The sequence below is a fragment of the Nocardia sp. genome (assembly GCF_025465275.1).
Lineage (GTDB): Bacteria > Actinomycetota > Actinomycetes > Mycobacteriales > Mycobacteriaceae > Nocardia.
The window spans coordinates 1-56,336 of sequence record NZ_JAODNK010000048.1 but is presented as its reverse complement, the minus strand read 5'-3'; the positions used below and the strand labels follow the sequence as shown (position 1 = coordinate 56,336).

Here is a 56,336-nt window from a genome sequence, read left to right as displayed (position 1 = left end):
ACCAGATCAAATCCGATGCGGCCCCGGAGCTCATGAGTCTGGCCAAGGTGGCATTCGCCGACCCCAGCTTCCTGTCCACGCAAACCGTCCGCATTCGCGACTTCGTGGCTACGCAGATGCGCACGCTGGACCGCCGCGATTTTGTCGACCTGCTGCGCTCGGCCACCCGACAGGACGAATGGCTGCTGTTCGTCCACGGCGCTGCCCTCGGTGTGGTCGGCGGCCTGATCCACCTGGCGATCTTCCCCGTGTGAACGGTCAGGGCCGAGGGGCGATGAATTCGCGGGTGAGCGCGTCGAGAGTGCGGGCTGCCGCGGGGTCGAAAGCCCGGCCGGTCACATTGATTCGCCTGCCCTCGATGACAGCGGTCAGCGGATCGGCGGGTGGATTGTCGACCAGTTCGAAGATGGGGGCGGCGGCGACCGGAATGGGTTTGCCGTAGCGCCGCAGGTTCTCCACCATCAGCTGGGTGGCGCGGTCGTAGTCGCCGGTCTGCGCGGTGGCGGTGACGCCGGGGTGGACCAGCACATAGCGGGTCTTGCCGGTGGGATACTGCTGCACGAAGGCGACGCCGAGCAGATCGTTGAGCTTGCCGCCCTGGCCGAGGGCGCCGCCGCCGGTGTAGTGCTGGGTGAGCTGAATATCGTTCCAGGACACCGCGGAGAGATCGCCGCCCGGGCCCGCCACATTGACGATGACCGGCCGGGCGGCGCGCTCCAAATTGTCGTGGAGTTCATGGCCGAACAGGAAGCGGCTGAGATAGAAGTGCGCGAAGGTCGCCTCGATGCCGTCCTCGGTCTCGGCGCGGTCGGAGCGAAAGAATCTGGCGCACAACACCAGTGCGTCGATCACCGGAAAGCTCGACCGCAACTCGTCCAGGACGGCCCGATTCTGTGCGAGTGAGCCGAGGTCGGCGGGCAGGAACACCCCGTGTGCGCCTGCTCGCTCCAGAAAGGCCTTGCCCTTCTCGGCATTTCGGCCGATCACCACAACCCGGTCACCGCGCTCGGCATACGCCTGAGCGAGGTAGCGGCCGATCCCATCGGTGCCGCCGGTGATCACGATCGTCCTCATCGCCGGCATGCCTCGAGTGTAGTCCTGTGCGCGAGTGCCGATACGGGCTATGCGGGCACGATGGTGGCGACGATGGTCTTGATCGAATCGTCCGGAATGACGAAGGTTTCGGTGATGTCCACCGTTGCCAGCCGCACCCCGAGGATGCCGGAGTCGAGCAGATAGCGGGTCGTCACCACATCCCCGGACTGCGACATATGAAGATCGTGGATGCCCTGGATCACCGAATACTGCACGCCGTGATTGAGATCCTCCGTCAATTGCGGTCCGGAGTAACCGGTCTGCAGCCCCGCCTCGACGCGCGTCGCATCGGGCGTGAACTTCACCGCGCCGGCATCGTGCGATACCAGGGCGTCGATATAGGCGCGAGCCATCGCCTCCTTCGGGGTGATGGCGTAATCCGCCTCTGCCGCAGCGATTCCCGAGCTGGCGACGAGGGCCGCCGCCACCGTGGTCGACAAAACTGCAACTCGTTTCAGTTCCATGCGCTCATCCTGGCGTAAACACCGCAACCTTCGCAGCGGATCCGGCCACGCCGCTACTACGGGGATCTCCTCGGCTATCGCCACGAAACGGCCAAACAACGTGCGAACAGCGAATAAGGCGCAATTGCCGGGTCGCCGGGATTCATAATCTGAGTTATGCCGAAGCCGTGCCTACTCCTGCAGTTGCGGCCCGAGACGGCGGCCGCGGATGACGAATACCTGGCCATTCTGCGCATCGGCGGGCTGGACGCCGCCGAGGTGCTGCGGGTGCAGATGGATCGGGAGTTTCCCGATATCGAGCTCGATGAATTCTCGGCGGTCATCGTCGGCGGCGGGCCGAGCAATGTCGGCAGCCCCGAGGACCGCAAGTACGAGTATCAGCGGAAGTTCGAGCCCAAGCTGCGGAAGGTGCTCAGCGAGGTGGTCGAGCGGGACTTCCCGTATCTGGGCGCCTGCTACGGGTTGAGCATTCTGGCGGATGTGCTGGGCGGGCGGGTCAGCGATGAGCGGTACGGGGAGAAGACCGGCGCGCAAACTATCGAATTGACCGATCAGGCGCGCGAGGATCCGCTGCTGCACGATCTGCCGCAGACCTTCCGGGCCTTTGCCGGGCACAAGGAGGCCTGCCAGGGCACGCCTCCGGGCGCGGTGCTGCTGGCGCGCTCGGCGAGCTGCCCGGTGCAGATGATTCGGGTCGGCGAGCACGTGTACGCGACGCAGTTCCATCCCGAGCTGGATGGTGACGGGCTCGCGGTGCGTATCGAGATCTACCGGCACTCAGGGTATTTCGATCCGTGGGAGGCCGATGCGCTCACCGAGCTCGGCCATCGGGAATCGGTCCCGGTGCCGGGTGAGATCCTGCGCAGATTCGCCGGCCGCTACCTCGGCAAGCGGCTCACGAGCCGCCCATGACCACGTGCTTCATCTCTTCCTGTGGCGCGCAGCGCATTTGGCCGCCGGCCTGGATCCATTCGCCGACCACGCGCGGCGCGTCACGCACCGGGTTGTAGATGTCCTCCTCCGAGGAGAACAGGCCGTCGCCCGCGTAGACGATGCGGCTGACATTGGGGAACCAGAACTCCACGCCCGGTTCGGTGGGGTGATCGAGCAGATTCCGGATGCCGATCACGATCGCGTCATCGGTTTCGTCGAAGGCGATCCACTGATGCGGAAAACGCATGTGCGGGAACGGCTTCATCACATTGATGATCCACTGCCGCACCACTTCGCGGCCGTGCATGATCCCGTAGGCGTGTTCGATGTACTCCACGTCCTCGGTGAACAGATCGGCGAAGGCCGACCATTCGCCGGAGGCCGAACACTCGTCGACCACGCTGCCGTAGTGCTCGAGGGCCTGTTCTAGTTCCGCGCGACTGTATTTGCCCATGGCCATAACTCCTGCATAGATCTCTGACCGCCCCGAGTGCGGCTGAGAATCACGCTAGGGGAACCGATGCGCGAATGGGAGCGAAATCGTATGCCTCGAGGCAACTTCGATTATGCGGTCTCACCAGCCGGGACGGTCGCCGTGCTTGAGGCGGTAGGTGTTCTCCACAATGGCGCGGGTGAGAGCCCGCTCGGGCGGGGTCTGGGTGCGGCGCGGTGAGTGGATGAGGATGAACTCGATACTGGACGGGCGCGGTTCGGGCAGCCCTGAAACCGGGTACAGGTCCGGGGGCAGCAGGCTTTCGCTGTGCACGACGAACCCGAGTCCGGCCAGTACGGCGGCCCGAAGTCCCAACTGGCCCTTGGTGGTACAGGTGATCCGGTAGTCGAGGCCCGCGTGTTCCAGCGCGGCCAGGGCGGACTCCCGGGACAGGCCGGGCGGGGGATAGGTGACGATCGGCACCGGCCGGGTGAGGTCGAGGACGGCATCGGCGGGGCCCGCCCAGACGAAACGGTCCTCGAACACGAGCTGGCCGTGCCGGGTGCCCGGCCGGCGTTTGACGAAGGCCAGATCGAGGCGGTCGGCTCGCAGTTCGGCGTGCACCTCGTCGCTGAGCCCGATGGACAGTTCCAGATCCACCTGCGGGTAGGCGCGGCGGAACTCCAGCAGGATGGACGGCAGGGCCTGGGAGACCAGGTCTTCCGAGACGCCGAAGCGGATCCGGCCGCTCAATTGCTCACCGTCGAAGAAGCGCACCGCCTCGTCGTGTGCGTCGACAATGGTCCGGGCGAAGCGCACCAGGGCCGCGCCGTCGGTGGTGAGGGTGACCGAATGGGTATCGCGGACGAACAGTTCGCGGCCCAGCGCGGATTCGAGCTTCTTCACATGCCCGCTGACCGTCGGCTGTCGCAGGCCCAGCTGCCGGGCGGCCTGGCTGAAGCTGCGGTAATGGTCGACGGCGAGGAAGCTGCGCAGCAGCACGGGATCGAGCATGACTGGTCCGCCTATCGCGATACGTGATAGCGAATATAGCTCATATCGCGTTCCGTGATGCCGTGCGGATCCGTAGCGTCGCGCCTTGTGAAGGTGCTGAGCAAGTTCCATATCGACGGGTTCATTCTCGGTCTGCTGAGCATGGTGGTCCTGGGTGCGGTACTTCCCGCCTCCGGCTCGGCCGCCGACGTCCTGGGCTGGGTCACCAAGATCGCCATCGCGATGCTGTTCCTGCTCTACGGCACCCGGCTCTCGCCCGCCGAGGCGTGGGCCGGGCTGCGGCACTGGCGTCTGCATCTGACGGTGCTCACCGTGACCTTCGTGATCTTCCCGCTGCTCGGCTTCGGCCTGTGGCTGCTGGGCCGCGGATTCCTGCCGTCGGATCTGCGCACCGGCGTGCTGTTCCTGTGCCTGGTGCCCTCCACCGTGCAGAGCTCCATCGCCTTCACCTCCATCGCGCGCGGCAATGTGGCGGCGGCCATGGTCAGCGCCTCGGCCTCGAATGTGCTCGGCGTGGCGCTCACCCCGCTGCTCGTCGTACTGCTCATGACCACCAGCGGCGAGGTGCATATCGGCGCGGGCGCGATCATCGCGATCCTGACCCAGCTGCTGGTGCCGTTCCTGGTGGGGCAATTGCTGCGCCCGCTCGTGGGGCCGTGGCTCGCGCGGCATCATCCGGTGGTCAAGAACGTCGACCGCGGCTCGGTCCTGCTGGTCGTCTACACCGCCTTCAGCGCGGGCACGGTGGAGGGCATCTGGCAGGCGGTGCCGCCCTGGCGCATTGCCGAAGTCGCGGTGATCTGCGCCGTCCTGCTGGCGGCCGTGCTGACCATTACCGGCGGCCTCGGCAAACTGCTCGGCTTCGCCCTGGCGGACCGGATCGTGGTGACCTTCGCCGGTTCGAAGAAGAGCCTCGCGTCCGGGCTCCCGATGGCGGCGGTGTTGTTCGGCGGTCAGCAGACGGCGCTGATCGTGCTGCCGCTCATGATCTTCCACCAGATTCAGCTGATCGTCTGCGCGTTCCTCGCGCCGCGATTCGCCCGCAAGGCGCAGGTCGACACCGAGACGGTGGCACCGGAGCTGGCCGTGGCCGCTGCTCAGTAGGGCGCGGCGGCGGCCGTCCAGCGGGCGGTGAGCTCTCCGGAGAGGTTCCGCGGGAAGGAGATTCGGGCCGGGTCGCCGTCGGAGGTGTAGCGCTGGTCCGGATGTTCGTCGAGCCGATCGAGCCAGTAGGTCGAATCGAAGGGGACCGGGCTGCGGCCCGAGCGGATGCGGGGTACGGCGGCGGGGTCGAACGTGCCGTAGGGGGAGGGTGCGGGTTCCGCGCCGACCAGCAGAACCGCGTCGAACGTGTAGGGAGTGCCGTCCCAGTTGCCCGCGGTGGCCAGGGCGTGATCTCTGGGGAAAACACCGAGTGGCAGCGCCATTGTCCGGACCGGCACGCCTGGTATCGCCGTAGTGATCGCACGCAGGTTCAGCACCAGTTCGCGCTGGACGCCGGTGCCGTCCAGGTGCGCGAGATTGGCGTGTGTGGCGGTGTGCGCGCCGATCTCGTAGCCGTGCGCCGTCAGCCACGGGAGGGCCCGTGCCTCGTCTGCGAACGGGTCATTGTTGACGAAAAATGTTGCGGTGGGCGCGAAGTCCGGGTGCTGGGTCCGGAAGGTCTCCAGGATTCCGATGGCGCTGCCGGGCGCCGGGCTGCCGTCGGCGGCGAAAGCGAGTTGGCTGGTGGTCGAATCGTCGAAGGTGAGTACGACGGGATGGGTGCCGGCGGGGAGGTCGATGGCGCCGGAGATGTACCGGGACAAGGTGATCGGCCGATAGTTCTCGCGTTGCAGCCGATCCAGTTCCGCCCGGAACTTCTCGGGCGTCTGGTCGTACTCACCGGCCGGTGCGGGGGAGAGCTGGTGGTACATCAGGATCGGCACCAGACCGAGTTCGTTCGCACCGACGACGGCCGGATCGGGCGGCGGTGTGGTGATCGGCGGCGCGATGGCGGTAGTCCTGGCATCCCGCGCCGCGGACACCGTGGGCTCCGGAGCTGTGCAGGCGACGGCGATGATCATGAGAGCCGCCCAGATGATCCGCAGGGCCGCGATCTTGGCCATTATCGAACTCTACTGTCGGCCAATCCGTTTCGGGCGATACTCGAGAATCTCACGCGGTGGGTGCACCTGCGGCGGGATAGTGGGGGAAAGTCGAGCGAGAGTTGGTATACGCGGTGCTGAAGCGGGTCCCGGCTGCCAGGCGATGGCGCCTGCTGGTCGTTGTCGCAGTGGTGGTGGTCATTGTCGGTGGGATTGCCGGCTTCCTGCGCGCGGGGCCCGAGGCGTCGCGCGCCGCGGCGCAGCCGCTCGCGCTGGAATTCACTCAGCCGGAGACGGTGTCGTCCTATCGGGCGCCGATTACGCTGCGCGGCAGGGCGACCGGTGCCAAGAGCCTTGCCGTCGCCGGACAGCCGATCACGCCGGGCCCCGACGGCACGTTCGAGGTCACCCTGCCGCAGTTGCCGACCGGCGCGGCGGTGGTCGCGACGGATGCCGATGGTAAGACGATGACGCAGCCCATCACCACCCGCGCCGAGGTGCCGCGGATTCGGGCGGTGCACGTCACCGCGTACGCGTGGGCCTACGAACCGATGCGCGACGATGTGCTGAATATGGCGCGGGAGGGGCGCATCGATACCGTCCAGCTCGATATCAAGGACGAGGACGGCGTGGTCGGCTACGACTCGCAGGTACCGCTCGCCCGGGAATCGGGGGCGTCCGCGGGCATCTACGACGCCGGTTCCGCGCTGAAGACCCTGCACGATATGGGTATCCGGGTGGTGGGCCGGATCGTCGCCTTCCGTGATCGCACCATGGCCGAGTTCGCCTGGCACTCCGGGCATCCGGACTGGGTCATCCAGAACCCTTCGGGTCAGCCGTATTCCAGCGGCTACGGATCGATCGCCTTCACCAATTTCGCCAGCCCCGAAATGCGCCGGTACAACATCGATCTCGCGGCCGAGGGGGCGCGGCTGGGGTTCGACGACATCATGTACGACTACATTCGCCGCCCCGACGGGCCGCTGTCGAATATGGTCTTTCCTGGTCTGAACGTGTCGCCGAGCGTCTCGATCGCCGACTTCCTGCACGAGAGCCGCGACCCGGTCCGCGCTGCCGGCGCCTTCCAGAGTGCGGCGGTCTTCGGCATTGCCGCGACGCGGCCGGACGAGATCGCCCAGGATATTCCGCTGATGGCACGCAATCTCGACTACGTCGCGCCCATGCTCTACCCCTCGCACTGGAACGCCGGTGAATACGATGTGGCGAATCCCAATGCGCAGCCGTACGACATCATCTTCCGCTGTCTGCAGGACTTTCAGCGCCAGGTGCAGGGCACCGGAGCCAAGGTCGTGCCGTGGCTGCAGGATTTCAGCCTGGGCGTGAATTACGGCGATGCCCAGGTGCGCGCGCAGGTTGATGCGGCCGCGGCCCAGGGCATCCCCAGTTTCTTCCTCTGGAATGCGGCGGTGCGCTACCACTCCGGCGCGCTGGACCCGGCCTGATCCGCTTTCCGCGGGGTGCGGGGGATAGTAGCGGTAGGTTAACCGACCGGTCGGAACCGTCCCGCAAGGAGTGATTATGAGCAGCCCCGAGAAGCCGTCCGTACTCGCCCGTGTCTCGCCGATGCAGTGGGTGGCGCTGGCGCTGACCGTGCTGGCCGTCGTCTTCGTCGCCGAGAACCGCACCAAGGTCTCGATCGAATTCCTGCTGATCACCATCCGCTCGCCCATGTGGATGGTGCTGCTGGTGATGTTCGTGGTCGGCTGGATCGCCGGCCTGCTCACCGCACGGCAGCGTCGCCGGTCCCGATAGATGTCCGGTAGTCGCTGGACGGCCCTACCGCGGGCCGTCTGGGCGTATATCCGCTATGACACTCGGCTTCGCGTGTTACCCCCTGACTCGCGGTCGTCCCCGCCGAGCAATTTGGTGAGGGTGGCGGTGTCAGTAGTGCGGGAGCCACCGGCGAAAGCCAGTGTGGCGTACGAGCGTTCGGCCGCCTCAGGGTGGCCGCTGCCGCACGCGTCGGTGACCACGATGGGGAGATAGCCGAGATCGGTGGCGTGGCGGACGGTGGGTTCGATGCCTACCTCGAGGGCAATGCCCGCTATGGCGAAGCTGTCGATTCCCAAGTCGCGCAGGGCGATATCCAGTGGAGTGGCGGTGAACGCCGACATGGTGATCTTGTCGAAGACGATCTCGTTCGGGCCGGGGGTGAGTTCGGGTACCAGCTGGTACTGCGGTGAGCCCTGGGGGAACGAGGCGTGGACTTCGTTCACACTGTCCACGTGCTGCCATTCCATGGCGGTGCGCAGTTGTGAGACACCGGCCGCTGCTACGGGAATCGACATATGCCTGGTGTAGAAGACCCGGAAACCGTTCTCCCGGGCGGTATCTCGCAGCCGCCGGCAGGACTCGGTAATGCGCTCGCCGTCGGGGAGCTGGCGGACGATCCCGATCTGCATGTCATAGATCAGCAGCGCCAGGCGCGCCGGATCGCAGGCCTCCTCGACGGTCTGCGGAATGGTCAGGCCGTACGCGTATTGCACGTCGGCCTCACTTGGTCCGGTCGTAGGGTGCGGCGACGTCGACGGCCGGATCCATCAGCGCCTCGAGCGGCAGCGGCGCCATGACCGGAACGTAGGTCCACTCCAGGAACCCCTTCTTGGTGAGCGGGAAGTCGTCGATGTACCGCTTGGCCTCCGCGACGCTGTCCACCTCGAACACGATCACCACACCGGGTTCGTCGGCGCGCGCGTAGTTCTCGCGCACAATGCCGGCCTTCCAGAGCCGCCACACATTGGCGACTTCTTCGGGTAGGAACGGGGTGATGGTTTCGAGGGTGACGCCGGGCTTGAATCGGTCGAACGTAATGACCTTCATGGGCTGTGAACTCCGTGTCCGCGGATTGTGCTGCGGCCGTGCGCCGCAGTCCAGAATCCATGGAAGCCTGATGATTACAGTCTTACAAGAACGCACTTTTCGGTAAGTACCGGAGGCTCGAATGCCCGTGAAGCGCTATTACTGCCCGGTCGAGGTGACCGTCGATCTGATCGGCGGCAAATGGAAGCCGGTGATTCTGGCGCACCTCAAGGAGGGGGTGCGCCGCTATGGGGAGCTGCGCCGGCTGATGCCGACCACCAGTGAGAAGATGCTGATCCAGCAGCTGCGCGAACTGGAATCGGCGGGGCTGGTGCGCCGCGCCGCCTTCGCCACCGTCCCGCCTCAGGTCGAGTACGACCTGACCGAGGAGGGCTGGAGTCTGGTGCCGGTGCTGACCGCCCTCTACGAGTGGGGCGAGAAACGCTGTGAGCGAACCGGCATTACGGTCGAACTGCCGCGGTGACCATCTGGCCGTAGCATTCGGTTCTGTCGTGCCCTCGCAGGAGAGTCAACGTGGAGTCGAAAATGCCATCCGCACCGTTGTTCACCCGCTTCGTCGCCCTGGGGGACAGTCAGACCGAGGGGATCGGTGATCCCGACGGTAATGGCGGGCACCGCGGCTGGGCGGACCGGCTGGCGGGCACTCTCGCCACCGTGAGTCCTGGTCTGCGCTATGCCAATCTGGCCGTGCGCGGCCGCCGGGCCGCGGAGATCCGGGCGGAACAGCTCGGCCCCGCGCTGGCATTGCGCCCGGACCTGGCCGCCGTCGTGGCGGGTATGAACGATGTCATCCGGCCCCGCTTCGATCAGGCTGCGGTGCTCGCCGATATCGAGGCGATGTTCGCCGCACTCACCGGCGTCGGGGCCCGGGTCATCACCTTCACCTTCCCGGATATCGGCAGTGTCGCTCCCGTGGTGCGGCCGCTCTCGGGCCGGGTGCGGGCCTTGAACGAACGCCTGCGGACACTCGCCGCCCGGCACGGGGTGACGCTGATCGATTTCGAGCCGGTCCCGGCCACCGCGCATCCGCGCGCGTGGGCGGAGGATCGGCTGCATCTGAGTCCGCTCGGCCATACGCTCGTGGCCCGCGCGGTCGCCGACACCCTCGCGCTGCCCGGATCGGATGCCGGTTGGCGTCAGCCGCTGCCGCCGCTCGAACGCAGCCTGCCCGCCGTGCTCACCGATGAACTGCGTTGGACCTCGCGATATCTGGTGCCGTGGGTAGGACGGCGTCTGCGCGGGGAGTCCTCCGGTGACGGTGTGGTGCCGAAGCGACCGGATATGACTCCCGTCTGATCGGCCCCGGCTCAGCCGCGTCCGCCAAATTTTCATGCCGCATGTGACGGGGTAGACAGTCTGCGGACCATCTGAAAAGATCTCTTACCAATAAGGGTAGGAGGGCGGAATCATGAACGTGCGCAAAGGTGGGCGCGTCTTGGTCGTGGGTGTCATCGCGATAGCGGGAGCGTGGACCGGGTTTGGTTCGTCGGCCGCGGCGCCGGAGGTGCAGCCCGCCGATATTCGAATAGAACCGGCGCCCGCGCTCACGCTGCCGCCGGAATTGGATGATTTCTATCGACCGGCGGCAGGCGTCGTCGCGGCAGCGCAGCCCGGCGAAATTCTGCGGGTGCGTTCGGTCAATCCGGCGTTCCTGGGCGTGCTGCCGCTGAATATCGATGCGTGGCAGCTGCTCTACCGCACGACCAACAGTCACGGTGAGCCCATATCCACGGTCACCACGATTCTGCGTCCGCGCGGGGATGCCCCCGAGGGCGGGCGCAAGCTGCTGTCCTATCAGATTGCCGAGGACAGTGCGGCGCAGTATTGCGCACCGTCCTATGTCATCCAATCCGGTGCTATTCCAGCCGATTACGTCAATGCGGCCGAGACGCTCATCCCGATCGCCGCCGGCGTCGGCCAGGGCTGGACCGTCGCACTGCCGGATTATGAGGGGCCGAATTCGGCATACGGCGCGTCTCGAATGAACGCGCAGGCCACCCTCGACGGCATTCGCGCCGCGGAGAATTTCGGACCCGCGCAGCTGAGCGGCCCGGGCACGCCGGCCGCGCTCTGGGGATATTCGGGCGGCACCATTCCCAGCTCGTTCGTGCCGGAGATCAAGGAAAGCTACGCGCCGGAGTTGAATATCGTCGGTGCCGCCTCGGGCGGCGTGGCCCCGGCCGACTTCGCAACCGTGGTGCGGCACAACAATAATGGTGTCTACGCGGGCCTCATCTCGGCCGCCTTCACCGGGATCGCGACCGAATATCCGGACATGCAGCGCGTGCTGACCGAACGCGTCGATCTGCTCGGGCAGTTCGTGCTGGCGTCGAAAAAGGTGCTGTGCCACCCGCAGGGCGCGATCGTGTTCCCCGGACTCAACTACCTGGGCACCTTCGAGGGCGCGGATCCATTGCAACTGCCGGAGATTCGGGAGGCGATCGCGGACAATACGCTGGGACAACACACTCCGACGGTGCCGATCTACTTCTATCACGCGCAGAACGACGAGTTGATCCCCATCGGCGGCACCGACGCGATCATCGACAAGTACTGCGCGGAGGGCGCTCCCAGCGTCACCTATGTAAGGGAATTCGCCGCCGAGCACATCTCGGGCGTACTCACCCACCTGCCCGGGGCCTTCGACTGGCTGCGGGATCGGCTCAACGGGGTAGCGGCTCCCGCGGGCTGTTCGATCACGAGCCCGACGACCACCGTGACGGATCCGCAGTTCGCGCAGGCACTCTCGGAAATCTTGCCGCCGCTGGCCCAGGTCCTGGTCGGACAGGCCATCGGGCGCACCGGCTAGGTCGGTGACCTACCTATTGCGCAGAGCGGAAGCGGACTGCGCAATAGGTAGGATCAGCCAATGGCACGACAGCGGGACGACGCCAGCATTCGTCGCAGTTATGGTGGTCTGTCCAGCGAGGAGCGGACGGCGCAGCGACGGGAAAGACTGCTCGAGGCAGCGCTGGAATTATTCGGCACCCAGGGTTATGCGGCGTCGCCCATCGAGCGACTGTGTTCCGAAGGCGGTATTTCGACCCGTAGCTTCTACGAGGAAATGGGCAGTCGCGAAGCACTATTGATCGCACTGGTCGATCAGATCACTTCGCGGGCGGTCGAGCGGGCATTGGAAGTGCTCGGGAAAGTGCGTGATCAGCCGCTGACCGTTCAGGTCTCGGAGTGCGTGCGCGCCTACCTCGAGGTGACCTGTCACGACCGGCGCTCGGCGAAGGTCTGCTATGTCGAAGTGATCGGAGTCAGTTCTGCGGTGGAGGATTGGCGGCGGGAAAAGCGCCTGCTCATCTCCGGAATGCTGGCGCGCGAGGCCGAGCAGTCGGCCGCGCGCGGTGAGATATCCGAGCGCCGGTTCGACCTGTTCGCGCTGGCGATTATCGGTGCGGTCAATTCACTGGCCCAGGAGCTGGTGCAGACCACCGATCCGGGCACCGAGATCACCCTCGACGAAATCTGCGATGAGATCGCCTATCTCGTGAATTATGGGCTGTCCGCACGCTGAAATCAGCTGGTTGATTTTCGCTGGGCAGTACGCCGCCGATCATCTGAAAAGAAATCTTGCCCAATGTGATCGAATCTCCTACAGTCGTATTCAGTTCATCTCGTTCGAGTTGAAAGAATGATTCTCTGGACGGAGTGTTCATGCCCTCCCTCGGTAGCGCGATTCGCGCAGCGGCGGTCAATCTGCATTCGGTAGGCGTGCTCCAGCGCGCGGGAGTGATCGATCTGCTCGCGCCGGCCCGCACCGTGCGCACCGCACGAGCGGTCCGGCACTATGGCGCACTCTCCGGACCGGTGCACAGCGCGGCCCGGCGGGAACCGGACCGGGTGGCGGTCATCGACGAGCGCGGCGCACTGACCTATCGGGACCTCGACCTCCGCAGCAATGCGCTGGCCAGGGGACTCGTGGCGCGCGGGATCGGTCCGGGCAGCACGTCGCCACCCTGGTCCAGGACAGTCGCGAACTCGTCGACACCATGCTCGCCGCCGGCAAGGTCGGTGCGCGGCTGGTGCTGCTCAATACCGGATTCGCCGCACCGCAACTGGCCGATGTCGCGGCGCGCGAAGGGGTGAATGTCCCTGTGTACGACCAGGAATTTACCCCGCTGCTGCAGGTCTTGCGGTCGGATATGCACCGGGTACTGGCGCAGCACGACGGTGGCGGAACGCTGAGCCTTGATGAGCTGATCGCTGCGAACGACAGTGCGGAACTGCCGCCGCCGGCATCCCAGGGCGGGTTCGTGCTGCTGACCGGCGGCACCACCGGGACACCGAAAGGGGTGCCGCGTGAGGTGCGATCGCCACTCGCGGCAGCGGCCTTCCTGGAGCGGATTCCGCTGCGTCGCAACCAAACCCTGGTGCCGGCGGCGGCGGCAAGAACCGCATCGACGGCCTGCTCTCCTCCGGCGATGTCGGGCACTGGGATGCGGGTGGCCGACTGTTCATCGACGGCCGCGACGACGACATGATCGTTTCCGGCGGTGAGAACGTCTTTCCGGGTGAGGTCGAGGAGCTGCTGTACGCCCACCCGGAGATCGCGGAGGCGGCGATCGTCGCGGTGCCCGATGCCGAATTCGGGCAGCGGCTGGCGGCATTCGTGGTGCGGCATCCGGGTGCGTTGCTGGATGCCGAGGGGGTCCGGGCGTATGTGCGGGCCAATCTGGCGCGGTTCAAGGTGCCGCGTGATGTCGACTTCGCGCTGGAGCTACCCCGCACGAATACCGGCAAACTGCTGCGCCGTCAGCTCGAAACCCAGTGAACAAGAAGAGAACACATCAATGAAGATGCCAGGAAAGTATTTCGCCGTCACTGTTCTGCTCCTCTCTTCCGCCCTGATGCCACTGGCCGCAGCACCCGCGAGCGCCGACCCTGATCCCGGTGCCACATTCGCAAAGGCGAACGCCCGCACCGGATTACCCGACGGCTGGAATCCCGCGCCCGAGACCTACGGTGTCGGCGAGACCAAGAACGTCGAGATTCCCGTGGCCGACGGCGTGGTGCTACGGGCCGATGTCCGGTATCCGACCGATGCCTCCGGTGCGCCCGCCGTGGGACCGTTTCCGATCGTCATGACCCAGACCGCCTACGGCAAGGACAGTGCCGGTCTCATGCGGCTGCTCTCCTACGACGGCATCGGCCCGGCGCTCGATAGCGCGCTGCCCAGTGTGGTGGCCGTGGCCCGGCAGATCGCCGATGCCGCCGGATACGGCGACTATTTCGTGAAGCGCGGCTACATCAGCGTCATCACCGATATTCGAGGGACCGGGTCGTCCGGCGGGCAGTGGAGCATTCTGCAACCGCAGGAACGCGAGGACTCGAAACGTGTTGTGCAGTGGGCGGCCGGGTTGCCGAACTCCACCGGGCAGATCGGGCTGTGGGGTCTTTCTTACCTGGGTATGAGCGAATTGCTCACCGCCGGAGTGCTGGAGCCGGGCTCGCCGGTCAAGGCGCTGTTCCCGCTCATGGCGGGCAATAACGCCTTCCAGGACCTGCTCGAGCACGACGGGTACTACAACATCTCCTTCCTCGCCTCCATGCTGGAGCTGCCGATTACCGCACTGCCGCAGCTCGATCCGATCCTCGGCCTGTACCGCGAGCCGGACAAGATGATGAGCGTCTTTGTCGATCACCTGCTCTCGCACTTCCGGCCGGACGGGACCTGGCCGTCGGTGCTCAATGCGCTCGTCGACGGGGACAAGGCGTACAACAGCCCGTACTGGGAGTCACGGGCCATCGACAATGTGCTGGATCAGGTTGCCGCCAACGATATTCCGACGTATCTGATCGGCGGACAGTACGACCTGCTGCAGGACGGCACCCCGCGCACCTTCGCCGGTTTGCAGAACGCCTTCGCCGGACGGCCGCACACCGGGCCGATGCCGGCCGATGCGACCTCTACCGGCCGCGTCCAAATGCTCACCGGCCCTTGGTTTCACATCCAGCCGGGCGTGCAGCGCAATACCGACGACATCGATATGCACGCGATCCAACTGGCCTGGTTCGATCGGTGGCTCAAGAACGATCACAATGGGATCGACGAGACCAAGACGCCGCTGCACGCCATCGACGTGAACGGCAATGTCATCGAGAGCGCGACCTATCCGGTGCGCGAAGTACCCACGCAGAACCTGTATCTCGGCGCGGACGGGCAGCTGGTGTCCGACCGGCCGCAGGATGCGGACGGGTCGGATCGGCTGAACTTCAGCCCGTTCGATACCGGCACGATCTGCAATGCGTCGTTCTCGCGCAACTTCTCCGGGGTATATCAATTGCTGGCCAGTCTCTTCGGCGCCGACGATCCCTGTGCGAAGTTCGCACCGCAGGGCAGTCTGCCTCCGGTACTGGTGAATCCGTCCTACACGAGCGCGGCGTTCACCGAACCCACGGTGCTGGCGGGCCCGATCGGCGCGACCCTGTACGCCGTCTCCAACAAGCCTGCGGCGGCCTTCGAAGTCACCGTGCAGGACATTGCCCCCGATGGCAGCGTCACCGCACTGACCGACGGCGAGCTGACCGGAGACTTCCGCGCACTGGACGAGGCACGGACGTGGCGGGCCCCGGACGGGAGCGTGCAGGGGGCGTTCCATCCGGGTACCCGTGACTCGCTGCTGCCGGTGGTTCCCGGCCAGGTGACCGAATAGAACGTCAAGGTGCGCCCCGCTTTTCACGTCTTCGAGCCCGGCCATCGGCTGCAGGTGACGCTCGGCACCGGCGACTTCCCCACCCACATCTTCAATCCGAAGGAGTATCCGGACCTGCTCGGCGGTGCGTACGACGTGCAGCGCAACGGCGGAGCCGCATCGTTCCTGACCGTGCCGCTGGCGGGGTCTCGCAGATGAAGGGCTGAGCGGAGGCTCAGAGGGCTGCCGTATTCTCGGCTGAAGCTCGCCACGCCGGGGTTGTCCTCCACCCGGCGTGGCGAATACCCGTGATCGCCGCAGTCGAAATAGGTGCCTTGTCGAATCGTTGGACGGATCCGGTGCGCTCGACCGTTGATGAAGCGCGGGTCGGCGTGCACGCGCGCATTCAGAAGTACCTGAATTCCGATTACGGCTCGGGGCCGGTGCCGCCCTCGCTCGAACCCGGCCACGGACTGTGGCAGTCCGTCGTCGACGAGGTGCGGTGGTCGTTCACCGGATCGCGGCACTGGCTCGAAGGTCTTGCCGCCAATATCGTGTTGTCGCTGCTGTATCTGCTCATCTCGCCACTGGCCGGCAGCACCACGCACCGGCACGGGATGGTCATCCTGGTCGGCACCTACTTCGCCACGTTCATCCTGGCCGATGTCACCACCACGAATGTGCTGGGCGTCGATGCGCACCGGGTGCAAGTGAGCACCGAGCAGGGCACGCCGCTGCGCCGGATTCTGCTGATCAAGAATTTGGCGCTGCTGGTCATCGTGGGCCTGCCGACCTTGGCCCTGACCGCGATCTTCACCCTCGCCGACCAGGCGCCGAAATCGCTCGAGGTGACGCTGCCGCAGGTGGCGCTACCGATCCTGGCGTGGCTCGGCATCGGCAATATCGTCTCGGTCCTGCTGGCGGTGCCACCCCTGACGCTGGCGCAGCGCTGGCGCGAACGGTTCTCCTGGCGCACGGCCGGATGGATTCTGCACCTGGCCCTGCCGTACGGCCTGTACTACCTGGTGGCCCCGATCGACGGGACCCAGCGCGAGGTGCTCTTCCACCTCGGGCATCACGTGAGTCCTTGGCTGCGCGCCGATCTGCATGCGCTGGTCGGGCTCGCGGTCTGGGTGCTCGGCACCGTGATCGCGCTGTACATCGTGCGCCGCCGCGGGCTGCGGGTGTACTGAGTTCCGATGCGGCGAGCGGTGTTCCGGTCGCCCGCCGCAGTGGGAATCAACGCACCGCGAATCAATGAGAGCTATGGGGTGTGGGCCTATCCGGGTACCGGGGTGGTGGCCGGGGTCGACGGGTTGGTGCGCGTGCGGGCCTGCGAGATATGTGTCGCGGTGATGGTGTCGCCGGAAATCTGCCCTTCGATCATGACCTGATCACCGACGGCGAACTGCTGCTGCGTCTCCGGCTTCAACTTGTTGCCGAATACCGTGGTGGGGGTGATGGTCACGGTCTCGGTGCCGCCTTCGCGCTTGGTCACCGTCCAGGTGCCCGCGTTCTCGGTGGCGATCGCACCGGAGATGCCCTCGCCGTGACGCATGCCCGGCGGCTTACCCGAGGTGGTGGACGAGGCCGGGGCGGGTGCGGAACTATTGCTGCCGGACGAGCCGCAGGCGGTCAGGGTGACCGCGCCGATGATCGACAGGCCGACGGCGCCGATCAGCACTGCCTTGCGGCGGCCTTTGCGCGGTTGCTGCGCCGGTTCGGCTGGGCTCCCCGAGGGGGTCGAATTTGTCATGAACGCAACGCTATCCAGCGCTGGTGGGAGGTTCCTGAACGTCGACTGCCAGCTTGCTCCGCACTCACCGTGAGAACCCTGGCAGGGTGAGGCGCCGGGCTACAGCTCGTCCGTACTGATCAGTCCGTCACGAATGGCCCGGGCGACCAGGGCGGCCTTCGTCGGCGCCGACCGTCCCACCGCGGCGTACTTGGCGCGAATGCGTTCGAGATAGGTGTTGACCGTGCCGGTGGTGATGAAAAGCTGTTGGGCGACAAGGGCTTTGGATTCGGTTTGAAACCAGGCCAGCAGTACTTCGCGTTCCCGCTGCGACAGCTTGGGGCGGTCGTCGCCGTCGGTGCTCATGGCGCGTGCCATGGTCGGGCTCAGATACGGCCGCACGTCGGCGGCGGCATGCAGGGCCGTGATCAGGTGTTCGCGGCCTTCCGTTTTCGACAGATAGGTGACGGCGCCGAGATCGAGGCAGTCCCGGACCAGGTGCGGTTCGGTGTGCTGGGAGTAGACCACGACCCGGTGTCCGCGTTCGCAAATCGCGCCGAGCGCACCGAGATCCGGTGCACGCTGGTCGAATTGGAGATCGAGGACGACGGCATCCAGATCGCCGCGGTCCGGGCCGGTGGCCGCGAGAAAGGCCGCCGGCTGCGGATAGTCGTCGGCCACGGCTATCGGCGGTTGCGCCGCGGCGCACCAGCCCCGGACGCCGTCGCAGATCAGCGGATGGTCGTCGATAATGGCGATCCGGATCATCGGCGGGTTCCTTCGGTGTCGAAACGGTGATGCATTCGCGCCCAGAGCAATTCGCCGGTGGTGACCAATTGGGTGTCCACGGTGGTCGCGGACATGCGTTCGAGGCGGTCGAGCGTTTCCGGCGGGCAGTCGCCGAGCGTGCTGACGGTGCAGCCGGCGGCATCGGTGGTCACCACCACGCGGGCCCGGGATCGGCTGGCATCCAACATCATTCGGGTCGCGGCCACCAGGTGGCCGCGGACCTCGTCGGGCAGATCCCGGTCGGCGGTGGCGGATTCCACGGTCACGGCCACCCCGCGCCGCTCGGCCTCGTCGATGCCGGATCGCAGATCCGCGAGCAGGGGATGGCCGACGCCGTCGCCCTGCGTGAACAAGCGGCGCAGCCGGGCGTATTCGGTGCGCGCGGCGGTGCGCACGGCCGGATCGTCCGGCGCCAGCGTGCCGTCCGCGAGGCCGCGCAGCAGCGGCGTGAGCTCGGCCAGCAGCTGCTCGTAGCGGCGGCGGCACTCCAGTTCGGTCATGCGCTCGACCGCCTCGACGGTGCGGTCGCGCAAACGTTCCCGGTGCAGTCCGGCCGCCGAGCGCGCCACCCGATCCAGGGTGGCGGCGAACCAGGCGACGAATATCTGCAGGAAGAAAATGGCCGCCGTGTGATAGCCCAGCACGGTGGCGGTGCTCCAGCCGGGATGGCGCGCCAGCACCAGCCCGCACACCAGCACCCACCAGATGCTCAGCGCCGAAAGCGAAATCAGCGGTCGTAAGCGGAAGCCGAGGGCGACCACGGCCCAGCCGGAGGCGCCGATGGACCAGTTCGCGCCGGCCAGCACATCGCCCGCGGGCAGCAGCGCGGTGAGTGTCAGCGAGCCCGCAACGGCCGCGGTCATGAGCGCCAGCGTGGTTCGTTCCCGCCGTCGCGGCGCCAGGGCCGCCAGTGCGCAGGCGACATTCACGGCGACGAGCACTGCGTTGATCGCTGTCGGGGGAGTCCGTGCGGCGTCGGTCAAGACCGATTGCAGCAGCGTATCGGCGACGGCGATACCCACCACGCCGTAACCGAAGCTCCTGCCGAGCCGGTCGACACCGGCCGAGGCGGCCGGTTCGTCGAAGGAATCGATCTCGGCGGCAAGGGGTTCGATGATCGGCCAACTGAGCCGGATTTCGGTGCCGCGCCCGACGGTGCTGTTGATTTCGGCCAGCCCACCGGCGGCGCGCAGCCGCGCGACGATCGAATTGCGAATGCCGTAGTGATCGTCCCCGGGCCGATGGTCGAATCCGATGCCGTCGTCGGTAATGACCATCCGCCCCGGTTCGACCTCAATGACAACAGCTTTCGCCTGTGCGTGCCGGTCGATATTGGTGAGCGCCTCCCGCGTGGCCGCGGTGACGGTCCAGGCCAGCGTGCGCCGGGTCGACAGTGGGCCACTGCACCGCAGTGTGACCGGAGTCGCGCATTCGGCGGTCAATTTCCGCAGCAGCTCCGCGAGGTCGACGCTGGAATCATCGCCGGGCGTGGGGATTCCGGCCTCCAGGACGGTGAGGTCGCGGGCTGCCTGCCGCGCGATGCGCTCCGGATCGGCGGCCGCGCCCTGACCGACCATGAGCAGGGTGGCGGCGGCGGTATCGTGCATGACCGCCCACTGTTCGCGTTCGTAGCGACGGCGGGCCGCGGCGACATCGCTCGCAATTCGCGAATCGGCTGCGGCCGTGACGGTTTGATCGTGCACGGTGGCGGCGTGCAGCACCAGCCGGCGCTGCCCGATCGCCAGCAGCCACTCCACCAGCAGGTAGGCGACCGCCAGATCGGTGAGAAAGCTGATCGGCGTCAGGCCCGGCGCGGCGCGGTTGGCGTGGTAGAGCAGCAGCAGGATCAGCACGGTCACCGCCGCCGATACCCGCACCCGCTCCGCCATGCCGACCGAAATCACCGTTGCTGCCACAACTTTCACGTCGATGAGGTTCTCGGTGGCTATGCCGGAAGCGGCGACGCTGACCGTGCCGAGGAGATAGATCGACACCACCGCGACATCCGCCGCGGTCCACCACGGCCCGATCCGATGGCCCCAGAGCCGGGCCGCGGACCACACCGCCAGCAGCACCGTCACCGCGGTGCCGGGCAGCGGGCCCGGCGCTCCGCTCGCCAGATGCACCACGGTGAGAAGCAGACAGCAGACATGCCGGAATCGGATGGCGAGCCACATGGCCTCTTGCGCGACGCCTGCGCGGGTCGGGTCGGCATCGCGTAACACCCGGTCACGGTACCGGACCTGCCGGGAACCAGCATGGCACGGCGGCCCGCCCGCCGATGTCCGTCGAACGTCGGACAGACACGCCGCGCCGTATGCGGGATCGTTCATGGTGCAGGAGGGTGCCGGTCCGGCCGGCACTCACACCGCAATCGCGGCCGTTGGCAAGCGGGGAGCCAGCGGCCGCCAACCTCCCCGGAACGTCAACAACGTAGGTCTACACTCGTTCGAGTCGGAGATTCCGATGCGAACGGAGGACCTCCCGCATGGCTGACCGCGATAGCTCCCGATCCGCTCGCGGCGAGAGTCCGATCACCCGGGCGGTGGTGCTGGCCGCGGCGCTCGAGATAGTCGATCGCGACGGGGTCGACGGCTTGTCGATGCGCCGGCTCGCCGAGGCGGTGGGCCGGGATCCCATGGTGATCTATCGGCATGTGCCGAACAAAGCCGCGGTGCTCGACGGTGTTGCCGAGATCGTATTCGCCGAGTTGGCCGTCGATGCCACCGACACCGACTGGTCGGGCCGACTACGTGTGGTCGCCCGCGACTTCCGGCAGCTGGCGCTGGCCCATCCGCGGGTAGTGCCGGTGCTGGTGACCCGGCCGCTGGCCACGCCGCTGGGGTTGCGGCCCAAGGCCGTGGTGCGTCCGCTCGAAGACATTCTCGTGCTGCTCACCAATGCCGGATTTTCCGGCGCGGAGGCGCTGCACATCTACCGCGCGCTCTTCGGCTTCCTCTATGGGCATGTGCTCAACGAATTGCAGGAAGTCGTGGAGCGTCCGGAGGAGACCGACGAGGTCCTGCGGCTCGGGCTCTACCGGCTGCCGATCGAGGAGTTCCCGCTGGTGCGTGAACTCGCCCCGGTGCTGGCCGCCTACGACGGTGAGGCCGAGCTCGAGCGCGGTCTAGATATTCTGCTGACCGGACTCAACGCGACGCTGTCCGGTCCGAGGCGCTGAGCCGCGCGACGGCTCCGCCTTCGGAGTCCCAACGATGCTGTGCCGCAGCCATTTCGGTGTCGTCTAGATCGGATCGCAGCAGGTGACCGGACGGTGTCCGCTGATTCTCTCTGGTTATCGGGTCTTGCGCCATGATCGATGCTCCTTCCTCGGATACTGACATGGTGGTGGTGAGGCCGGCGAGCAGAATGTCGAGCCCGCGTTCGAGCTCGGTCGCGCCGTCGTAGTTCGCCAGGTCCGAAGCGAGGCCGCGCAGCAGCGGGAACTCACCGACGGGCAGGCGCTGCAGGCCCAGTCGCAACAGGTCGGTGGTCTCTTCGGGGCGTTCGACGATCTCCTGGAGTTCATTGAGGATGTGGCCGTGCAGGAATCCGAACAGTGCGCGGTAGATGTGCAGGGCGTCCGCACTGCTGAAGTCCGCGCTGGTGAGCAGCTCGAGTATGTGTTCCACCGGTCGCAGGGTGCCCAGCGGCCGTAAGGCGAGCGGGGTCGCGAAGGGGTGAGTCACCAAGAGCGGCACCGTATTCGGGTGGGCGACGGCGAGCTTGCGGAAGTCGCGCGCGATATTGCGCAATTGATGACGCCAGTCGGGATCGGTGACATCGACGGTCAGTTGCTCGAGGACGAGTTCGACGACTCCGTCCAGGAGTGCGGCCTTGTTCGCGGCGTGCCGGTAGAGCACCATGGGATCTCGATCGAGCGCCTGGCCGAGGCGTCGCATGGACAATCGGTCGATGCTGTCGCGGTCGATGATCTCGAGCGCGGCGGTCAGCATGGCGGTCCGGGTCAGTGGCTTGATCCCGGCCCTGTCTCGATCGGGGCGATCCGCCACAGGCTCTGTAGGGCCAGGTGGTCCGGCCCGGATTCGGTTCATCGAGTTCAGCGCCTCCCGATAGGAGAAAAAGCATCTGTCTACGACGTAACTCTACGCTGTAGACAGGCATTGTAGTTGGGGGTTAAGCTGGGGTGACGCTGGCATCGCCGCCGGATTGTCGATCTGTCCGGGGCGAGCTCAGAAATTCGAGGATACGACAAATGGCAATCACACAGGTCGCTGTTTACGCGCATTTGAGCCCGGAGGATGTCGAAGCATTCGGGCGGGAGCTCGATGCGATTCGCCGTGATATCGAGGAGCGGCGCGGTACGAAAGACGCCGCTTACATCCGCCGCACCATCGCCTTCCAGCGTGTTCTCGATGTCACCGCCCGCCTGGTCATCGCCTGCAGCAGTACGAAGCGGGGCTGGCTGCTGGGGACGGCGGCGCTGGCGACGGCGAAGAGCATCGAGAACATGGAGATCGGCCACAATGTCTGCCACGGCCAATGGGATTGGATGAACGATCCGGAAATCCATTCCAGCACTTGGGAATGGGATATGGCCGGCGTCTCCGCGCAGTGGCGCTATTCGCACAACTACCGCCATCACGTGTTCACCAATGTGCTCGGCATCGACGATGACATCGGCTTCGGCGTCATCCGGATCACGCGCGATCAGCAGTGGCAGCCGCGGGCGCTGCTGCAGCCGCTGCAAAACCTCTTCCTGGCAGCCACATTCGAGTGGGGCATCGCCCTGCACGGCCTGTACTCCGAACACGAGCGCGCGGCCTCCGCGGCCGAGAAGTCCGCACAGACCAAGGCTTTCATCGGCAAGATCGTGCGGCAGGCCGGTAAGGACTACCTGCTCTTCCCGGTGCTGAGCGGGCGGCACTGGCGGCGCACCCTCACCGCCGATATCTCCGCCAATGTCGTGCGCAACCTGTGGGCCTATGTGGTCATCTTCTGCGGCCACTTCCCTGACGGCGCAGAGAAATTCACGCCCGCCGCGATCGAGGACGAGACCAAGCCGGAGTGGTATCTGCGGCAGATGCTCGGCACCGCGAACTTCGATGCGGGCCCGGTGCTCGGCTTCATGAGCGGACATCTGTCGCATCAGATCGAACACCACCTGTTCCCCGACCTGCCCAGCAATCGGTATGCCGAGATCGCGGTGCGGGTGCGGGCGCTGTGCGACAAGTACGACCTGCCGTACACCACCGGCTCACTGCCCCGGCAGTATCTGCTGACCCTGCGCACCATCCACAAGCTGGCCCTGCCCGACAGCCTGTTGATCGCCACCTCCGATGACGCACCCGAGACCTCCTCGGAACGCAAGTTCGGCCCGCACCCCGCGCTCGCCGTCGATGCGCCCACCGGCCGGCGCGGCCTGCGCACCGCGCTCGCGGAACGGGCCGGGCACCGCCGGATTCGCCGCGCGAGAGTGACACAGAACTAGCCTGTTACCTCTGAGCTGGGCGTTCGGCGGACGTTCAGTGGACGTTGAGTCGTGGCCGGAGAGTTTCCCCTATGACCAACGCCCATGAACTGCCGAATGTCCTACTCGTCCACGGTGCCTGGGCCGATGGCTCCAGCTGGCGCAAGGTGATCGAAATCCTGCAGGCCGACGGATTCGGCAATGTGGTGGCCAGTCAGCTGGCGTTGCGCAGTTTCGCCGACGATGTGGCCACCGTCGTGCGCGATCTGCGATTGCTGGACGGTCCGACGATTCTGGTCGGGCACTCCTACGGCGGTGCGGTGATCAGCCAGGCCGCTTCCGGACAGGCGCAGGCCGCCGGGCTCGTCTATGTGGCCGCCTATGCGCCCAAGGCCGGGCAGTCCGCCTTCCAGATCAATCAGGAATTCGGAGTCGAGCTGCCCAGTGGCGCCGATCTGATCAATATCGGTGCGGCCGAGACCCCCGACTTCGTCGTCAACCGGTCCCGATTCCACCAGGACTTCTGCGCCGATCTCACCGCCGCGGAAGGTGCGGTGCTGGCGGCGGTGCAGAAGCCGACTTCGGTACTGGCGCTGGCGGGTTCGGGCGATCAGGTGCCGGCGTGGGAACAGTTGCGCGCCAACACCTGGTACCAGGTATCGAGCAATGATGCGATGATCCACCCCGATCTGGAACGGCAGATGGCCGGACAGATCACCGATGACGAGCGGATCATCACGCTGCCGGCCGGGCACGCCTCCATGGTGAGCAAGCCCGGCGAGATCGCCGACCTCATCGAGAAGGCGGCCCGGAACCGCTGATCAGCCAACGGATTCGGTGAGCGCGAGGGCCTCCTGCAGCAGCTGTCGCGCCCGCTCGGGCTCGCCGCAGGCCTGTGCGAGGTCCCGCAGCGCGGCGATCAGCTCGACGGGGGATTCGGCCGTGCGGAGCAGTTCGACGGCACGTTCGAGCAGCGGCACGTCCGTACCGTCCGGTGCTGTCGAAGCCAGTGCGCGCATGGACCTTCCGAGTGTGCTCGGGACATCCCAGCGCTGTGCGAGCGCGAATTCGGCGGCGGCCAGTTCCCGCGCCCGGACCCGGTCACCCGAGCGCACCAATTCCAGGGCCGCCGAACTGCGCCAGGGGATATGAGCGGGATTGCTGATTCCTATTGCCGCAGTGCGGCGTCCGCAATCGAGGAAGTGCGCGACCGCCGCACGAGTGGCGCCGCGCGCCGCGCTCAGCTCGGCGCGGATATGGGTGATCACCGTCCACTCCCAGGTCTCGGGATTGGCGCGGGTGGTGCGGCGGTCGAGCCACTCTGCGGCTTCCTCGACGCGGCCCAGGGCGAGCAGTGCATGTGCGTACTGCGCCACCAATGTTGCCGGGGGAGCGATCAATTCGTCGTCGATGGCACCGATCATGGGGCCGATCTCGCGCAGTACCTGCTGGTACGCGCCCGCGCGGATCAGCACTTCCGAGCGGACGATGACACGGTAGGTGTCGATCGCGCCGAAATGCTGGTCGTTGCGCTGCTCGGTGAGGTGCAGGGCGGTCGTGAGGTCACCGGCCCACATGGTCAGATGGGTGAACAGTCCGAGCAGAGGTTCGGGTAGCGACTCGTCCTCGGGGTCGAGCGGCTCCGGAGACAACCGATGCAGCGCCGTGCTGGCATCGATCCGGGTGCCGAAGCAATCGTCCAGGGTGAGAATCGCGGTGGTGATTCGATCCTCACTCTGCGCGGCGCGCAGATCGGCGATGTAGTCCCGCCAGGTCGCGGGAGTCAACGCGGCCACCATCCACTGGGAGCTGCGAACAGCATCGGCGGCCGAGGGATCACGAGCCTGGGTCTCGGCGATCACTTCCGATATGAGGGTCATTGCCGCTGCGGCCTCACGCCGTCCGGCCATGGTCCAGGCCAGTGGGATCAGGGCCGTCGGCGCGCTGGCGCGGGCGCGCTGGCCGGCCAGCGCATCCTCCAGGTGGGCGCGGGCGGCGGCCGGATTGGTCCACAGTTCCAATTGCCCGAGCCGGACCAGTAGATCGTCGCGAGCGTCCGGTGTGCAGATGCGCAGCGCCGCCTCCAGCCAGTGTGTGGCCTCGGGAATCATATTGCGGCCCAGGCATTCTTCGGCGGCATCGGTGAGGACCACGGTCCACTGCGCGTACTGCGTGCCGGTCAGCTCCGCGAGATAGGCGGCCACCTGCCGAGCCGGATATCCGGCCACCCGAGCGCGGGCCGCGGCGGCGGTCAGGAAGGTCGCCGCATCCTCGGCCGGGCACAGCCATCGAATCGTATTGGCGATCAAGGGATGCCGGAATTCCGGGGGATCCGGCACTGTCAGCAGACCGAGCGCCGCGAGCAATTCGCATCGGTGCCGCATGGCCGCGACCGGTTCATCGCAGGCCGCCGCGAGAATCTCGACCGTGGGGCGGAATTCCTGCAGGACCGCGAGAGCGCGCAGTGTGCGCACGCCTTCCGCCGAGTACCGGCTCAATTGGCGTTGAATCGCGCGTGAGTAGCACCCTTCCGGCAGGCGATCGGGGACCCGTGTCCGAATGCGGAGCGTGGCCAGATCGGTAATCAATGCACCTGCCACCAAAGGGATTTCGCCGGCGGCATGCAGGATGTCCGTGGCGAGTTCGGGCGGGCACGGCAGCCCGACCCGGCGCTCGTAGAGTCCGGCTATCCCGGCGGCGCTCAGCCCGCCCGGTCGCAGCACCGCCGCCGCGAGCGGCTCCAGGCGGCCGTGCAGATCCAGAGACTGTTTGTCCCAGGATCTTTCGTCGAGGGTGAGGATGATCAGCGCCGGCAGGTCGTGCAGCCGCGGTGCGACCGACATCATTGCCCGCGCCGAGCATTCGTCCATCCGGTTGGCGTCATCGATCAGTATCAGCAGCGGCTGCGCGGCCGCCTTCCGGGCAATGGCCCGGTACAGCCGATCGGCCGGTGCTTTGTCGCCGGTGATGTGGTCGTGGTCATCGAGCCGTTCCAGCAGCTGACCTACCAGATCCTCATTGCCCGACGCCGAGGTGAGACCCATTCGCAGTGCCGAAGGATGCTGTCGCGCAACCTCGTTCAGTAGCTGTGTCTTGCCGTGGCCCGGACGGCCCGTGATCACCACCAGGGCGCCCACCCCGGCCGCGGCGCGGCGCGCGCACGCGGCGATCCGGGCCAGCTCGCGCTCGCGGTCGAAGACCAGTGGTAGCGCCGAATCATCCTCCGGCGCTGGTTCTTTCATGTCCATGACGGTGACGACCCGCCGCGGTCGGTCGGCGGGTTCGTCTCCGGTCAGGATCTGTTCGTGCAGCTGCCGCAGCTCCGCGCCCGGTTCGACACCGAGCTGATCGACGAGCGCCCGCCTGGTGTCGCGGTACACGTCCAGTGCTTCGGATCGACGGCCACGCTCCGACAGCGCCCGCATCAGTACCGCGCGCGGCCGTTCCCGCAGGGGGTACTGCGCGGTCAGCCCCCGCAGGGAATCGATGGCAGCGTCCAAGCGGCCGCACAGCACAGCGACATCCAGGCTGTCCTCCAGGACCGCGAGCCGGCGCTCCGATAGTGCCGCGCGCTGCATTTCGGCGAAAGGTCCGGGCACACCGGCCAGCGGTTCGCCCGAATACAGCGCCAAGGCCTCTCCGTAGAACAGTTCGGCGCGTTCCCAGTCACCGCTGCGCCGGGCCCGGGCGGCATCGGCTACCAGCCGGTCGAATACTCCGACATCGAGCTGTTCGTCATCGATCCGCAACTGATAGCCGCCGTGACCCGACAGCAGCAGGGCCGGTGCTGTCCGCGGCGCGCGATCGGGTTCGATAATGCGGCGCAGTGCGGAGATATAGGTCTGAATGACGCCGATGCCGCTGGCCGGCGGCGCCTCGTCATAGAGGCTGTCCAGCAGCCGCGTCGGCGAGACCCAGTGCCTGCGTTGCAGGGCCAGCGCGCACAGCACCGCGCGGCGTTGCGGCGGGCCCAGGGGTAACGACTGCCCGGCCCGGCGCACCTCGACGCCGTTCAGCAGTGTCACCTGTATCGCGCCCGCCTGATCCACCCGTTCTCCAGTTCCGCTCGCCGTTTGCCCAGGCCAGCGTAAACAGCCTTGTCGCCCCGGAGAATTCGGACATACGGGACGCTCGGCGGGGTAGGCGTCGCTTCGGCCGGGGTTGTCGCTGCCCGTCCATGTCCCGAGCAGGGCATATGGCAATTTTCGGGCAACCGTGCGCCGACCGGGCAGTGATGGAAGTCGCATGGCGTCGGCGAGTGGGACAGCGAGTGGCCTAGGGTTATTCTTCTGACTGCTTGGTCAATCTTTGTCCCGGTGGTCGACAGACCGTTTTGTGCTGAAGGAGGATGTGTTGCCGAGGCAGACACGCGAGGAACTGCTCGCCGAGATCCGGGCTGTGGCATTGCGGATGTTCGCGTCGAAGGGTTATGGCGGCACCTCGCTCGCGGAGATCGCCCAGGAGGTGGGTTACTCCAAGGGTGCACTGCTCTATCACTTCGGATCCAAGGATCAGTTGCTCGCCGAGATTCTGGACCCGATCAGTGCGCGGATCGAAACGCTGGTGGGTGAGCTGACTCCGATACCGCGGCAACAACGTTGGGATCGGATGCTGACCGAGCTCGTCGAGTTCGCCATGCGGGATCGCCTCGAGATCGCCTGCTACGGCCGGCTGATCGATCAGCTGCCCGAGCATCCCTCGGTCGCCCGGTGGGCGGCGACCACCGCGCCGCTCGGCGCGCTGCTGATCGACGACGATGCGCCGCTGGGCGACCGCATTCGTGTCCGATTCGCACTGGTCGGGTTGTTCAATACGCCCCTGCGCTTTGTGGATGCGCCCGATGACGTGCTGCGTGAGGCCTTGTCGGCGAGCCTGCGTGTGGCATTGGCGGACTTCGCACCGGTCTGATCGGGCCTACTACCGCAGGCGTGGCACTTCAGGTCGGGTCACCGGGACCAGCGTCAGGAGCCCGTCCAATCCGCGGAAGTCGTCCGGGTTTGTTGTGAACAGTGGCAGTTCTTCGGCGATGGCCACGGCAGCGATCATCAGATCCGCGATTCGGCGGCGCGGCTTACGTCCGACGCTGATGACGCCGGCGCAAACCCTGCCGTAGATTCGCGCGGCCTCCGAGCCGAAAGGAATTGGGTCGAACTCGTTTTCGGCGCGCTGCAGTACATCGAGCCGGCGGGCGCGCTCGACATGCTCGTCGTACTCGGCTTGTTCGTCGTTGCGGCGCACCTCATGCGGTCCGGCTGACAGTTCTGCGAGCGTAATGGCGCTGATCGCCATAGCCGCTGGAAGCTGCTCCGGATCGATCCAGCGACGCAGGATCATAATGTTGGTGTCGAGTAGACCTTGCTCGTGGTCAGCGTGCATAGGGATCGCTCGCCTCCTGGTCGGCTGTGCTCTCCTGATCGGCGCGGAACGCATCGATGGAGATATCCGGTGCACTGCGCGACATTGCTGCGAACTCCGCGCGAGCGACGAACCGTCTGCGCCGACGCAACGGAATCAGCTCACCGATCTGGTGTCCATCCCGAGTGACGGTGAAAGCTTGCCCCTGCTGGACGGCATCCATGATTTCCTTCGATCGATTCCGCAGGTCGCGCTGGGTGATCTCGGGCTGTGCAGTCATGTACCCATGGTACAGGCTATGTGCCATCAGGTGCCACAGCGTGGCACCGCTGGTGCGATTACTGGGCGAGTCGGTCGGTGAGGCGGGTTTTGAGGCCGGGCCATTCGGCGGCGGTGATGCTGAACAGGATCGAGTCGCGGATGTGGCCGTCGCGCATCACCATGTGGCTGCGGAGGATTCCCTCGTGCGTGGCTCCCAGGCGGGCGATCGCGGCGCGGGAGGTTGTGTTGCGGACGTCGGTGAGGAACTCGACTCGGTTGAGAGCGTTGTCCTCGAAGGCGTATGTGAGCATCAGCAGCTTGGCTTCGGTATTGACGGGGGTGCGCTGCCAGGACTTGCCGAGGAAGGTGCCGCCGATCTCGGTTCGCTTGTGCGGGAGATTCACCTGCAGGAATCGAGTGGTGCCCGCGATTCTTCCGGAGGCGATGTCGATGGTCGCGTAGACGAGTTGCGTTCCGGCTTCGGCTGCTTCCATGGAGTCTTCGATGAAAGCGCCGACATCGTCGGGATGGGGAACGAACGTCACCGCCAGTTCCCAGAGGTTGCCGTCGCTGAACGCCGCGCACAGGCCGTCGTGGTGCTCGGGGCGGACCGGCTCCAGGCGGACGTGCTTGCCTTCCAGCGCAATCGGGCGCAAGCGAGCCGGGGTCTCGGTGGGCTGTTCTCCGGTCGTCTGATGCGTCGGCATAGTTGTCATCATGCCGATGTCGAGACGGGTCCACCCGTTGTGGGCGTGGTTCCCGTCGAGACCTGTTGGGCGGCTTGGGAGATGATGGGTGGGTGTTGAGCATCTTCGATGAGGAATTCGCGCGGGAACCGTGGCCGGTACTGCGGTCGCTGCGGGACGGCGGCGGCGTGCATCGAGTGGCGACGCCGGACGGGCCACCGGCATGGCTGGTGACGCGTTATGCGGATGTCCCGGCTGTCCACGAATCTGCGCTACAGCCAGGGGGAGGACTATCGCGGGTTCGCGGTTCCGCCGCCGCTGGACGTGTTCCAGCGCAGCGAGCCGGAGCAGTGGACACGGCTGCGCAGCCGGGTGGTCGGTGAGCTGCGCCAGGCCGGGGAATGGACCGATCGGGCGGCGCTGCTGGTCGGGAAGTGCCTGGCGGAGCTCGACGGCGTGGACGAATTCGATTTTGTGGAGCGGGTGGCATTGCCGCTGCCCGCGGTTATTCTCGCGGAACTGCTGGGATTGCCCGATACCGAACGGGATGCGCTGGCGGCGTGGGCGAATGCCACGATGCGGCCGGATTCCCTTCCGCGAGCACGAGATACGCTGGCGGCGATGCAGGAGATCATCACGGCGGTGATCGCGCGAGGGCTGCAGGACGGCGAAGATACGATGCTCGGCCGATTGGTACACGCCGAGATCGACAGTGCGGGAACCGATTCCGGTGACATTGCCGGACTGCTGTTCTACCTGCTGTTCGTCTGGTACGAGGTATTGATGGACGTGATCGCCGGGGCGGTGCTCGTCTTTTCCGGTAGGCCCGAACAGCTCGCGGGAATGATGTCGGTTCCCGATCGGTCCGGGCCGGTCGATGAATTGCTGCGCTTCCTGTCGCCGCAGGTGCTGGCCGGACCGCGCTTCGCGGTCACCGATCTGGAGATCGGCGGTCAGGTGATCGCGGCGGGGCAGACGGTGCTGCTGTGCCTGGCGTCGGCGAATCACGATCCGGAGCGGTTTTCCGACCCGGCGGAACTGGATGTGTGGCGCGGTCCCAATCCGCATGTGGCGCTGGGCCACGGCGCGCACGCATGTGTCGGCGCCGGATTGCTGCGGCCGGTGCTCGCGTCCGTTCTCGAACAGATCTACACCCGCTGGCCGAAATTGCATGCAACCATTGATGATCGGGACGTGCCCTGGCGATCGGGCTTCCGCCATCGTGGTCCGCTCACGCTGCCGGTGCGAGCAGGGGAGCGCTATTGAATGGGGCGAGCAGCTTTGGTCGCCCCATCCGGGACTTCGCACTCACCGGCTCCGCTGCCCTCCCCTTCGGAGGCAGCGATATCGGCGATCGATAACGAAGTAGGCACGAGTATATGATCGAGCTCACCTCGACTGTCAACTGCAGGAGACAAGATTAGAATGGTTGCCGCGCAACAGCATCCGTTCACCAGTGCGCTCAACAGCCTGATCGGCGGCATGCATCCGCCCGTGACCAGGGACGGCCGCGAAGTGGAGATCACCCACCGCGCGCTGGCCGAGGATATTCACAGCACCACGGGTGTCGGCCTTTCGGCGAACTATCTGTGGAAGTTGCGGACCGGGCAGACGGTGAACCCGTCGTTCGAGACGCTGGAGGCGCTGCGCCTGTACTTCGGCCTGGACAGTCTCGATCCGCTCACCAATCCCGAACTTGCCGTCGCGCGCGGCCGCGAGTTGGCATTGGTCAACGCGCTCAAGGGAAAAGCCGATGGTGCGGCACTCGAATTGGTGCTGCGCGACGGGCTGGCGCACGGTACGGTGCGGGCCGACACCATCGCGGCCATGCTCGATGTGCTGCGGCGCATCGAGTCGGAGAACTACGGGGAAGACTTGTGAGCCATGCGGATCGCGGTCTGGGAGGGCTCGGAGAATGAACGTCCGATGATGGATCATCGCCGGCTGCGGCGCGAGCTGCGCGGGCTGGAACTGCCCAGTCGATTCACGGTGACCGAATTGGCGGAGACCCTGGCCCGGCGGCGCGGGCGGCCGTTGCGGCTGCGCCCGGAACCGTTCCCGGTGGCCGGGCTCTCCGGTGGTCTGCTGGTGACGCGGGATATCGATTTCCTTGCCTACCAGAGCAATACCAGCGAACTGCACCAGGATCACATCGTCTGCCATGAATTCGGGCATCTGCTGGCCGGGCACGAGCCCGTCACGGTGACCGGGCAGGACGCACTGCGACTGCTCGCCCCGAATATCGATCCCGCCGTCGTGCGCCGCATGCTGGGCCGCACCTGCTCCTCGGAGCGGGAGGAGCAGGAGGCCGAGCACATCGCCGATCTGCTCATGGCACACCACATCACGCGCTGGACGCCGCGCGCGGAATGGGTGCTGCCCGATAACGCACCCGCCGATATTCGCAGTCTGCTCGACACCTTCGGACCTGGAATCGACTGATAGCAGTGCAATTCGCCCTCGTCTACGGAAGTGTCGGAGCGCTGGCCGCAGGGGTATGCCTGTGGCGGCTGATACTGGCCGCCCGCAATCCGCAAGCCACGGCCCGCTGGGCGGTCGTTGTTGCCATCGCCTGCACGGCAATAGGTTTCGAGGCCGCGGTGCCGCAGACCTATGAGCGGATCGGCCGGGTCAGCGGGATACCCAATCTGGCGACGCTGATCGTCTACTCGGCCATCACCACCGCGGTCATGGCGCAGATCGTCTGGACGACGTATCTGATCGTGCCCAATGCTCCCGCTGATACGAACGCACATATCAACGGCCGCAGCGTGACACTGGTGAACGTGGCCGTCGTGGTGACCATGGCCGTGCTGTTCTCCATAGCGCCGGTCCATGACGAAAGCCACGCCACCGACTTCGACTATCACTATGCGACCACCTCGATGGTCGACGCCTTTCTCGCCGTCTACCTCTGCGCGTACACGCTGGCGCTGCTGCGCATCATCATGCTGTGCCGCACCTGGCTGCCGCACGCGCGAGAACAGCCGTGGCTGCGCCGAGGTCTGCGCCTGCTGGCCTCGGGCTCCGTCATCGCGGTCGGCTACAGCATCGGCAAGGTCATCGCCCTGGTGGCCGCGTGGGCGGGAATCTCGGCGCGCCACTTGAATATCGACATCGCCCCCGCCTTCGCCAGTATCGGCGCGGCCATCATGCTGATCGGCTACCTGTGCCCCTCGCTGCTACCGCAGGCGATGGCCGGTGTGCAGCGCATTCGCGCCTATCCCCGACTGTATCCGCTCTGGTCGGCACTGAGTGCGGCCGCCCCCGAAGTCACGCGTACGGCGCCGAGCGCCCGTGGTGTCTCCCGGGATCGGCTGTACCGCCGGGTCATCGAGATCCGTGACGCCCTACTGCTCCTGCAAACGCATCTGAGCCCCGAAATAACCGCTCGCGCAGAGCAAGTCGCCGACGAGCTGAATATCCCCGCCGGTGAACGGGAGGCGGCGTTGGAGGCGGCGCGCATCGCATATGCGCTGGATTCCCACCGGAACGGGTCGACTCCGATCGATCGGGGCGAGACCTTCCGCCGCCCCGCCCGCCCGACCTTCATGGGCGAAATCACCTGGCTGGTAGCGGTTTCCACCGCCTACCACAGGTCGCCGATCGTGCCCGCGGTGCGCAGCCGCGAAACCAGCACCTGACGAAATCGCCCTTTGCCGCTATCCTTTCCGGTGCGGGCGTGCTGTTCGATATCCCCTTCATCGAACAGCACGCCCGTCCAAATACCTTGACCCGCTGTAGATTCCGGGGAATCAGAGGGGCAGTGCGGTCTCGCGCAAGGTCCAGGCGCCACCGCGTTGGTGCAGGGTGGTGGCGCTGAGCGGTGGGATGTCGATGCGCCAGAAGGACGTTGCGGGAGCGGACAGCGCGATCAGGATGGTGGCGCGCACAACGGCGGGGTGCGTGACCGCGAGGATGCGCTGCGGATCCTGCACGAGGGTGTCCATCCACGCGCGGACGCGCTCGATGAGATCGGTGATCGATTCCCCGTCGTGTGAAACATGATTCGGGTCGGTCAGCCAGCCCATCAACTGTTCGGGCTGCAGGTCCGCCATGCCGGAGCCGGTCCAGCTGCCGCAATCCAGATCGCGCAGTGCGGGTTCCGTGCTGCCGGTCAATGCCAGCTGGGCCGCGGTCTGGGCCGTGCGGGCCTCCGGGCCGACCTGGATCAGGTCGGCCCGGAGGGTGCTGTGATCAGCTTTCTGCACGGTGCGCAGCCCCAGCTCGCTGAGTGGTTCGTCAGCGGCAAATCGCGCTGCCGCCATGGCCTCGGTCATGGCGTGCGAGATCAGCGTGAGCCGGGTAACTGCGCTCATGCGGCGGAAGCCGCCGCGACGATCGGTGCGGGACTGGTCTGGCGGCCGAACAGCCGCGGCGCCAGCGTGGCGAATCCGACTCCGATGACCGTCCACAGAATCAGCTGGGCGGCAAAGGAATAGAACCGGAAGAAGAACAGATCGTCGGCCGGGAACCCGGGGTAGACGATCTTGCCGGACGCATCGGTCAGTGGCTGCGGGGTCTCCGTCGCGAAATCACCGAACTCGGATTTGTTGGCCGAGAGCTGACCGAGTGACGGCAGCAGGGCCATCACGATGCCGATCGCCACCGCGAAGGCCAGCCCCGCCACGATCGTCGCGTTCCAGTTGCCCAGTCGCGCTTGCAGTCTGCGGCCCAGCCAGATCGCGCCCAGCAGCAGAATACCGGTGATCACGATCATTGCCACGTACAGACCCGTGCGCTCCTTGATGGTGTCCGGATGTCCGATCGACGGCGGATTGGCCGGGTACTTCAGGAATGGGACACCGTAGAACACCAGGAACATGCCGCCGGCAACCACCAGCGCCAGATTGCGCGGGGTGAGCTTGCCGACCCGGCCGACGCAGACGCAGTACGCCGTCGCGAACAGCGCGCCCATGGCGATGCCGAACAGGACCATGCCGAAGCCGATACCGGTAGTGGACTGGATGTCGCGACTGAAGATTTCCGTACCCATATCGGCCATCGGATGGCCGCCGGCCTTGTCCAAGGCCATCTGGGCGTTGTCGCGGCCACTCTCGTAATCGATGGCGCGATTGATGATGGGTTCAGCCAGGATGCGGGCGAACAGGAACGCCAGAAGGCCGCCGAGTGCCCCTACCAGCAGGCCCCGGAAGATGATTCGCTTTTCCATTGTGCCGACTCGTTTCCCTGGCTAGTGGCAGGGGAAGCCGAGGAAATGCCGGGCGTCGTGCACGAACTCGTGGACATGCGTATCGCTTCCGAAGATCGAGACCGCGCCCTGATCGATGCCGATGAAGTAGTAGGCGAGCAGCGCCAGCAAGGTGGTGCCGGCCAGCCACATGGCCGTTGTGGGGAGCGAGAGTGTTTCCACCCCGGACTGGGGGACGTAAGACGTAGCCATGAGACTCTCCTGAACCTGGCGGGGATTTACGCGTCCCCGGTGGTGGGCATTGCACGGCTCTTCGAGTGTCTGACTCGCACCTCCGCAGGGGAAGTGCTCACAGTGGCGCGACCGTCCCGGGTTTGCACCGGGTTCCTCGAATCATCGCTCACATCACCATACGAAACCCCTGATGCGCTGGTCAATCGGGGAGCCACCAGATGAGATCGCACGGCACCCGGCGGGGTGGTCCGACTCGGCGGGTTCGGGTTCGGCCAGGGACCGGCATTCTCGGACAGGAAATTTGCTCGCGGCGCGGACATACTGTGGCGTGGGAATTTTCAAGCCCAGGTGCCCGGTAGGGGAGCTGGAGCGGCTGTGGGTCGAAGAGATGATGAGCTGGTGCGCAGCCCAATTCGGCCCTCGAACACTGCGAACGCCCGTGATCCTGCCGACCCCCGACTTCTTTCCCGGCTCCTACACCGGGACCGAGCAGGAGATCCGGGCACTGGTCGGCAGCGTGAGCAGCTATATGGGTGTGCGCCGCGATCGCATTGTCGTGGAGCTGCATTCGGACGGCGACAGCCTGCCGGACAATGTCGCCTTCCTGGCGGGATCCACGCACGGGGAGGCCGGGCACTACCGGCTGGAGCCCGGTCGCGCGGTGGTGTCACTGGACATGGCGCACATGCGCTCCCCGGTGACGCTGGTCGCCACTGTCGCCCACGAACTGGCCCACGAACGCCTCCTCGGTGAGCACCGCATAGACCACACCCGCCGCGACAACGAGCAGCTGACCGACCTGGCCACGGTCTACCTCGGCCTCGGAGTGTTCACCGCCAATGCCGCATTCCAGTTCTCGCAATCCCGGCACGGGTGGCGTTCCCAAAGTCTCGGCTATCTCTCCCAGCCCATGTTCGGCTACGCCCTGGCCTGCTGGACCACCCTGCGCGGCGACCGGAAACCCCTGTGGGCCAAACACCTCGACCTCAACCCCCGCGTCTACATGAAGCAGGGGCTCGAGTACCTGCGATCGAACCCCGAAGCCCTACCCGACCGGGGCACCGCAATCCCCGAGTGTTAGGGCTTCTGCCGATCGCTCTGGCTATGCCGGTGGTGTGGTCCACAGTGCACTGATGGGCAGGCAGGTCAGATTGTCGCCGAAGGGGAGTTGCTGGTCTCCGCAGTAGAGGACGTATCCGGCGTGGAAGCGGTCGCCAAGGCGGCGTTGCAGGATGCGGAGGGCCCGGAAGTCGTCGGTACGGACGGTTTCGGAGGCTTTGACCTCGATGCCGATGATGCGGCCGGCGTTATCCTCGAGGATCGCGTCGACTTCATAGCCGTCGCGGTCGCGGTAGTGATGAAGCTGAGCCATGGTTCGGCTCCAGGTGAGCTGGCGGGTGAGTTCACCGAGGACGAAGGTTTCGATGAGGCCTACTCGATACTTTGCCGACAGGTAAGCCGATAATCTGCCGACCACTCAGGCGATGATTTGCCGACATTTGAGGCGATGATCTGCCGTATGCGGAAGTTGTCGGGCTCCTGAATTGGGAGGTCAGGTGTGGTTGGCGGGGAGGAGGGCGGCGAGGGCGCCCAGGCCGGGGAGGTCGATGCCGCCGCCGGAATGGGTGGCTCGGCCGAGTAGCTGTTGGAGGCGGGCGTTCAGGGGGGCGGGGACATGGTGGAGGCGGGCCAGGAGGGCTATTTCGCCGTTGAGGTAGTCGACCTCGTTGGCGGAGGTGCCGCGGGCGAAGCTCTGCCAGGTGGAGGATCTGCCGGGGATCACTCCGGAGCGTTCGGTGAAGTTCTCCTGGGCGGGGTCGAGGGTCAGGTCTGTGGTGTTGTGGTGGGTGATGCCTGCGGCTGCGAGAACTGTCTTGGCTTCGGCGGTCAGGGCCGCGCTGACTGCGTCTTTGAGGGTGCGGTCGCCGGCGAAGATCGCGATGCCGTTGTTCACGCTGAGCAGGATCTTGGCTGCTTTGTAGGCGCGAATATCGGTGACGGCTTCGGCTCTGAAGTTCGCGGCTTGCAGGTCTGTGGTGAAGGTCTGGAGGGGCTGCTCACCGGCGGCGGGCGAGGCGGCGTTCGCGATACCGGCGATGACACCGCCCACGTACGGGTGCCCGCCCACTCGCACCTCACCAGTCCGGACGTGCTGGGCCGAGATCAGGAAAACCGCGCCCAGCACAGTGTCGAACCAGCGGGCCGCGGTGCGTTCGGCGTCCAGCCCGTTCTGTGCGGTGACTACCGGCACCAGATCGGCTGCCAGGCCCCGGATGCGGCCGTGCGCGTCGGTGACGTCCCGCCAGGCGATGGCGGGCGCTACGGCTGGCAGATCCTGGGACTTCACCGCGAAGACGACGATATCGCCGACTCGCAGCCCGAGGTCGTCGGTGAGCGCCGCGACCGGTAGCCGAACCTCCCGGTGCCCGGCTTGGGAGTGATACGACAGCGGTTGCCGCGCAAGATGATCCAGTGTCGCGCCGCGGGCCACGAGCAGGATCTCGTGGCCACGATCGCCGAGCTCGACGGCCAGGCTCACCCCGACCGCGCCCGCGCCGACAATGACGTACCGGGTCATCGGTCCGCCCGCAGCAGTCGGGTTTCGCCGGCGCGTACCGGGAAGTCCAGCCGATTCTCCGCCGGCGGCAGGGGGCACAGGTAGTGATCGGTGAAGGTGCACGGCGGCAGATAGGCGCGGTTGAAGTCCGCGACGATGTGTCCTTCGGCATCCGGAGCGGGAACCGTCAAGAACCGGAACCGCTGCGTCTCAGCACCATTGGTGGTGTCGGCGAAGGTGATCTGGATATCTCCGGACAGGGTGGCCGCGCCCCACAGCACCAGATCCCGGCCGTCGATCGGCAGCCGGATGCTCACACCGGTGTTGTCGCTGACGAATCCGTCGATGTGATCGAGTTCCAGTGCCGCCGACGGGGTTTCGATAACCCCCTCAATCACCCAGTCCGGGTCCGGATCGAATGCGGCGATCCCCTGGAGGCCGGTCCGGGTCGCGGCCTGCGGGTCGAACACCCGCAGTGCGACCGCACCGGCGCGAATCAGCGGTTGCAGCACCAGGTCTCCGCTGCGATGCCGTTCCCCGGGCGCGAGTTCGAGATGCAGTCCGGGCCCATTGCCGACGGCCCGCCCGTTGGTGGCGACCCAGCTACCCGGCACACCCTCGATCTCCAGCGGGGTATCGCTGAGCCAGTGGGTGCCGGTGGCTGCGGCAATGCCGTGTTCATCGGTGGCCTGGGCATTGCGCTCGGTGCGCCACTGCTGCCAGTCGGCCGCCCAGGTGCCGGTTGTTGCGGTCACGGGATATGCCTTTCGACGAGATCGGTGGGAGTGCGGCCGGACGGCGCCCGGCGGCCGGGTATCGCGGCGAGCAGCCGCTGCGTGCACACATGTGCGGGAGTGCCGAAAACATCGGCAAGGGAACCGGATTCGACGACCTTGCCCTTGTCGAATACCGAGACGGTGTGCGCGATCTGTGCGACCACCGCCAGGTCGTGCGAGACGAACAGATAGGCCAGGCCGAGCCGCTGCTGCAGATCCAGCAGCAGCTCCAGAATCTGTTCCTGAACCGAGACGTCCAGCGCCGACACCGGTTCGTCGAGCAGCACCAGATCCGGCTGCAACGACAGCGCCCGGGCGATGGCGACCCGCTGCCGCTGCCCGCCGGACAGCTCCTCGGGCAACCGGTTCAGCGCGGTGCGCGGCAGCGCCACCTGGTCGAGCAGTTCGGTCGCGCGGGCGTGCCGCTCGGCGCGGCTGCCGATCCCGAAGGACACCAGCGGTTCGATAATGCTGTCGCGCACCGTGAATCGTGGATCCAGGGAGGCGAACGGATTCTGGTGCACCAGCTGGAACCGCCGCCGCAGCGGTCGCAGTTGCCGCCAGGACAGTCCCGCTATATCGGTGCCGTCGAACCGCACCGAGCCCGAGGTGGGCGCATCGAGACCCATGGCAATGCGCAGCATGGTGGTCTTCCCGGAACCGGATTCGCCGACCACGGCGTGCGTGCGCCCCGCGGCGACCCGCACCGACACCTCGTCGAGCGCCACCACGCGGTGCCCCCGACCGCCACGCGGGGCCCGGAATTCCTTTGTCACCGAGTCGATCTCGAGAATCGTCTCGCCCGCCCGCGCCTCCTGGTCCGACAGCCGGAAGCGCGGCTGCACCACGCCGCCGTGTGCCAGTGCGGGCGCGGCCGCGATCAGCCGGCGGGTGTAGGCGTTCTCCGAATGCACGAGAATCTCGGCGGGCGTGCCGGATTCGGCGATCCGCCCCTGCCGCATCACCACCACGCGGTCGGCGCGGTCGGCGGCGATGGCCAGATCGTGGGTGATGATCAGCAGCGCGATGCCGCTTTCGCGCACCAGCGATTCCAGGTGATCGAGAATGCGCGCCTGCACGGTCACATCCAGCGCGCTGGTCGGTTCGTCGGCGATGATCAGCTCGGGCCGCCCGGCCAGCGCGATGGCGATCAGCACCCGCTGTCTTTGCCCGCCGGACAATTCGTGCGGATAGCGGTGCAGGCGCTGCTCCGGATCGTCCAGTCCGGCCGTGCGCAGTACGTCGAGAACCTCGGCATCCGCGGCCGCACCTCGGAGGCCGCGCAATCGCACGGCTTCGGCGACCTGAGCACCGATGCGCTGAGTGGGGTTGAGGCCGAGCATGGGATCCTGCGGAATCAGCCCGATCGTCGAGCCGCGTAGCGAGCGCACCAGTTTCTCCCGAGCGCCGACGATTTCGACTCCGCCGACTCTGATGGATCCACCGGTGATTCGCGCGGCATCGGGCAGCAGTCCGATCACGGCATGGGCGGTGGTGGACTTACCCGATCCGGATTCACCTACCAGCGCGACGATTTCGCCGGGACGCACCGCCAGGGTGACATCGTGTACCGCCGGTTCGACCGCGCCACCGCGCACATATCCCACTGCGAGACTGTCGATTTCGACGATCGGTGTGCCGGTGCGCTCGCGCTCGGCCGTGGTGGCGAGGGTCATCGCCGCACCTCCCGCAGCGTCTGAGCGATATGGTTCAGCGCCAGCACCGTGGCCGCCACCACCGCACCGGGCAGCAGCGATACCCACGGCGCGGTCACCAGGAAGCTCCGGCCACCGGCCACCAGCGATCCCCATTCCGCCCGCGGCGGGGCGGCGCCGAAGCCCAGGAAGCTCAGTGCGGCAACGGCAATGATCGCCGTCCCGAAGTCCAGTACCGCCAGTGACAGCACCGATCCCCACGAATTGGGCAGCACGTGCCGGATCAGCACCCGCGGCCACGAGCCGCCGCCCGCGCGGGCGGCCTCCACATACGGCAGTGTCTTCACCCGCAGCACCTCCGCCCGGGCGGTGCGCGCGAATCCGGGAATCGTGGCCACTCCCACCGCGATGGCGACCGGAATGGTGCCGAAGCCGAGCGCGGTGACAATGGCCAGGGCCAGCAGCATGCCCGGAATTGCCAGCTGTACATCGACCACCCGCATGATCAGCGCGTCGAAGAAGCCGCCGAGGAAGCCGGAGACCACGCCGAGCAGCAGTCCCGCGCACAGTCCGATGGCTATCGCGATGAGCGCGGCCTTGACCGTGAGATCGGCCCCGAACAGCGTGCGCGTCCACAGATCGCGCCCGAGCTCGTCGGTGCCGAAAAGATGTGCGCCGCTGGGGGATCGCAGCCGCTCGGCCGGTGCGGTGGCGTACGGGTCGTGATGGGTGAACAGGGTGGGTGCGAAGGCCGCCACAATCACGAAGGCGACCAGCAGGCTCGCGAGCACGAAGCCGGGGCGGCGGGCGAGCAGCACCGCCCGCGAGCGGGACCGGACCCGGCCCTCGGCAGCCGCGCCGAGGAGACCGGAATCGTCGAAGGTCCGGGCGGTCACGGGAGCGCTCGCGTCGCCCACGGCGGTAATCAGGTTCTGCACCACGTCAATTCACCTCTGCGTGCGCGGGGTGGGCAATGCGGGGATCGAGCAGGGGATAGAGCAGATCGACGATAAGATTGATCAGCACGAATCCCGCGGCGGCGATCACGACGATCGCCTGCACCACCGGAACATCCTTGGCCAGTACCGATTCCTGGGCCAGCCGGCCGATGCCATTGCGGTTGAATACGGTTTCGACCACGATCGCGCTGGTCACGGTCAGGCCCACCAGGACTCCGACAATGGTCAGCGCGGGCAGTGCGGCATTGCGGAAGGCATGTCGCAATTGCACCGTCCCGCGTGAGAGCCCCTTCGCCCGCGCGGTCTCGATGTACGGCTCCCGCAGTGTCTCCTGGAAGCTGCGCCCGAGCACCTGCGCCAGCTGGGCCGCGCCGGGCAGAGCCATGGTGATCACCGGCAGCACCAGGAATTTCCAGTTACCGCTGCCCGAGGACGGCAGCCAGCCCAGGTCGAAGGAGAAGTACTGGATGAGCACGAGCCCGACCAGGAACGACGGCACCGCGACACCGAGCGCGGGCGCGCGGTCCAGCAGGATTCGCACGGGCCGGAGGCGCACGAAAGCGGCCAGGTAGGCCACCGTGGTGCCGAGCAGCACCGCGAGCAGACCGGCGAGCAGGCTGAGTGTCAGTGTGCCGCCGATCCGTTCGGCGAGCAGGTGGCTCACCGGCACCTGCTTGGCGATCGAGGTGCCGAAATCGCCGTGCAGCGCGCCCGTCAGCGACGAGAAGTACTGCTCCAGCACCGGCCGGTCCAGCCCGTACTTCGCCTTGGCCGCCGTCAGCTGCGCCGCTGTGAGCGAATCGGTTTCGATACCGGCGGCGCTGAGCTGGATCGATACCGGATCACTCGGCAGCAGGTACAGCACCACGAAGGTGACCGTGAACGCCGCCCAGAGCACCCCTGCCGCCTGCGCGATCCGGCCGGCCAGGTAGCGAATCACGGCTGGATCCAGACGTCGTCCAAATCTATGAAGGCCTCGGAGGTGAAGCGGAAACCATTGACATGGTTTCGGATTCCGGCGTACTGCACGCGCTCGAAGAGCGGGAAGGTGACGCCGGCGTCGACAAGTACACCCTGCAGCTCGCCGTAGATCTGCTGGCGCACAGCCGAATCCGTCGATTGCACGGCGCGGCTGAACAGGTCGGCGATCCGGGCGGCGGTATCGGGCTTCTGCGCATTGCGGGCCAGCGCTTTCGAATTGGCGAGCGCCTCCACCAGGATGAATTGCAGCGCACCGGGATCGGCGCGGGTGAAGTAGGTGTCGAGCAGGTCGTACTGGCCGCCGCTGATGACCGCATTGCGCTCGGCTGCCGTGATCGTCTTCAGCTGAAGTTCGATGCCCACCTTGCGCAGCTGGTCTTGGAACAGCTCCGAACCGGTGGTGCCCGGGGCGATCGGCCAGGTCAGTGTCAGCCGCTTGCCGTCCTTGGAGCGGTACTGGTCACCGGGGGCGAGCTTCCAGCCCGCCGCGTCCAGAATGCTTCCGGCCTGTGCCGGGTCGTAGGCGAGCTTGCCGGTCTGGGCGGCGTAGTACGGCGTGGTGCTGTCGAACGGTCCGCCGACCACGGGGTAGTCCGAGCCGAAAGTTGTTGCGGCGAAAGTCTTCAGGTCGACGGCGTGGTAGAGCGCCTGCCGCACCTGATCGTCGGCCAGCGGATGACCTTCGCTCACATTCGGATACAGCGTGTAGGAGACGCCCGGCAGGGAGCGCGAGCGCAGGTACGCACCCGAGCGGCCGATGAGGTCGCGGTCCTCCAACGTGAACGGGTTACGCGGCCAGGCGATATCGATCTGCCCGCTGACCAGGTTGCCGGTGCGCACACCGTCCTCGGCGACATAGCCGGCCTGGATCTTGTCCAGGTACGCGTCACCCTTGTTCTTGTTGAACGGCGACGGCCAGCGGTAGCCGGTGCGGCGGCTCAGCGAAACACCCTGTCCCGGTGTGTAATTGTCGAGCTTGAACGCACCCGATCCGATCACATCGCCGAGGCAGCGCTGCTGCGCCGTCTTCTGGAACGAGGCCGGGGACAGCAGCGCCAGGTTGGTCGTCGAGGTCGCCTGCAGGAATGAGGCATTCGGCCGGCTGAAGTGGAATCGCACCGTCTTGGGGTCGATCACCTGCGTCGAGTCCAGTCCCACAAGGTAACTCGCGCCGTAGGCGGTGCCATTGGAGGTGTGGGCCACATCGAGGAAGCCGTCGAAGTTCGTCTTCACCGCCGCCGCGTCCAGTGGTGCGCCGTCGGCGAAGGTCACTCCGTCGCGCAGCGTGAAGGTGTAGTCGAGGCCGTCCGTGCTGATCTGCCATGCGGTGGCCAGCCAGGGCACGATCTCCCCGGTGTCGGGGTTCTGGTCGGTCAGTGAGTCGGCGAAATTGCGGATCAGCGAGCGGTGTTCGATCCAGTAGGTCTGGAAGGGGTCGATGCAGGCGAAGGCCGCATTGTCCGGCCAGAACGCGATATTGAGGGTGCCGCCGCGCACCGGGTCCTTACCCTCCCCGGACGGCCCGCTGGCCGTTGTGCTGTTGCCGCCGCAGGCGCTGACCAGCAGGGTCATGGCGGCGGCAACGGCTGCGGCGCTGCGCCTTCCGATCTTCCGCGGGCTGCGGGCGGTGCGGGTGGTAGTGGTCATCGCGGGGTGATTCCTCGGGGTAGATCGGGAGCAAGGACCGACCGGCCCGTGCTCAGCAGGGCGGCGTCCTCCTGCGGTGGGTGCACCCGGACGCACAGCACATCGCGCAGGTGACGTTCGAGCGGGTGGTGCCGGGTCAGCGCGGCATTGCCGAGTGCGGCGACCGCGGTCTGCACCGCCGCGATCACCGACCGGGAGATGAGCACCTTCACCGCCGAAAGACGCTGTGCCGCTTCGGGGTCACCGGCGGCCAGCCGATGCAGCGTGCCGTACAGCAGGGTCTCGGCCTGCACGATCTGCGTCTCGATCTCACCGGCCACCACCTGGATGCGTTCGGTCTCGGCGATGGGCTTGCCGAGCGCGGTCGGCACGCGGGTGCGCGCGTACTCGGCGAAGGCGGTCCGTGCCGCCCGCGCCACCCCCACGTACAGCGCGGCGTGCCCGAAAGAGGCGGGACCGGTGGCGACCGCCGGATCGCGGTAGACGCCGTCCTGGAACGGTATCTCCGAGAAATTCCGCAGCGGCACTGCGACATTCGAGTAGCTGACGTCGTGGGTATTGGACGCGCGCAGCCCGAGGTGATCCCAGGTGTCGTGCCAAGTGATGCCCTCGGTGTCGGCGGGAACGATGAGATGTCCCACCCGGGCGGGTGATTCGTCGGTCACCACCCACACCAGGTGATAGGCCAGGGCCCTGCCACCGGTCGCGAATGTCTTGCGCCCATCGAGAATCCACCCGTTCGCGGTGCGGCGGGCAGTGGTGGCCGGCAGGCCGCCGCGAGCGGGCGCTCCCAGTTCAGGCTCGGCGCGCACCGCATTGACCAGCGTCGGCGCTTCGGCGGAGCGGCGCACCAGCTCGGCGTAGAGATCCTCCGGCCAGTGTCCGGCGGCGGCCTGGGCCAGATGAGCGCCCAGGTTATTGGCGGCCAGCAGCGCCACCGACGGATCGCCCTCGCCGATCGCGACCAGAATCCGCACCACCTCGCTGTGGCCCAATTCGGGGCCGCCGTACCGCGCGGCGACCGTGGCGGTGAGATAGCCGCCGCGATGCGCCACCAGCAGACCGGCCTCCGGCACCGCTCCGCTGCGGTCGTACAACGCTGCGGTGGTGGCGATTTCGGCGGTCAGCGCGGCGAGCGCGGCAGCTGAGGTGTCGGGGACGGTCAGCGTGCGGCCGGTAACGGTGGTCACGACCGGCCTGCCGTGGCCAGTGCGCCCAGATGCTCGCCCTGCAGGGCGCCGCGCCGACCGGTGACCCGGCGGTGCTCGAGTTCCTGCCGGACCAGCGGCAGCACATAGCGCCCGTAATCGATGACATCGTTGACGGTGTCGTAACCGCGGATCGAGACCAGGCTCGCGCCGAGGTCGATGTAGTCCAGAATGGCCGCGGCCACCGTCTCCGGGCTGCCGACCAGCGCCGTCGACGCGCCCTGGCCATTGGTGGCCGCCGCGGTCCGGGTCCACAGCGCGCGATCGTAGATCTCCTGGCGCTGCGCGAATTCCAGCGCCCGCTGCGAGCCGACATTCTGCGGTGCGGCCTTGTTCCCCTTGCGGAACGCGCCGGTCTCGAAGGTGCGGGAGATTCGCTCGGCATAGTCGTGCGCCTTCGCCCAGGCCAGCTCGTCGGTGCGATCGATAATGGGGCGGAAGGTCACCCAGATGCGCGGCCGGTCGGCGCGCCCGGCCGCCGCCGCGATGCCGTGCACGCGGGCGATCTGAGCTGCGATGTCGGCCAGCGGTTCTCCCCAGAACGAGAAGATATCGGCCTTGCTCCCGCCGATATCGAAGGCGGCATCGGACTGCCCGCCGATCGAGATCGGAATGGCTGCGGCGTACGGCGGGAAGCCCGGACCGAAATCGTCGAACCGGTAGTGCTCGCCCGCGTGGGAGAACGGCTGCGTCTCGGTCCAGGACCGGCGCAGCACATCGACGAATTCGCTGGTGCGGGAGTATCTTTCGGACTTGGGCAGGTAGTCGCCCTGGCGCGCCTGTTCGGCATCGCTGCCACCGGAGATCAGGTGCACCACCGCGCGCCCTTCGGTCAGCTGATCGAGGGTGGCCAGCTGCTGTGCCGCGACCGTCGGGAACACCGTGTTCGGGCGGACCGCGACAATCGGCTTGATCCGCTCGCTCACCTGTCCCACCGCCGCCGCGAGGACGAACGAGTCCGCCGAGGCCGAGCCGTACGGCAGCAGGGTGGCGTCGAATCCGCCGTCCTCGAGCGTCCGCACGTACCGGCGCACGAACGGCAGGTCGATGCCCCGGGACGGGATCGGCACGAGCTCGGTGGAGGCATTGGTATGCGTGAGGCTGATGAATTCAACCTCTGTGGCCGCAGTGGCGGGCACGGCATCCGCGGCGGGATCGGCAGTCATGGAATTCCTCTCGGGAGGCGGCGCTCGATGCGCTGCGGCCATGCTATGGAGCACAGGCCCGCCGAAACCAGAGTTCTTTTCATCGATTTCAATTCGTATTGCCGATAGCAACCGATAGTCGAAATCCATTCGACCCATTTCGATCTCGCAGATTCGAACGGTACACAAAAGCAGCGGAATGTAGTTGGCTGAATTCAACCTGTCGTGCCTACGCAAGGTGGAATGCAACATGGCGGACCCGCTGGATCTGACGCATCTGCGCACGCTGGTGACCATCGCCGATACCGGCGGGTTCCGTCGCGCAGCCGATGCCCTGCACCTCAGCCAGCCCTCGGTCAGCCAGCACATTCGCCTGCTGGAGCGGCGACTGAAGCTTTCCCTGCTGGAAAAGGACGGCCGCGGTTCCCGTTTCACCGCCGATGGGCAACGCTTGCTGGTGGAGGCCCGCGCACTGCTGTCGGTGCACGATGAAATGCTCGCGCGATTCGCGCCCGTCGATCATCAGCGCATCAGTATCGGTTCCACCGAGCATTCCGCCGACGGTTTGCTGCCCGAACTTCTCGGAGTACTGCGCGCGGCGTATCCGGAGACCTATCTGCATTTCCGGATCGACCGTTCGACCACACTCACCGATTCGGTGCTCAAAGGCGCCCTCGATTTCGCGGTTGTGCTGGGCGGCAATGGCGATCCGGTGGGCAGCGAGGTCGGCGAGCTCGGGCTGCGCTGGGTGGCCGGGCCGCGCTGGCAGCTGCCGTGCCCGCCCGAGCCTATCTCGCTGGTGGCCTTCGAGGAGCCGTGCGGATTGCGGCGGCGTGCGGTGCAGCGGCTCACCGAGCTCGGCTACGAGGTGTCGGTGACCGCGGAATCGGGCAATCTCGATGGTGTATTGGCCGCCGCCAAGGCCGGACTGGGCATCGCCCTGCTGCCGTTCCACACCGCCATCCCGGAGGGTGTGGCCGAGGTGTCCGCGCTGCCCGCGATGGGCTCGATCGACGTGCGACTGGTCGCGCGACGCGGGCTGCCCCACGATATCGAGCGCACCGCGGTCGACACCATTACCGCCCACTACCGTTCCGTGACCGGACGACGACTGCGAGGAGTCGCCTGATGCCTTCCCGTACCGAAACTCTCATCACCGTCGACGAACTGGCGAGCCGGATCACCGCGGTCGAGCCGCTCGTCGTGCTCGACGTGCGGTGGCAGCTGGACCGCCCGGATGGGCGAGATATATACGCCGAGAGCCACATTCCCGGTGCGGTGTATGTCGATCTGGAGACCGAGCTCTCCGATCACGCGCTGGCCGGGCGGGGTCGTCACCCGTTGCCGTCCGGATCGGCGCTGCAGGCCGCGGCCCGGCGCTGGGGCGTGCGGGCGGGTGTTCCGATCATTGTGTACGACAACTGGAATCGAGCCGGTTCGGCGCGGGCGTGGTGGCTGCTGCGGGCGGCGGGGATCACCGATGTCCGCATTCTCGACGGTGGCCTCGGCGCCTGGGTGGCGGCCGGGCACGATGTGGCCGCCGGCGCCGTGCACCCGCGGCCCGGTGATGTGCGGATCGCCCACGATGATCTGTATGCCGGTGCGGCAGCGACTTTGAGCGCCGACGAGGCGGCGGTGCTGGCCGCCGACGGTGCGCTGATCGATGCGCGTGCGCCCGAGCGGTTCCGCGGCGAGGTCGAGCCGGTCGATGCGGTACCGGGCCATGTGCCCGGCGCACGGAATGTGCCCAGTGGATCGGTTCTCGACGAACACGGATTCTTCCGTCCGACAGCGGAACTGGAAGCGCTGTTCAAACAGGTCCGCGATGCCGATCGGGTGGGCGCCTACTGTGGCTCCGGAGTCACCGCGGCCGTGGATATCGCCGCCCTGCGGGTGCTCGGGATAGACGCGGCGCTCTTCCCGGGTTCCTGGTCGCAATGGAGCTCGGAAGCCGAACGGCCGGTCGCGACCGGGTTCGAGGCCTGACCGGGTTGCCGGCGCGTCAGCGGTGGAACCGCGGCGCGTCGGCGCAATCATGCTGTGTCAGTATGCTTTTCCCGGATTGAACAGCCCGTTCGGATCCAGCGCGTGGCGAATCTGCCGCTGTACCCGCAAGGCGTCCGGTCCCTGCTCCCGTTCGAGCCACTGCCGCTTGAGCACTCCCACACCATGTTCGCCGGTGATGGTGCCGCCCAATTCCAATGCGGTGGCGAAGATTTCGTCGGCGGCCCGCGTCGCGCGAGCAGCGGCGCCGGTATCGTCGCCGGGCACCACGATGATCGGGTGCAGATTGCCGTCTCCCGCGTGCCCGAATGTGTAGATGCGGCTGTGGTGGCGGGCAGCGATCTCGGTGATCCGGCGCACCGCCTCGGCGATTCGGGAACGCGGCACCGCTATGTCCTCGATCAGGACCCGCCCGTGCCGTTCGAGGGCGGGCAGGGCCGCTCGGCGGACCGCGAGCAGTTCGGCGGCGGCCTCGGCGTCATCGCCCACTTGAATGCGAGAGGTGTACTGCCGGAAGACATCCGAGATGATTCCGGCTTCCGCGCGAGCACCGAATCCGTCGGCCTGCGCCACCACGAACGCACCGGCGGCCTGGGTGCGCACACCGAGTAGATCCTGAGCTTCCCGCAGTGATGCCTCGTCCAACAACTCCAGCATCGCGGGACGGACGCGTGCGGCCAGCACTGCCGCCGTGGCGGATGCCGCCTGCTCGACATCATCGAACCAAGCCGCCACGGTGAGGGTCTGCACCGGAATCGGCTGCAACCGCACCACCGCCTCCACGATCACCCCCAGCGTCCCCTCCGAGCCGGTGAACAGCCTGGTCAGATCCAGCCCCGCAACACCTTTCGCGGTCCGCCGACCGGTGTGCACGAGGCTGCCGTCGGCAAGGACGACACCGAGTCCGAGCACCGCGTCACCGGTCACCCCGTATTTGACGCAGCGCAGGCCACCGGCATTGGTAGCGATATTGCCACCGATGGTCGAGATGGCGATGCTGGCCGGATCGGGCGCATAGCGCAGACCGTGCAGTCCGGCCGCTGCGTCCAGCGTTGCCCCGCTCACCCCGGCCTCGACCGCCGCCCACTCGTCGACGGCCGAAATCTCCAGAATCCGGCGCAGCCCACTGACATCGAGCACGAGCGTGCCCGCACCGGCCGACGCACCACCCGCCAATCCGCTTCCGGCGCCCCGAACCACCACCGAAAGGTCTTGTTCCGTCGCGAGAGTCACCGCTCGGCGGACATCGTCGATGTCGGCCGCGAGCACCACGATCTCGGGCGCACCCGACGGGTCGTAGCCCGACCGATCGATCCGGTACTCGCCGGGGATCTCGGCCCCGATCAGCACGGCACCGGAAAACGCCGCTACCCCGGCGGTCGAAAGGCTCATCACCCGTTCATCATCGCCGAGCACAACCCCGAACGGCACGGCCGAACCGATCGGAATCTCCTATACGTGCTGTTCCGCGCGGCGGCAGACCCGGTACCCGGAATCTGCCGCAGCTCAGCGGGTGGGGTCAGAGGCTGACGCCGAAATCGGTGGCGATGCCGGCCAGGCCGGAGGCGTAGCCCTGGCCGGTGGCGCGGAACTTCCACTCGGCGCCATTGCGGTAGAGCTCGCCGAAGACCATGGCGGTTTCGGTGGAGGCGTCCTCGGACAGGTCGTAGCGGGCCAGTTCGGTGCCGTTGGCGCGGTCGACCACGCGAATGTAGGCATTGCGGACCTGGCCGAAACTCTGCGCGCGGGTGTCGGCTTCGTAGATCGAGACCGGGAAGACGATGCTGTCGATGGTCGGCGGGGTGTTGGCGAGGTCGACATTGATGATCTCGTCGTCGCCTTCGCCCTCACCGGTCTTGTTGTCACCGGTGTGCTCGATGCTGCCTTCCGGCGACTTCAGATTATTGAAGAAGACGAAGTGCCCGTTCGAGACGACCTTCTTCTCCGGGTTCAGCGCAATGGCACTGGCGTCCAGGTCGAAGTCGGTCCCGGTGGTGGTCCGCAGATCCCAGCCCAGGCCGACGGCCACCGCGGTGAGGTTCGGGGCCTGCTTCGTCAGCGATACGTTGCCGCCCTTGGTCAGACTGACACCCATTGTGCTTCTCCCATCGATTTATTACGGCGACCTGCCTCCGGGCCGCCGAACTTCTCGGAGTACGACTCCGCAACGCGTTCAACGTCGTTCTGCACGGGATGGTTCCGAACCACTCAGATCACGGTCGACGAGCGTTGCCGGTCCGTGCCGGTGGTGGTTTCGATATCGGCGATGAATCGTTCGACGGCGGTGAGTGCCGCGCGCGCCTCTGGGAGGAGGCGATGACCCACCTGGAAGACGTGGAACATGCCCGGCCACAGCTGCACCTCGCAACGTCCGCCGGCGGCGCGTTGTGCGGCGCCGAATGCTTCGGCGTCGGCGCTGAGCATTTCGCTGCCGCCCGCCTGCAACAGGATCGGCGGGAGGTCCGGGCCGACACCGTCGAGGACGGCGAGGCGTGGATCGTCGAAATGTGTTGTGCCGGTGTAGAGGCCGGTCATGCGGCTGGCCAATCCGAGCGACATGAACGAGTCCCGCACCTGGGTGCGGCGCTGATCGGCCAGCGACCAGGTCGCGTCGACCAGTGCGGAGAAGCAGACCACCGCGCGGGGTTGCGGCAGCCCGAGTTCGCGCAGCTGCACGCACAATCCGAGCGCCATGTGCCCACCGGCCGAATCGCCTATCACCACAATGTCTTCGGCGGCGTGCCCCTGTTCGAGCAGCCACAGATATCCGTTGAGGACGTCGTCGTGCGCGGCGGGAAACCGGTGTTCGGGGGCGAGGCGGTAGCGCAGCGCGAACGCGGACCGCTCGAGCCGGCGCGCCAGTTCGGACACCAGACCCCGGTGCGTCGCGGGGCTGCAGCCGACATAACCGCTGCCGTGCAGGTAGTAGACCAAAGGTTCACCGGGCTGCGGTGGTTCGCCCACCCACTCACCGACGGTCCGGCCGCGCGGTCCTTGCTCGTCCACGGGCCGGTGTGCGAGTTTGGGGTCGAACCATATTCGGCAGACGGCGGCCAACCCGAGGCGCGCCGCCCCGACACCGAACCGATTGGCGGGAAGGACCGCACCGAGCGGCCGCAGCGTGGCATTCAACGCGAGAATCGCGCCCTGACTCGGCAGCGACACCGTCGCGGCTCCGCGATCTCCATTGATCATCGCTCCATTGAACAACCGCTCCGGTACCGCTTGCAATAGCTAGCGCCGACGTCGGCGGGCGGCAGTCGTGTTCGGCGTCGTGGTCGGCGACAAGATCACCCTCAACCTGGAGGTCGAGGTCGGCCTGCAGGCCTGACTCCCCGCCTTCCGTCGATTTCAGGGTTCCACGGTGACCTTGATGGCCGCGCCGCTCTCGACGATCGAGAAGGCGTCGAGGACATTGTCGAGTGGGATGTGGTCGGTAATGAGATCCTTAACCGGTACCTGGCCCGTCGAGATGTAGTCGAGGGCACGTTTGTTGTGTGCGGGCGCGGATCCGTTGGCGCCGTGGATATGCAGCTGCCGGTAGTGCACCACGTTGGAGTCGCAGGTGATGACGGGGTTGGTCTTGGGCAGGCCGCCGAAGAAGGAGATGCGGCCGTTGCGCGCGGCCATGGCGATGGCCTGCTCCTGAGTGATATTGGCGGCGGTCGCAGTGATGATCACATCGGCGCCGCGACCGCCGGTCAGCTCCATGACTCGCGCTACGACGTCGACCTCGGCGGCATTGATCACCTCGTCGGGCCGGACCGCGTCCGCCGACAGTGCCAGCCGCTGGGCATTGACATCGACGAGATACACCGGCCCGCAACGATGTACACCGCGCGCGATGCGAATGTGCATACAACCGATCGGGCCGGCGCCGAAGACCACGACCGTGTCGCCTGCCTCGATCCCGAGCAACTCCTGTGCATTGATCGCGCAGGCGAGCGGTTCGGCCGCCGAGGCCTCGTCGAATCCGACATTGGCGGGGATCCGGTTGAGGCCGTCGACCTGGAGCACCTGGCTGGGCACGATCATGTACTCGGCGAAGCCGCCGTCGTACTGGTATCCCACCGACGTCTGGTTCTGGCAGACCGCCATCCAGCCCTTGTCGCACTCGTAGCACTTGCCGCAGGGCACGGCGGCGATGACCTGCGCGCGGTCTCCGATGTGCCATTCCGTGCCGTACAGCTCGCGCACCGCTGCGCCGACTTCGACGACCTCGCCGGCGATCTCGTGGCCGAGTGTGCGTGGGGGAGTGAGGTTCTGGTGGCCGTTGTGCCGGATCTTGACATCCGTACCGCAGGTCGAGCAGTTGCGCACCCGGAGCTTGATCTCATCCGGACCGCACTCGGGTTCGGCGATGTCCTCCAGGCGAATGTCCTCTGGTGCGTAGTAGCGCAGGGCTTTCATGAGTCCACCGTAACGGTCATGCGGGCGTAAAGCCACAGGAATCTGTGCCCATTTGTGCCCGATCTCTTGTCATTGTGCCCGATTGTGCGGTCTACTACTGCAAGAGATGTGGCCGGGGTCACACGCTCGGTCGAGTTTTCCAGAGGAAGTCATATGTCTATCTCCCCACCGGAAACCCGCGGCGGCGCACGAGTGCGCGTGCAGCGAGTCGGTACATTCCTGTCCAGCATGGTCATGCCGAACATCGGCGCCTTCATCGCGTGGGGCCTGCTCACGGCCCTGTTCATCCAGAAAGGCTGGATCGAATCCCTCACCGATCGTTGGGGTTCGGGCAGCTGGGTCGCCCATATCGGCGGCTGGGGCGACTACGCCAGCGGCGGCATCGTCGCCCCGACGATCACCTATCTGCTGCCGATTCTCATCGGAGCGACCGGCGGTCGCATCGTCTACGACACTCGCGGCGCCGTCGTGGGTGCGATCGCCACCATGGGCGTGATCGCCGGCGCGGATGTGCCGATGTTCATGGGTGCGATGATCATGGGCCCGCTCGGCGGGTGGGCTATCAAGAAGCTGGATGCGCTGTGGGACGGCAAGATTCGCCCCGGTTTCGAGATGCTGGTGAACAACTTCTCGGCGGGTATCGGCGGCGCGATGCTGGCGGTCGTCGGCTTTTTCGGCATCGGTCCGCTGGTGTCCGCGTTCAGCCGGGTGGCCGGCAATGCCGTCAATTTCCTGGTGAATCATGATCTGCTGCCGCTGACTTCGCTGTTCATCGAACCGGCGAAGGTGCTGTTCCTGAACAACGCGGTCAACCACGGCATCCTGACGCCCCTGGGCACCACCCAGGCCAGTGCCAACGGCAAGTCGATCCTGTTCCTGCTGGAGGCCAACCCGGGTCCGGGACTGGGACTGCTGGTGGCCGTCGCATTGTTCGGCAAGGGTGCGGCGAAGTTGTCGGCGCCCGGCGCGATCATCATCCACTTTCTCGGCGGCATCCACGAGATCTACTTCCCCTTCGTGCTGATGAAGCCGAAGCTGATCCTCGCCACCATCACCGGTGGCATGACCGGTGTCTTCATCAATGTGGTGTTCGGCTCCGGCCTGCGTGCGCCCGCCGCGCCCGGTTCCATCATCGCGGTGTACGCGCAGACGGCCAGCGACAGCTATCTCGGCGTGACGCTGTCCGTACTCGGCGCGGCGGGAGTGTCGTTCGTGGTCGCCGCGCTGCTGCTGCGGACCGACCGTGACACCGGCGAGTCCGATCTGGCCGGAGCCACCGCCGCCATGGAGGCGATGAAGGGCAAACGCTCCATTGCCTCTGCCGCCCTTGTCCCTTCGGGGTTCGGCGACACCTCGCAGACGACGACCACCTTGGCCGTCCCGGCGGCGATTTCCACCATCGTCTTCGCCTGTGACGCTGGAATGGGTTCCTCCGCCATGGGAGCCTCGGTGTTGCGCAAGAAGATTCGGGACGCGGGATTCGCCGAGGTCAGTGTTGTCAACCAGGCGATCGCGAGCCTCACCGACAGCTACGACCTCGTTGTCACCCATACGGACCTCGCCGAGCGAGCGCGCGAACGGACACCGTCCGCCATCCACGTCTCCGTCGACGACTTCATGAACAGCCCCGAGTACAACGAGATCGTCGGGTTGGTCAGCCGTGCCGACAGCGCAGCCGCGCCGGACGAGACGGAACCGGCCGAGCCGGAAACCGGTTCGGACGGAGCAATGCTCGCCCTGGATTCGATCGTGCTCTCCGGCACCGCCAGGACCAGTGCCGATGCCATCGACGAGGCCGGCGGATTGCTGGTCGCGGCAGGAGCGGTCGACGGGTCCTACGTCGAGGCCATGCATGAACGGGAGCGGTCGGTATCGACCTATATGGGCAATGGGCTCGCCATTCCGCACGGCACGAATGAGGCGAAGACGAGCATCCGGCACACCGGAATCTCGGTGGTGCGCTACCCGCAGGCCATCGAATGGAACGGTAAGCCGGTCGAGTTCGTCATCGGCATCGCCGGGGCCGGGGACGATCATTTGGCGCTGCTGACCCGCGTCGCTCAGGTGTTCGTGGACAAGGACCAGATCGAGCGCCTGCGTGCGGCACAAACGCCGGGCGAGATCCAGGCTGTCCTTGGCAACGTTCACGTCTGAGTGATGCCGGATCGCCGCCGCCGCAGCGGATCTGCCGCGGCGGCGGCGAAACGGTCTATCTCGATGAGGGATTCACGCCGCGCCCGATCAGAGCCGGATGATCGCTGCCGCGGCGTGGCGTGCGGTGTGCGGATCCGTCGTCGACAGCACAGCCGCGGCCGCACGGCGGCAATCGTCCATGGTGACGGTGGCCAGGGCAGCCCCGACCGCACTGACCGCCGAGGCAGCCGCAGATAGTGAGGTGATGCCGAAACCGGCCAGCACACAGGCCAACAGCGGATCGGCCGCGGCCTCACCGCACACGCCCACCGGCTTGCCGAGCCGCTGCCCGGCCGCCGCCGTCTGCGCCACCAGCCGCAGCACGGCGGGCTGCCAGGGATCGGTGAACCCGGCCAGTTGCGGGGACAAGCGGTCGGCGGCCATGGTGTATTGCGCCAGATCATTGGTGCCGATCGAGGCGAAGTCGACCTGCTCGACAATCTCCTCGGCCAGGAGCGCCGCGGCCGGGACCTCGATCATGACGCCGGCCACCAGTCCGCGTGCGCGCACCTTCGCCGCAAACGACTTCGCCTCCGCCACAGTCGAAATCATCGGAGCCATGACCCACGGAATGCGTTCGCGCCCACGTGCCGCCGTGGCGATGGCATCGAGTTGACGATCCAGAATGCCGCTGTCGTGCGCGGCGATTCGAATACCACGCACGCCCAGTGCGGGATTGGCTTCCTCCGGATGTGCCGCGAAGCGCAGCGGCTTGTCCGAGCCCGCATCGAGGGTGCGGATGACCACTTTCCCTTGCGGACAGGCGTCGAGCACCTCGCCGTACAGCTCCGCCTGCTCGGCCACCGACGGCTCGGATTCGCGTTCCAGGAAACACAATTCGGTGCGGAACAGGCCGATACCCTCGGCCGGACTCTGTCCGGCGGACCGTGCTCCCGCACCGTCCTGCACATTCGCAAGTACCTCGACGCGCTGCCCGTCTGCGGTGGCGCCGGGACCGGACCAGCGCGCGGCGCGCTCGGCCGAGACTCGATACCCGGCAACCGCCGCAGCGGCGGCATCGGGCTCCGGGCGCACGACGACCCGGCCCTGTGCGCCATCCACCAGCAGGTCCGTCCCGGCGGGCACCTCGTCGAGACCGTCGACCGCGACCACGCAGGGAATTCCCAATTGGCGGGCGATGATCGCCGTATGGCTGGTCGGCCCGCCCAGCGACATGGCCAGTCCGACAATCAGAGTCGGGTCGAGCCCGGCGGTGTCCGCGGGTGCGAGGTCGGTCGCCACCAGAATGGCGGGCCCCGCCGGAGTGGGGATTCCGGGTTCGGGCGCACCCAGCAGCTCGGCCACCACCCGGTCGCAGACATCGCGCAGATCCGTAACCCGTTCCGCCATCAGGCCACCCAGCTTGGCGAACATAGTCGCGAACTGCTCGGTCGCGGCTTCCGCCGCATCGGCCGCGGATGTGCCCGCGGCGATCAGCTTCTCGGCCGCGCCCAGCCAACCGCGGTCGGTGGCCATGGCGGAATTCGCGGTCAATACCTCCGCGGCCGCACCGGTGGCCGCCCTCGCACGCAGTCTCAGGCGATCGGCGACGATGGTCGCGGCCCGCCGCAGGGCCTCGGCCTGCGCTGCCCGTTCGGACTCCGGAAGTGTTTCCTGTCCGTTCTCCCTGCGCGCTCGAGGTACCGGCCG

55 protein-coding genes, 3 pseudogenes and 1 riboswitch (1 of these 59 running past the window's edge) are annotated in these 56,336 nt (G+C 66.7%); of the genes and pseudogenes, 26 read left to right on the top strand and 32 right to left on the bottom strand.

Annotated features, from left to right (window positions below):
* Positions 1–254, top strand: the final stretch of a protein-coding gene (locus JWN03_RS10450; RefSeq protein WP_297613268.1) for a DUF445 family protein. 1,006 nt of this gene lie to the left of the window's left edge; only the last 254 of its 1,260 coding nucleotides appear in the window; its start codon lies beyond the left edge, outside the window; its stop codon occupies positions 252–254.
* Between the two features lie 4 nt (positions 255–258).
* Here JWN03_RS10450 and JWN03_RS10445 read toward each other — a convergent pair whose 3' ends face one another.
* Together JWN03_RS10445 and JWN03_RS10440 are read right to left on the bottom strand one after the other, a co-directional pair.
* Positions 259–1,083: an SDR family NAD(P)-dependent oxidoreductase gene (locus JWN03_RS10445; protein ID WP_297613266.1), complete on the bottom strand. Its 825-nt coding sequence runs from the start codon at positions 1,081–1,083 to the stop codon at positions 259–261.
* Positions 1,084–1,121: 38 nt separating this feature from the next.
* Positions 1,122–1,559, bottom strand: a complete 438-nt coding sequence (locus tag JWN03_RS10440; RefSeq protein WP_297613263.1) for a hypothetical protein — start codon at positions 1,557–1,559, stop codon at positions 1,122–1,124.
* Positions 1,560–1,715: 156 nt separating this feature from the next.
* On the opposite strand from JWN03_RS10440, the gene JWN03_RS10435 reads away from it, so the two are divergent.
* On the top strand, positions 1,716–2,471 hold the full coding sequence (locus JWN03_RS10435) for a glutamine amidotransferase (RefSeq protein WP_297613259.1): 756 nt from the start codon (positions 1,716–1,718) through the stop codon (positions 2,469–2,471).
* On the opposite strand, the gene JWN03_RS10430 is transcribed toward JWN03_RS10435, so the two are convergent.
* Both JWN03_RS10430 and JWN03_RS10425 read right to left on the bottom strand, forming a co-directional pair.
* Positions 2,455–2,946 (bottom strand): nuclear transport factor 2 family protein, encoded by a 492-nt coding sequence (locus JWN03_RS10430; protein ID WP_297613256.1) that lies wholly within the window; start codon positions 2,944–2,946, stop codon positions 2,455–2,457. The two genes, JWN03_RS10435 and JWN03_RS10430, sit on opposite strands and share 17 nt — an antisense overlap.
* Before the next feature lie 120 nt (positions 2,947–3,066).
* The gene (locus JWN03_RS10425; protein WP_297613253.1) at positions 3,067–3,939 is read right to left on the bottom strand and encodes a LysR family transcriptional regulator; all 873 of its coding nucleotides are present in this window, start codon (positions 3,937–3,939) and stop codon (positions 3,067–3,069) included.
* Between the two features lie 87 nt (positions 3,940–4,026).
* On the opposite strand from JWN03_RS10425, the gene JWN03_RS10420 reads away from it, so the two are divergent.
* A complete protein-coding gene (locus JWN03_RS10420; RefSeq protein ID WP_297613251.1) occupies positions 4,027–5,043 on the top strand; it encodes a bile acid:sodium symporter family protein in 1,017 nt (338 codons plus the stop codon).
* Here JWN03_RS10420 and JWN03_RS10415 read toward each other — a convergent pair.
* Entirely contained in the window at positions 5,037–6,047 is a 1,011-nt protein-coding gene (locus tag JWN03_RS10415) for a polysaccharide deacetylase family protein (RefSeq protein ID WP_297613248.1), read from the bottom strand. The two genes, JWN03_RS10420 and JWN03_RS10415, sit on opposite strands and share 7 nt — an antisense overlap.
* Before the next feature lie 113 nt (positions 6,048–6,160).
* Between JWN03_RS10415 and JWN03_RS10410 the strand changes: the two genes are divergently transcribed.
* Both JWN03_RS10410 and JWN03_RS10405 read left to right on the top strand, forming a co-directional pair.
* The gene (locus JWN03_RS10410) at positions 6,161–7,489 is read left to right on the top strand and encodes a putative glycoside hydrolase (protein WP_297613245.1); all 1,329 of its coding nucleotides are present in this window, start codon (positions 6,161–6,163) and stop codon (positions 7,487–7,489) included.
* A gap of 76 nt (positions 7,490–7,565) precedes the next feature.
* Entirely contained in the window at positions 7,566–7,799 is a 234-nt protein-coding gene (locus JWN03_RS10405) for a hypothetical protein (protein WP_297613242.1), read from the top strand.
* Positions 7,800–7,852: 53 nt separating this feature from the next.
* Here JWN03_RS10405 and JWN03_RS10400 read toward each other — a convergent pair whose 3' ends face one another.
* Both JWN03_RS10400 and JWN03_RS10395 read right to left on the bottom strand, forming a co-directional pair.
* A complete protein-coding gene (locus JWN03_RS10400; RefSeq protein ID WP_297613239.1) occupies positions 7,853–8,533 on the bottom strand; it encodes a cysteine hydrolase family protein in 681 nt (226 codons plus the stop codon).
* A gap of 7 nt (positions 8,534–8,540) precedes the next feature.
* Positions 8,541–8,867 carry a hypothetical protein gene (locus JWN03_RS10395; protein WP_297613236.1) on the bottom strand — a complete coding sequence of 109 codons (327 nt, stop codon included), beginning with the start codon at positions 8,865–8,867 and terminating at the stop codon, positions 8,541–8,543.
* 121 nt (positions 8,868–8,988) lie between these two features.
* On the opposite strand from JWN03_RS10395, the gene JWN03_RS10390 reads away from it, so the two are divergent.
* From JWN03_RS10390 to JWN03_RS10355, 9 genes and pseudogenes are all read left to right on the top strand, one after another.
* Complete coding sequence (locus tag JWN03_RS10390; RefSeq protein WP_297613233.1) at positions 8,989–9,330, top strand: winged helix-turn-helix transcriptional regulator; 342 nt, start codon at positions 8,989–8,991, stop codon at positions 9,328–9,330.
* A 62-nt stretch (positions 9,331–9,392) separates the two neighbouring features.
* Positions 9,393–10,163 carry an SGNH/GDSL hydrolase family protein gene (locus JWN03_RS10385; RefSeq protein ID WP_297613230.1) on the top strand — a complete coding sequence of 257 codons (771 nt, stop codon included), beginning with the start codon at positions 9,393–9,395 and terminating at the stop codon, positions 10,161–10,163.
* Positions 10,164–10,275: 112 nt separating this feature from the next.
* Positions 10,276–11,676 carry a lipase family protein gene (locus tag JWN03_RS10380; protein WP_297613227.1) on the top strand — a complete coding sequence of 467 codons (1,401 nt, stop codon included), beginning with the start codon at positions 10,276–10,278 and terminating at the stop codon, positions 11,674–11,676.
* Positions 11,677–11,736: 60 nt separating this feature from the next.
* Entirely contained in the window at positions 11,737–12,390 is a 654-nt protein-coding gene (locus JWN03_RS10375) for a TetR/AcrR family transcriptional regulator (protein WP_297613224.1), read from the top strand.
* 140 nt (positions 12,391–12,530) lie between these two features.
* Positions 12,531–13,357: pseudogene (locus tag JWN03_RS10370) on the top strand (AMP-binding protein).
* Positions 13,255–13,647, top strand: a pseudogene (locus JWN03_RS45790) (AMP-binding enzyme); the annotation flags it as partial. The pseudogenes JWN03_RS10370 and JWN03_RS45790, both read left to right, overlap by 103 nt.
* Before the next feature lie 19 nt (positions 13,648–13,666).
* Entirely contained in the window at positions 13,667–15,529 is a 1,863-nt protein-coding gene (locus tag JWN03_RS10365) for a CocE/NonD family hydrolase (protein ID WP_297613221.1), read from the top strand.
* A gap of 9 nt (positions 15,530–15,538) precedes the next feature.
* Positions 15,539–15,727, top strand: a complete 189-nt coding sequence (locus tag JWN03_RS10360; RefSeq protein WP_297613219.1) for a hypothetical protein — start codon at positions 15,539–15,541, stop codon at positions 15,725–15,727.
* A gap of 140 nt (positions 15,728–15,867) precedes the next feature.
* Positions 15,868–16,701 (top strand): hypothetical protein, encoded by an 834-nt coding sequence (locus tag JWN03_RS10355; RefSeq protein ID WP_297613216.1) that lies wholly within the window; start codon positions 15,868–15,870, stop codon positions 16,699–16,701.
* Between the two features lie 86 nt (positions 16,702–16,787).
* Here JWN03_RS10355 and JWN03_RS10350 read toward each other — a convergent pair whose 3' ends face one another.
* From JWN03_RS10350 to JWN03_RS10340, 3 genes are all read right to left on the bottom strand, one after another.
* A complete protein-coding gene (locus JWN03_RS10350) occupies positions 16,788–17,264 on the bottom strand; it encodes a DUF5666 domain-containing protein (RefSeq protein ID WP_297613214.1) in 477 nt (158 codons plus the stop codon).
* Between the two features lie 99 nt (positions 17,265–17,363).
* Positions 17,364–18,011, bottom strand: a complete 648-nt coding sequence (locus JWN03_RS10345) for a response regulator transcription factor (RefSeq protein ID WP_297613212.1) — start codon at positions 18,009–18,011, stop codon at positions 17,364–17,366.
* Entirely contained in the window at positions 18,008–20,257 is a 2,250-nt protein-coding gene (locus JWN03_RS10340; RefSeq protein ID WP_297613210.1) for a sensor histidine kinase, read from the bottom strand. The genes JWN03_RS10345 and JWN03_RS10340 overlap by 4 nt, the downstream gene beginning before the upstream one ends.
* 263 nt (positions 20,258–20,520) lie before the next feature.
* Here JWN03_RS10340 and JWN03_RS10335 point away from each other — a divergent pair, with 263 nt between their 5' ends.
* Positions 20,521–21,213 (top strand): TetR/AcrR family transcriptional regulator C-terminal domain-containing protein, encoded by a 693-nt coding sequence (locus JWN03_RS10335; protein ID WP_297613209.1) that lies wholly within the window; start codon positions 20,521–20,523, stop codon positions 21,211–21,213.
* A 154-nt stretch (positions 21,214–21,367) separates the two neighbouring features.
* On the opposite strand, the pseudogene JWN03_RS10330 reads toward JWN03_RS10335, so the two are convergent.
* Positions 21,368–21,988, bottom strand: a pseudogene (locus JWN03_RS10330) (TetR/AcrR family transcriptional regulator C-terminal domain-containing protein); the annotation flags it as partial.
* 260 nt (positions 21,989–22,248) lie between these two features.
* Between JWN03_RS10330 and JWN03_RS10325 the strand changes: the two are divergent.
* A complete protein-coding gene (locus JWN03_RS10325; protein ID WP_297613207.1) occupies positions 22,249–23,484 on the top strand; it encodes a fatty acid desaturase family protein in 1,236 nt (411 codons plus the stop codon).
* A gap of 71 nt (positions 23,485–23,555) precedes the next feature.
* Entirely contained in the window at positions 23,556–24,284 is a 729-nt protein-coding gene (locus JWN03_RS10320; protein ID WP_297613205.1) for an alpha/beta fold hydrolase, read from the top strand.
* Here the strand turns inward: JWN03_RS10320 and JWN03_RS10315 are convergent, their stop codons facing one another.
* Entirely contained in the window at positions 24,285–27,512 is a 3,228-nt protein-coding gene (locus JWN03_RS10315; protein ID WP_297613203.1) for a transcriptional regulator, read from the bottom strand. It lies immediately after the preceding gene.
* A 304-nt stretch (positions 27,513–27,816) separates the two neighbouring features.
* Here JWN03_RS10315 and JWN03_RS10310 point away from each other — a divergent pair, with 304 nt between their 5' ends.
* On the top strand, positions 27,817–28,371 hold the full coding sequence (locus JWN03_RS10310) for a TetR/AcrR family transcriptional regulator (RefSeq protein WP_297613201.1): 555 nt from the start codon (positions 27,817–27,819) through the stop codon (positions 28,369–28,371).
* Between the two features lie 9 nt (positions 28,372–28,380).
* On the opposite strand, the gene JWN03_RS10305 is transcribed toward JWN03_RS10310, so the two are convergent.
* The 3 genes from JWN03_RS10305 to JWN03_RS10295 are packed head-to-tail and all read right to left on the bottom strand — an operon-like array spanning position 28,381 to position 29,786.
* Positions 28,381–28,839 carry a type II toxin-antitoxin system VapC family toxin gene (locus tag JWN03_RS10305; RefSeq protein ID WP_297613199.1) on the bottom strand — a complete coding sequence of 153 codons (459 nt, stop codon included), beginning with the start codon at positions 28,837–28,839 and terminating at the stop codon, positions 28,381–28,383.
* Positions 28,829–29,098 carry a type II toxin-antitoxin system Phd/YefM family antitoxin gene (locus tag JWN03_RS10300; protein ID WP_297613198.1) on the bottom strand — a complete coding sequence of 90 codons (270 nt, stop codon included), beginning with the start codon at positions 29,096–29,098 and terminating at the stop codon, positions 28,829–28,831. Before JWN03_RS10300 ends, JWN03_RS10305 begins: the two co-directional genes overlap by 11 nt.
* Before the next feature lie 58 nt (positions 29,099–29,156).
* On the bottom strand, positions 29,157–29,786 hold the full coding sequence (locus JWN03_RS10295) for a GNAT family N-acetyltransferase (protein WP_297613197.1): 630 nt from the start codon (positions 29,784–29,786) through the stop codon (positions 29,157–29,159).
* A 219-nt stretch (positions 29,787–30,005) separates the two neighbouring features.
* Between JWN03_RS10295 and JWN03_RS10290 the strand changes: the two genes are divergently transcribed.
* From JWN03_RS10290 to JWN03_RS10275, 4 genes are all read left to right on the top strand, one after another.
* Positions 30,006–31,031, top strand: coding sequence for a cytochrome P450 (locus JWN03_RS10290; RefSeq protein WP_297613185.1), 1,026 nt, complete (start codon positions 30,006–30,008; stop codon positions 31,029–31,031).
* 159 nt (positions 31,032–31,190) lie between these two features.
* Positions 31,191–31,646: a hypothetical protein gene (locus tag JWN03_RS10285; protein WP_297613183.1), complete on the top strand. Its 456-nt coding sequence runs from the start codon at positions 31,191–31,193 to the stop codon at positions 31,644–31,646.
* A 45-nt stretch (positions 31,647–31,691) separates the two neighbouring features.
* Positions 31,692–32,207, top strand: a complete 516-nt coding sequence (locus tag JWN03_RS10280; protein ID WP_297613181.1) for an ImmA/IrrE family metallo-endopeptidase — start codon at positions 31,692–31,694, stop codon at positions 32,205–32,207.
* A gap of 5 nt (positions 32,208–32,212) precedes the next feature.
* A complete protein-coding gene (locus JWN03_RS10275; RefSeq protein WP_297613179.1) occupies positions 32,213–33,409 on the top strand; it encodes an MAB_1171c family putative transporter in 1,197 nt (398 codons plus the stop codon).
* 111 nt (positions 33,410–33,520) lie between these two features.
* Here JWN03_RS10275 and JWN03_RS10270 read toward each other — a convergent pair whose 3' ends face one another.
* Genes JWN03_RS10270 through JWN03_RS10260 form a run of 3 tightly spaced genes read right to left on the bottom strand, consistent with a single transcriptional unit; the run spans position 33,521 to position 35,169 of the window.
* On the bottom strand, positions 33,521–34,084 hold the full coding sequence (locus JWN03_RS10270) for a histidine phosphatase family protein (RefSeq protein ID WP_297613177.1): 564 nt from the start codon (positions 34,082–34,084) through the stop codon (positions 33,521–33,523).
* The gene (locus tag JWN03_RS10265) at positions 34,081–34,938 is read right to left on the bottom strand and encodes a CbtA family protein (RefSeq protein ID WP_297613174.1); all 858 of its coding nucleotides are present in this window, start codon (positions 34,936–34,938) and stop codon (positions 34,081–34,083) included. Before JWN03_RS10265 ends, JWN03_RS10270 begins: the two co-directional genes overlap by 4 nt.
* A gap of 21 nt (positions 34,939–34,959) precedes the next feature.
* A complete protein-coding gene (locus tag JWN03_RS10260) occupies positions 34,960–35,169 on the bottom strand; it encodes a CbtB domain-containing protein (protein ID WP_297613171.1) in 210 nt (69 codons plus the stop codon).
* Positions 35,170–35,232: 63 nt separating this feature from the next.
* Positions 35,233–35,307: riboswitch (cobalamin riboswitch) on the bottom strand.
* Between the two features lie 283 nt (positions 35,308–35,590).
* Here JWN03_RS10260 and JWN03_RS10255 point away from each other — a divergent pair.
* On the top strand, positions 35,591–36,232 hold the full coding sequence (locus tag JWN03_RS10255) for a hypothetical protein (protein WP_297613168.1): 642 nt from the start codon (positions 35,591–35,593) through the stop codon (positions 36,230–36,232).
* A gap of 21 nt (positions 36,233–36,253) precedes the next feature.
* On the opposite strand, the gene JWN03_RS10250 is transcribed toward JWN03_RS10255, so the two are convergent.
* The 9 genes from JWN03_RS10250 to JWN03_RS10210 all read right to left on the bottom strand — a co-directional run bounded on the left by JWN03_RS10250 (position 36,254) and on the right by JWN03_RS10210 (position 46,100).
* Positions 36,254–36,628, bottom strand: coding sequence for a DUF4143 domain-containing protein (locus JWN03_RS10250; protein ID WP_297613165.1), 375 nt, complete (start codon positions 36,626–36,628; stop codon positions 36,254–36,256).
* Between the two features lie 75 nt (positions 36,629–36,703).
* Positions 36,704–37,729 carry a ketopantoate reductase family protein gene (locus JWN03_RS10245; protein ID WP_297613162.1) on the bottom strand — a complete coding sequence of 342 codons (1,026 nt, stop codon included), beginning with the start codon at positions 37,727–37,729 and terminating at the stop codon, positions 36,704–36,706.
* On the bottom strand, positions 37,726–38,463 hold the full coding sequence (locus tag JWN03_RS10240; protein ID WP_297613159.1) for a DUF1684 domain-containing protein: 738 nt from the start codon (positions 38,461–38,463) through the stop codon (positions 37,726–37,728). The genes JWN03_RS10245 and JWN03_RS10240 overlap by 4 nt, the downstream gene beginning before the upstream one ends.
* Positions 38,460–40,160 (bottom strand): dipeptide ABC transporter ATP-binding protein, encoded by a 1,701-nt coding sequence (locus JWN03_RS10235; protein ID WP_297613157.1) that lies wholly within the window; start codon positions 40,158–40,160, stop codon positions 38,460–38,462. Before JWN03_RS10235 ends, JWN03_RS10240 begins: the two co-directional genes overlap by 4 nt.
* A complete protein-coding gene (locus JWN03_RS10230; protein ID WP_297613155.1) occupies positions 40,157–41,080 on the bottom strand; it encodes an ABC transporter permease in 924 nt (307 codons plus the stop codon). The genes JWN03_RS10235 and JWN03_RS10230 overlap by 4 nt, the downstream gene beginning before the upstream one ends.
* Before the next feature lies 1 nt (position 41,081).
* Positions 41,082–42,038 (bottom strand): ABC transporter permease, encoded by a 957-nt coding sequence (locus JWN03_RS10225; RefSeq protein WP_297613152.1) that lies wholly within the window; start codon positions 42,036–42,038, stop codon positions 41,082–41,084.
* Positions 42,035–43,726, bottom strand: coding sequence for an ABC transporter substrate-binding protein (locus JWN03_RS10220; protein WP_297613150.1), 1,692 nt, complete (start codon positions 43,724–43,726; stop codon positions 42,035–42,037). The genes JWN03_RS10225 and JWN03_RS10220 overlap by 4 nt, the downstream gene beginning before the upstream one ends.
* A complete protein-coding gene (locus tag JWN03_RS10215) occupies positions 43,723–44,916 on the bottom strand; it encodes an acyl-CoA dehydrogenase family protein (RefSeq protein ID WP_297613147.1) in 1,194 nt (397 codons plus the stop codon). The genes JWN03_RS10220 and JWN03_RS10215 overlap by 4 nt, the downstream gene beginning before the upstream one ends.
* Positions 44,913–46,100: an LLM class flavin-dependent oxidoreductase gene (locus tag JWN03_RS10210; RefSeq protein WP_297613144.1), complete on the bottom strand. Its 1,188-nt coding sequence runs from the start codon at positions 46,098–46,100 to the stop codon at positions 44,913–44,915. Before JWN03_RS10210 ends, JWN03_RS10215 begins: the two co-directional genes overlap by 4 nt.
* 229 nt (positions 46,101–46,329) lie before the next feature.
* On the opposite strand from JWN03_RS10210, the gene JWN03_RS10205 reads away from it, so the two are divergent.
* Both JWN03_RS10205 and JWN03_RS10200 read left to right on the top strand, forming a co-directional pair.
* Positions 46,330–47,208: a LysR family transcriptional regulator gene (locus JWN03_RS10205; protein WP_297613141.1), complete on the top strand. Its 879-nt coding sequence runs from the start codon at positions 46,330–46,332 to the stop codon at positions 47,206–47,208.
* Positions 47,208–48,065 (top strand): sulfurtransferase, encoded by an 858-nt coding sequence (locus JWN03_RS10200; protein WP_297613138.1) that lies wholly within the window; start codon positions 47,208–47,210, stop codon positions 48,063–48,065. The genes JWN03_RS10205 and JWN03_RS10200 overlap by 1 nt, the downstream gene beginning before the upstream one ends.
* A gap of 57 nt (positions 48,066–48,122) precedes the next feature.
* On the opposite strand, the gene JWN03_RS10195 is transcribed toward JWN03_RS10200, so the two are convergent.
* From JWN03_RS10195 to JWN03_RS10180, 4 genes are all read right to left on the bottom strand, one after another.
* Positions 48,123–49,475, bottom strand: a complete 1,353-nt coding sequence (locus JWN03_RS10195; protein ID WP_297613136.1) for an FAD-binding oxidoreductase — start codon at positions 49,473–49,475, stop codon at positions 48,123–48,125.
* Between the two features lie 127 nt (positions 49,476–49,602).
* Positions 49,603–50,178, bottom strand: coding sequence for a TerD family protein (locus JWN03_RS10190; RefSeq protein ID WP_297613133.1), 576 nt, complete (start codon positions 50,176–50,178; stop codon positions 49,603–49,605).
* Between the two features lie 113 nt (positions 50,179–50,291).
* The gene (locus JWN03_RS10185; protein ID WP_297613131.1) at positions 50,292–51,278 is read right to left on the bottom strand and encodes an alpha/beta hydrolase; all 987 of its coding nucleotides are present in this window, start codon (positions 51,276–51,278) and stop codon (positions 50,292–50,294) included.
* 156 nt (positions 51,279–51,434) lie between these two features.
* Positions 51,435–52,493 carry a zinc-dependent dehydrogenase gene (locus tag JWN03_RS10180; protein ID WP_297613129.1) on the bottom strand — a complete coding sequence of 353 codons (1,059 nt, stop codon included), beginning with the start codon at positions 52,491–52,493 and terminating at the stop codon, positions 51,435–51,437.
* 153 nt (positions 52,494–52,646) lie between these two features.
* Here JWN03_RS10180 and JWN03_RS10175 point away from each other — a divergent pair, with 153 nt between their 5' ends.
* Positions 52,647–54,647, top strand: a complete 2,001-nt coding sequence (locus JWN03_RS10175; RefSeq protein ID WP_297613127.1) for a PTS mannitol transporter subunit IICBA — start codon at positions 52,647–52,649, stop codon at positions 54,645–54,647.
* 87 nt (positions 54,648–54,734) lie between these two features.
* On the opposite strand, the gene JWN03_RS10170 is transcribed toward JWN03_RS10175, so the two are convergent.
* A partial coding sequence (locus JWN03_RS10170; RefSeq protein ID WP_297613125.1) for a phosphoenolpyruvate--protein phosphotransferase occupies positions 54,735–56,336 on the bottom strand: 1,602 nt, incomplete at its 5' end.

Bases quoted from the DNA above. Each gene is read 5' to 3' on its own strand.
- JWN03_RS10405 (WP_297613242.1), top strand. From the start codon at position 7,566: ATGAGCAGCCCCGAGAAGCCGTCCGTACTCGCCCGTGTCTCGCCGATG.
- JWN03_RS10245 (WP_297613162.1), bottom strand. From the start codon at position 37,729: ATGACCCGGTACGTCATTGTCGGCGCGGGCGCGGTCGGGGTGAGCCTG.
- JWN03_RS10390 (WP_297613233.1), top strand. From the start codon at position 8,989: ATGCCCGTGAAGCGCTATTACTGCCCGGTCGAGGTGACCGTCGATCTG.
- JWN03_RS10365 (WP_297613221.1), top strand. From the start codon at position 13,667: ATGAAGATGCCAGGAAAGTATTTCGCCGTCACTGTTCTGCTCCTCTCT.
- JWN03_RS10415 (WP_297613248.1), bottom strand. From the start codon at position 6,047: ATGGCCAAGATCGCGGCCCTGCGGATCATCTGGGCGGCTCTCATGATC.
- JWN03_RS10185 (WP_297613131.1), bottom strand. From the start codon at position 51,278: ATGATCAATGGAGATCGCGGAGCCGCGACGGTGTCGCTGCCGAGTCAG.
- JWN03_RS10305 (WP_297613199.1), bottom strand. From the start codon at position 28,839: ATGCACGCTGACCACGAGCAAGGTCTACTCGACACCAACATTATGATC.
- JWN03_RS10325 (WP_297613207.1), top strand. From the start codon at position 22,249: ATGGCAATCACACAGGTCGCTGTTTACGCGCATTTGAGCCCGGAGGAT.
- JWN03_RS10435 (WP_297613259.1), top strand. From the start codon at position 1,716: ATGCCGAAGCCGTGCCTACTCCTGCAGTTGCGGCCCGAGACGGCGGCC.
- JWN03_RS10440 (WP_297613263.1), bottom strand. From the start codon at position 1,559: ATGGAACTGAAACGAGTTGCAGTTTTGTCGACCACGGTGGCGGCGGCC.
- JWN03_RS10210 (WP_297613144.1), bottom strand. From the start codon at position 46,100: ATGACTGCCGATCCCGCCGCGGATGCCGTGCCCGCCACTGCGGCCACA.
- JWN03_RS10320 (WP_297613205.1), top strand. From the start codon at position 23,556: ATGACCAACGCCCATGAACTGCCGAATGTCCTACTCGTCCACGGTGCC.
- JWN03_RS10290 (WP_297613185.1), top strand. From the start codon at position 30,006: ATGCGGATGTCCCGGCTGTCCACGAATCTGCGCTACAGCCAGGGGGAG.
- JWN03_RS10270 (WP_297613177.1), bottom strand. From the start codon at position 34,084: ATGAGCGCAGTTACCCGGCTCACGCTGATCTCGCACGCCATGACCGAG.
- JWN03_RS10235 (WP_297613157.1), bottom strand. From the start codon at position 40,160: ATGACCCTCGCCACCACGGCCGAGCGCGAGCGCACCGGCACACCGATC.
- JWN03_RS10395 (WP_297613236.1), bottom strand. From the start codon at position 8,867: ATGAAGGTCATTACGTTCGACCGATTCAAGCCCGGCGTCACCCTCGAA.
- JWN03_RS10205 (WP_297613141.1), top strand. From the start codon at position 46,330: ATGGCGGACCCGCTGGATCTGACGCATCTGCGCACGCTGGTGACCATC.
- JWN03_RS10345 (WP_297613212.1), bottom strand. From the start codon at position 18,011: ATGATCCGGATCGCCATTATCGACGACCATCCGCTGATCTGCGACGGC.
- JWN03_RS10430 (WP_297613256.1), bottom strand. From the start codon at position 2,946: ATGGGCAAATACAGTCGCGCGGAACTAGAACAGGCCCTCGAGCACTAC.
- JWN03_RS10335 (WP_297613209.1), top strand. From the start codon at position 20,521: ATGGCTGACCGCGATAGCTCCCGATCCGCTCGCGGCGAGAGTCCGATC.
- JWN03_RS10175 (WP_297613127.1), top strand. From the start codon at position 52,647: ATGTCTATCTCCCCACCGGAAACCCGCGGCGGCGCACGAGTGCGCGTG.
- JWN03_RS10180 (WP_297613129.1), bottom strand. From the start codon at position 52,493: ATGAAAGCCCTGCGCTACTACGCACCAGAGGACATTCGCCTGGAGGAC.
- JWN03_RS10445 (WP_297613266.1), bottom strand. From the start codon at position 1,083: ATGCCGGCGATGAGGACGATCGTGATCACCGGCGGCACCGATGGGATC.
- JWN03_RS10425 (WP_297613253.1), bottom strand. From the start codon at position 3,939: ATGCTCGATCCCGTGCTGCTGCGCAGCTTCCTCGCCGTCGACCATTAC.
- JWN03_RS10375 (WP_297613224.1), top strand. From the start codon at position 11,737: ATGGCACGACAGCGGGACGACGCCAGCATTCGTCGCAGTTATGGTGGT.
- JWN03_RS10295 (WP_297613197.1), bottom strand. From the start codon at position 29,786: ATGCCGACGCATCAGACGACCGGAGAACAGCCCACCGAGACCCCGGCT.
- JWN03_RS10265 (WP_297613174.1), bottom strand. From the start codon at position 34,938: ATGGAAAAGCGAATCATCTTCCGGGGCCTGCTGGTAGGGGCACTCGGC.
- JWN03_RS10350 (WP_297613214.1), bottom strand. From the start codon at position 17,264: ATGACAAATTCGACCCCCTCGGGGAGCCCAGCCGAACCGGCGCAGCAA.
- JWN03_RS10200 (WP_297613138.1), top strand. From the start codon at position 47,208: ATGCCTTCCCGTACCGAAACTCTCATCACCGTCGACGAACTGGCGAGC.
- JWN03_RS10285 (WP_297613183.1), top strand. From the start codon at position 31,191: ATGGTTGCCGCGCAACAGCATCCGTTCACCAGTGCGCTCAACAGCCTG.
- JWN03_RS10300 (WP_297613198.1), bottom strand. From the start codon at position 29,098: ATGACTGCACAGCCCGAGATCACCCAGCGCGACCTGCGGAATCGATCG.
- JWN03_RS10220 (WP_297613150.1), bottom strand. From the start codon at position 43,726: ATGACCACTACCACCCGCACCGCCCGCAGCCCGCGGAAGATCGGAAGG.
- JWN03_RS10385 (WP_297613230.1), top strand. From the start codon at position 9,393: ATGCCATCCGCACCGTTGTTCACCCGCTTCGTCGCCCTGGGGGACAGT.
- JWN03_RS10190 (WP_297613133.1), bottom strand. From the start codon at position 50,178: ATGGGTGTCAGTCTGACCAAGGGCGGCAACGTATCGCTGACGAAGCAG.
- JWN03_RS10380 (WP_297613227.1), top strand. From the start codon at position 10,276: ATGAACGTGCGCAAAGGTGGGCGCGTCTTGGTCGTGGGTGTCATCGCG.
- JWN03_RS10195 (WP_297613136.1), bottom strand. From the start codon at position 49,475: ATGAGCCTTTCGACCGCCGGGGTAGCGGCGTTTTCCGGTGCCGTGCTG.
- JWN03_RS10280 (WP_297613181.1), top strand. From the start codon at position 31,692: ATGATGGATCATCGCCGGCTGCGGCGCGAGCTGCGCGGGCTGGAACTG.
- JWN03_RS10260 (WP_297613171.1), bottom strand. From the start codon at position 35,169: ATGGCTACGTCTTACGTCCCCCAGTCCGGGGTGGAAACACTCTCGCTC.